Below are 54,883 nucleotides of genomic sequence, written 5' to 3' on the forward strand. Positions count from 1 at the left end.
CGGCGCCGTCGCGCTGGGGCTGGTCCTGACGCTGGCGCCGTCGCCCCCGGGGGACTGGGTGCGGCTCAGCGGTCTGATCGCCGCGGGGCTGGGCATCGCCGCGACCTGCGGCCTGGCGCTCGTGATCGCCGCGCGGCCGGGCGGACTGGCCCGCGGACTGGCGTCCCTGGGCCGGGCGTCGATGGCCATCTTCCTGGCCCACATCCTGGTCGCCAGCGGGGTCCGCATCCTGCTGGCCAAAGGGCTGCACCTGGGCAGCCCCAGCCTCCACCTGCTGCTGGGCGTGGTCGCCGGCACGCTGCTGCCCTGGTGGCTCTGGCAGCGGGTGCAGGGACGCGCCGGGATGGTGTTGTTCGAGCTCCCGCCCGCCTGGCGGCGGCGGCTCGCGGGGGAGAGGGCCGGCCTTCATGGCAGGCCGATGTCGGCGCCCCGGCCGTTTGACCGCTGAGCGCGGGACAGGCGACGCGCCCTTCGGGGACACGGGGGCCGTGACGCGGCCCCGACCGATTCCTACCATCCTGGTGCGTCGAGCGCCCGCTTCGGCACCAGGGCAGGGAATTCCGCACCGCTTGGGGTCGCGACGGGGACCGGCGCCTTCGTCCGGACCTCCGGGATCCGGCCATCGCCCCTGCCGGAAACGTCCATGCCGCCGCCCGCCCCACCGCGCCTGTCCGTCGTCATTCCGCTCTACAACAAGGCCGGGCAGATCGCCCGGACGCTGGACGCGGTGCTCGCGCAGACCGTGCGGGACATCGAGGTGGTGGTGGTCGACGACGGCTCGACCGACGACGGCGCGGCCATCGTGGCCGCTCATGCCGATCCCCGCCTGCGCCTGGAGCGCCAGCCCAACGCCGGTGTGTCCGCCGCCCGCAATCGGGGCGTGGCGCTGGCCGCCTGCCCCGTGGTGGCCTTCGTGGATGCCGACGACACCTGGCTGCCCGACCACCTGGAACGCCTGTGGCGCCTGCGCTTGGCCTTCCCCGACGCGGTCGGCTGGGCCGCGAACTACGAGATCGTCGGCCGCGACGGCGGCCGCAGCCCCGGCGTACGGCCCGACAGCGGCCCGCCCGTCGTGCTCACGCCGCGGAACTTCTTCCGCATCGCCTTGCAGGGGTCTCCCGTCTGCTCGTCGGGGGTGATGGTGGACAAGGCGGCGCTGCTGCGGGTGGGCGGATTCCCGGTGGGCGTGCGGCTGGGCGAGGACCTGGACACGTGGATCCGGCTGCTGTTCATCGGGGCCATCGCCTTCGACCCCCGTCCCGGCGCGCGCTACCACGCCGATGGCGATGACCGCGCGCTGGTGCGTCTGGCGCCGCCCGCCCGTTACCCCTTCTTCGACACTGGGGAGGCCTGGCGCCTGGCCCATCCGGAGGACGTCGAGGTCGGCACGGACATCGAGGAATTCCTCAACTTCTTCCGCGTCGCCCACGCCCACCACCAGATCAAGTGGGGGGACCGGGCGGCCGGCCGGGCGGTGTTGCGGGCCATGGACACCCGGGCCTTCGCGGCCGAGCGCCGGCGCCTGCTGCGCCTGAGCCTGCTCCCGCAATGGGCCTACCAGGGCCTGGGCCGGCTGCGCCTGGCCCTGCGTCGGCCGGAGCCGCCGCCGGCCGCCTTGCCCCGGCCGGCCGAGACGAAGTTCTCGCCCCGGCGGGCCGGTCACCCCTGACTGAGCGGGGGGGCGCACTCGGCATCGTCATGCGACTGGGTGAGAATCGGCGCCGTTTCTCAACGCCTCACCCCCGGGAGCAGGATTGAAAGTACTCGTCACCGGCGCCGCCGGCTTCATCGGCATGCACGTGAGCCAGATCCTGCTGGCCCGCGGAGACCAGGTCGTCGGCCTGGACAACCTGAACGACTACTACGACCCGCGGCTCAAGCACGACCGCCTGGCGCGTCTGCAGGGCAAGCCCGGCTTCGAGTTCGTCCACATGGACGTGGCCGACCGCCAGGGCATCGCCGACCTGTTCGCCAAGCACCGCTTCGACCGCGTGGTCCACCTGGCGGCGCAGGCCGGGGTGCGCTACTCGCTGGTGAACCCGCATGCCTACATCGACGCCAACATCGTCGGCTTCACCAACATCCTGGAAGGATGCCGCCACACCGAGGTGCGGCACCTGGCCTACGCGTCCAGCTCCAGCGTCTACGGCGGCAACACGCGGATGCCCTTCAGCGAGCATCACGGCGTGGACCACCCGGTCAGCCTGTACGCCGCGACCAAGAAGGCCAATGAGCTGATGGCCCATACCTACAGCCATCTGTTCAACCTGCCGACCACGGGCCTGCGCTTCTTCACCGTCTACGGCCCCTGGGGCCGGCCGGACATGGCGCTGTTCCTGTTTACCAAGGCCATCCTCGCGAACGAGCCGATCAAGGTGTTCAACCACGGCAAGATGATCCGCGACTTCACCTACATCGACGACATCGCCGAAGGCGTCGTGCGGGTGCTGGACCGGACCGCCACCGCCGATCCCGGCTACGACCCGGTGACGGCCGATCCGGCGCGCTCCAACGCGCCGTACCGCGTCTTCAACATCGGCAACCACGACCCGATCCCGCTGATGGACTTCATCGGCGCGATCGAGCAGGCCGTGGGCCGCGAGGCGATCAAGGAGTTCCTGCCGCTGCAGGACGGCGACGTCCCGGCCACGCATGCCGACGTCGAGGAGCTGGCCGCCTGGACCGGCTTCCGCCCGGCGATGCCGGTGCCCGAGGGCATCCGTCGCTTCGTCGCCTGGTACCGCGAGTACTACCAGCAATGAGATCTTCGCGACGTCGCGACGCGGCGCCGCCTCACGCATCAACCGGGAGTTTTTGAATGAAAGTCACGACGATCGGCACCGGCTACGTGGGCCTGGTCACCGGCGCCTGCCTGGCCGAGATGGGCAATCACGTGGTCTGCCTGGACGTGAACGCCGACAAGATCCGCGTCCTCAACGAGGGCGGCATCCCCATCCACGAGCCGGGCCTGGACGCCGTGGTCAAGCGCAACGTCGAGGCCGGCCGCCTGCAGTTCACCACCGACGTGGACAAGGCGGTGAACCACGGCACCATCCTGTTCATCGCCGTGGGCACGCCCCCGGGCGAGGACGGCTCGGCCGACCTGCAGTACGTGCTGGCCGCCGCCCGCTCCATCGGCGAGCGCATGACCGACTACAAGGTCATCGTCGACAAGAGCACGGTCCCGGTGGGCACGGCCGACAAGGTCCGCGCCACCATCGCCGACGCGCTGGCCAAGCGCGGCTCGGACGCGCATTTCGCCGTGGTCTCCAACCCCGAGTTCCTGAAGGAAGGCGCGGCGATCGAGGACTTCATGAAGCCCGACCGCATCGTCGTGGGCTCGGACGACGAGCAGGCCACGCTGATGATGCGCGCCCTGTACGCCCCCTTCACCCGCAGCCACGACCGGCTGTTCGTGATGGACGTGCGCAGCGCCGAGTTCACCAAGTACGCCGCCAACGCCATGCTGGCCACCCGCATCAGCTTCATGAACGAGCTGGCGCTGCTGGCCGAGAAGGTCGGCGCCGACATCGAGCTGGTGCGCCGCGGCATCGGCTCGGACCCGCGCATCGGCTACCAGTTCCTGTACGCGGGCGCCGGCTACGGCGGTTCCTGCTTCCCCAAGGACGTCAAGGCGCTGGTGCGCACCGGCACCGAGCATGGCCAGTCCCTGTTCGTGCTGAACGCCGTCGAGGAGGCCAACGAGCGCCAGAAGCGCGTGCTGGTCGACAAGGTGGTGGCGCGCTTCGGCGAGGACCTGGCCGGCAAGCGCTTCGCGCTGTGGGGCCTGGCCTTCAAGCCCAACACCGACGACATGCGCGAGGCGCCGTCGCTGGTGATCATCGAGGAGCTGGTCAGGCGCGGCGCCGCGATCGCGGCCTATGACCCGGTGGCGATGAGCGAGGCCTCGCGCCTGCTGGCGCAGACGCCGGGCGTGAGCTTCTGCGAGCGCGCCGAGCATGCGCTGGCCGACTCCGACGCGCTGATCATCGTGACCGAGTGGAAGGAGTTCCGCACGCCGGACTTCGACCGCATCAAGGACGAGCTCAAGCAGCCAGTGATCTTCGACGGCCGCAACCTGTACGAGCCGGCGCTGATGAAGACGCTGGGCATCGAGCACCACGCCATCGGCCGAGGCCACGCCCCGCAGGGCGTCTGACCCGGCCGCGCGCGATCCCTCGCGCCCCGTGCCTGCGAAAAGACCGCGCCGAGGCGCGGTCTTTCCATTTGGAGCGAGCCGAGGGCCTCGCCCGCGATCGCGATCAGGACGCGCAGGCCGCGATCGACGACACGCCCACCGGCGCGGCCTCGACGCGCACCAGCGTCGGCTGGAGCGTGGACTCGACGTTGCCCGTGCCGCTGCGGGCCCAGGTCGTGACCTTGAAGCTCGCGGCGGCCGGCCAGGCGAAGGTCGCGGTGTCGCCGTCGGCCAGGTAGCCGCTGTCGTACAGGACCGCGCCGCTGGCCTTGTCCGCGATGGTCATGCGGAAGGTCGCGCCGCCGGTGCCGGCCACCGTCAGGCGGTAGCTGTCGGCCGCCGTCGGCATCGCCCAGCTCACCCCGGCGACCGCGCGGCCGGTGGCGTTGGCCTGCTCGATCAGCGTGGTGGTTGCCGGGAAGACCAGCGCCTGGCGCCAGGTGTCGAAGACGCCGCTCACCGTGCCCTTGGTGCGATACCAGGCGCCGCGCATCGACAGCAGGTTCAGCGCCGTGTCCGTCACGTAGCCGGAGGTCTGGCCGTTGCCGTCCACCCAGGCGGCCGCGCTCTCCAGCGGTCGCAGGGCGGCCCGGATCAGGTTCAGGTCGTTGGCGGTGGCGTTGCTCCAGCCGTTCTTGTGCAGCTTGAAGTCGGCCCCGTTCTCCACGTAGATGACGTAGGGCGTGCCGGTGTTGCGATCCACCACATAGGCGCCGTAGGCCTTGAGCGTCTCGGCCACCTTGCGCAGCTCCGGCGTGGCCAGGGCCTGCGCGTCGAAGCTGGCCGGCAACATCATCAGCGCGCCCATCGGGATCTGGCCGGTGTTGGTCGTGGCGGCGTTGCTGTCGGCCGACGTGGCCGGGAAGCGGTAGGTCGGGCTGGCGCTCAGGCCGGTCATGTCCATGGACATGGCCAGCGCATGGCGGTACATCGTGTCGCCGTCATTGGCCTCGGCGATGCGGATCAAGCCGCCCAGCGTGGACACGCCCGCGGCGCGCGCGCCCTGGTAGTAGTGCGAGGGATCGCCCATGCCGCGGCCGGCCAGTGGCGTCCAGGCGTACTGGTTCGCCACCCACGCGCCGTTGACCTGCTTCAGGCCCCAGAACGAATGGACGATGCCGGTGGTGGTGTCCACCACCTCGGCGTGGCCGTCGCTGCCGGTGGCCGGCGTCGTGGCGGCGGGCCAGTGCGGGATGGTGATGCTGGCGCGGTAGGTCTCGCTGTCCGGATCCCACAGGCCGGAACTCGAGGTGCCGCCCACGACCATGGGCGCGTCGTCCGCCGTGGCCTTGAAGGCCGCGCTGGACCAGGCGCCGCTGGCCACCGACGGGTAGTAGGTGGAGGCCGGCACGGTCGCACTGCCCAGCACGGGGGCGACGGGGCGGCTGTTCCAGGGGGATTCCGGCGCGAAAGGCCGGTCGAAGCTGCCGAAGACGCCCATCTGGCAGCTCGCGGCGGCGACTTGCAGCGAGGCCGTGCCGGTGGCGACCGGCGCGCTCGTGGTGAGCGCGGGCACGCTGGCGGTGGCCGTGGTGCTGGCGGTGCTCACCGCCGGGGAGGCGGTGCTCGCGGCCGTGGCCGAGGCGTCGGCGGTCGTGGAGGCGGCCTCCACCGCCGTCGCGCCGCCGGTGCCGCCACCGCCGCAACCGGCCAGGATGACACTGGCGGCGAGGGTCGTGAGGGTGAGCGACGCGGAAACGGAGAATCGTGAGGAAATACCCAGCATGATGATCTCGAAAATATGGGGACGTTGACGACTAAATGCCCGCAATCTCTTCTTGTCATGCGCCATGGATATCGGAGATTCCATGGGCGGGTGCTTGTTGTTACTGAATGTGGCATCCACCAGGGGAATCCGGCGGCGGCGTCTGCCCAGGCAGTCATCGCCGCGGATGGATTCAGTATGGAGGTCGGCTGGTGGTGATTTCCAGAGGAGCGGCGCGGCCGCGTGGCGCATTCCGGGAATATTCGGCGCCCGAATTGGTGTACGGTTTGACACATCCGGACGGGTTCGGAATAACCTGAAGAATGTCTCGGACCGACGATGAATTGCAGCCCGTTACATACTCCGGCGGGCGTGCGAGATACTCATGAAATGTTCGATATGTGAAGCGCGGTGATACTGCACGCACGGCGCGCGCCCAGGTCGGGATGGATATCCCGGCGGTCGAATCCGGGAGGGGCGAGGACCTGGCGCGGGGCGGGACCGGGAGAACGTCGGCGAAGCCAGGGACAGGGGCCGGGGCGCCGGGAGGCGCATGGGATACTCGCCGCTTCGTCTGAGGAAATCGAAATGGTCAAGATCAACGAGATCGTGGTCGACAACGCGCGGCCGTTCGTGCTGTTCGGCGGTGTCAACGTGCTGGAGTCGGAACAGTTCGCGGTGGACGTCTGCGGCGAGTACGTCCGCGTCACGAAGGAACTGGGCATCCCCTACGTGTTCAAGGCCTCGTTCGACAAGGCCAACCGCAGTTCCATCCACAGCTACCGCGGTCCCGGCCTGGAGCAGGGCCTGAAGATCTTCGAGGCGGTCAAGAAGGCCCACGGCGTGCCGGTGCTGACCGACGTGCACGAGCCCTGGCAGTGCGAGCCGGTGGCCGCCGTCTGCGAGGTGCTGCAGCTGCCCGCCTTCCTGGCCCGCCAGACGGATCTGGTGATCGCGCTGGCCAAGACCGGCCGCGTCATCAACATCAAGAAGCCGCAGTTCGTCAGCCCGCCACAGATGAAGAACATCGTCGAGAAGTTCGAGGAAGGCGGCAATCCGAACGTGATGCTGTGCGACCGCGGCGCGCAGTTCGGCTACGACAACCTGGTCGTGGACATGCTGGGCTTCGGCGTGATGAAGCAGGTCAGCGGTGGCAAGCCGGTGATCTTCGACGTGACCCACGCGCTGCAGCAGCGCGAATCGGGTGCCGCCGCCTCGGGCGGCCGCCGCGGTCAGGTGACCGAGCTGGCGCGCGCCGGCATGGCGCTGGGCCTGGCGGGTCTGTTCCTGGAGTCGCACCCCGAGCCGGAGAAGGCCCGCTGCGACGGCCCCAGCGCGCTGCGCCTGTCGCAGCTCAAGCCCTTCCTGGAGCAGGTCAAGGCCGTGGACGACCTGATCAAGGGCTTCCCGGCGCTCGACACGCACTGATCGCGCGCCATCACCGGGGCAGCGGTGGCTGCCGGGCGGTCGGGAGACCGCGCCGGCGCGTCGCGATGCCTGGCGTCTCCGGCGCAAGAGCGCTGCGAGGACGCGAGGCGGTCGTCGGATCGATGGGCTGACGGTCCTCCGGGACCTGAGGCCTTCGGCGAGTCAGGCGCTCAAGCCGCCCGATGCGTGGCGACGGCGGTCTGCGCCTGGGGCGAGGGCAGGCGTCCGTTGAACAACAGGCGCATGAAGGCGAAGGGCCGCACCACCCAGCGGTGGAAGGCCAGGCTCAGCGCAAAGGCGCCCGCCGTGATCAGGCCGAACTTGGCCACCGCCGGCCAGTCGCGCGGCAGCAGCAGCAGCGCCAGGGCCACCACCAGCAGGTGGTGGATCAGGAAGATCGTGTAGCTGGCGTCGGACAGCATGCGGCCGAGGCCGCCACTCGTCGCGCCGCGCAGCCGTCCCAGCGCGCCCACGGCCGCGCCCGTGGCGACCCAGATGCCCACCAACTGGACGGCCAGCGCCATCTCGCGGGCGAGCGCGCTGCGCAGCGTGTCGCTGGCCACGTCACCCCAGTTGGCCGCGAAGGCGGCCACCGGCAGCAGCCACAGCGGCGTGCGCAGCCAGGCTTCCAGCCAGCCACGGCGGCGGCTCATCGCCAGACCCGCGAAGAACATCGGCGCGTAGAACGCCAGGTCGAACAGCGACAGCTCGCCCGGACCCTTGGCGTAGGCCCACCCGGTCAGGCGCACCACGATCAGCAGCGCCAGGCTGGCCATGGCGCCGCTCAGCGCCACCGACATCCAGTGCGAGGGGCCGTGGCCCTCGATCCGGTCCAGCAGCCGGGACAGGCGTCCCTGGCCCGCCACCGCGCGCCGCTTCGAGCGGCCCACCAGGGCGACCCAGGCCAGCACGAGCAGATTCAGCACCAGCAGGTCGCGCAGGAACCACAGGTGGTAGATGGGGCCGGAGAACGACAGCATCGCCTCCCACGGATCCTGGCCGTGGGCCGCGGCCAGCAGCGCGTGCTGGGCGCCGTTGATCAGCATCCAGCACACCAGCAGCGGCAGGCCCAGGCGCAGCAACTGGCGCACGACCAGGTCCGGGGTGCTGTGGCGGCTCAGGCTGCGCGAGAAGAGCAGGCCCGACAGCAGGAAGAAGCCGGGCACGCGGAAGCTGTGGATCAGGGCGACGAGGGCGTCGAAGACGGCGCTGCGGTGGGTGTCGGCGACCAGCCAGTCGCCGGAGGTGATGAAGACATCGGCGGCATGCAGGACGATGCCCAGGATCATCAGCGTCGCGCGGACACGGTCGACGTCGACGCCGGCCGAGCCGACGGCGCTGGCGCCTGTCGTCGTGCCGGGCGGCGCATTCGTGATGTCCATTCGTACTCCTCCGCGGTCGACGCTCTTCGGGCGTCTGAGCGGGCCAATGTACGCGTAACGCCCGTGTGCAATTGTTCACGACTGTAAACATGGGGCCTTCCCGGCCCCCGCATTCATGGGGGGAAGGGTCAGCCGTGTCAACGGGACGCTGTCACGCGGACGATTCCCCCGCGACCGCGACCGCGACCGCGACCGCGACCGCGACCGCGACCGCGACCGCGATCAGGTCGGCGGAGGCTGGCGGGCGATGGCGACGGGGGCTCGGCCGGGCGCGAGGTTCAGGCGAGCAGGTCCTCGGCCAGCCGGGCGACGATGCGCGAGGCCGCCTGCCCGTCCCACAGCGGCGGACGCCGCACGGGCGCGCCGTCCGCGGGGGCCGCCTCGAGCGCATCCAGGCGCTGCGACGCCAGCGCCAGCACGCGGGCCGGGTCGGTGCCGGCGAGCAGGTTGGTGCCCAGGTCCACGGTGACCGGGCGCTCGGTGTTGTCGCGCACCGTGAGGCAGGGGATGCCCAGGGCGGTGGTCTCCTCCTGCAGGCCGCCGCTGTCGGTCAGCACCAGCGCGGCGCGACGCCACAGCGAGAGGAAGGGCTGGTAGGGCAGGGGTGGCAGCAGGAACAGGCCGGCCGCCGGCCGCAGGCCCATCGCGTCCAGCCGGGCGCGGGTGCGCGGGTGGACCGGGAACAGCAGCGGCAGCCGGGCCGCGAGCTGGCCCAGCGTGTCCATGAGCGCGGCCAGTTGCCGGGGCTCGTCGACGTTCGCGGGGCGGTGCAGGGTCACGACGCCGAAGCGGCCCGCCGGGACGGCCGCCGCGCCGGCGGCCTCGAGCGCCGCCCGGGCCGCCGCCTCGGCCGCGCGTGCGGCCGCGTCGCCGGCCTCGAGCCGGTCGATCTGGAACAGCAGGTTGTCGACCATCACATGGCCGACCTCATGGATGCGCGCGTCGGGGTGGCCCTCGCGGCGCAGGTGGGCGGCGGCGCTGGGCTCGGTGGTGAAGAGCCAGTCCGCGATCGCGTCGGTGGCGCGGCGGTTGATCTCCTCGGGCATGGTCATGTCGCCGCTGCGCAGGCCGGCCTCGACATGCGCGACCGGCACGCCCAGCTTGCGCGCCGTCAGGGCGCAGGCCAGGGTGGAGTCCACGTCGCCCACCACCACGCAGGCGGCGGGCCGGTCGGCGATCACGTGCGGCTCGTAGGCCTGCAGGATCCGCGCGGTCAGCTGCGCATGGCTGCCGCCATGGCAATCCAGTGAGACATCGGGCGGCGGCAGTCCCAGTTCGTCGAAGAACACGCCGCTCATCGCCTGGTCGTGGTGCTGGCCGGTGTGGATCAGCCTCCAGGCCAGGCGGCCGTCCGCGCGCAGGGCTCGCACCAGCGGCGCGAGCTTCATGAAATTCGGACGCGCCCCGGCGATGAGATGGATCAGGGGCGCGGGCATCGCGGGATCAGTCGAAGAACTTCGCGTCGGCGAGCAGGGGCGCCTGGGCATCCTTGTCGGCGAGCTTGAACGCGACGTCCAGCGTGGGCCAGTCGATGCCGATGGTCGGATCGTCCCAGCGCACCGAGCCCTCGGCCTGCGGGGCGTAGAGGTCGGTGGTCTTGTAGAGGAAGTCGGCGGTCTCGCTCAGCACCAGGAAGCCGTGGGCGAAGCCCGGGGGAATCCACAGCTGGCGGTGGTTCTCGCCGGTCAGCTCGACGCCGGCCCACTTGCCGAAGTTGGGACTGGACCTGCGCATGTCGACGGCGACGTCGAAGACCGCGCCGCTGGTGCAGCGCACCAGCTTGCCCTGCGCGTGCGGCGGCAGCTGGAAGTGCAGGCCGCGCAGCACGCCCTGGGCCGAGCGCGAATGGTTGTCCTGGACGAACTTCACGTCGTAGCCGCAGGCGGCGTTGAACTTGGGCTCGGTCCAGCTCTCCATGAAGAAGCCGCGGGCGTCGCCGAAGACCTTCGGCTCGATGATCAGCACCTCGGGCAGCGAGGTCGGGATGACATTCATCAGAAGACTTTCTCGTTCAGCACTTGCTTCAGGTATTGGCCGTAGCCGTTCTTGAGCATCGGTTGGGCCAGGGCCTCGAGCTGCTCCGCGCTGATCCAGCCCTTGCGGAAGGCGATCTCCTCCGGGCAGGCGACCTTCAGGCCCTGGCGCTTCTCCAGCGTGGCGATGAACTGGCCGGCCTCCATCAGGCTGTCGTGCGTGCCCGTGTCCAGCCAGGCGTAGCCGCGGCCCATGATCGCCACGCGCAGCTGCTGCTGCGACAGGTAGCGGGCGTTGACGTCGGTGATCTCGAGCTCGCCGCGCGGGCTGGGCCGGATGTCGGCGGCGATGTCGCAGACCTGGCGGTCGTAGAAGTACAGGCCGGTGACGGCGTAGTTGCTCTTGGGCGACTTGGGCTTTTCCTCGATGCTCACGGCGCGCTTCTGGGCGTCGAACTCGACCACGCCGTAGCGCTCCGGATCGTGCACGTGGTACGCGAAGACGCTGGCGCCGTCCGTCTGTGCGTCGGCGTTGTCCAGCAGGCCGGCGAAGTCGTGACCGTAGAAGATGTTGTCGCCCAGCACCAGCGCGCTGGGGGCGCCGCCGATGAAGTCCTTGCCCAGGATGAAGGCCTGCGCCAGGCCGTCCGGGCTGGGTTGCACGCAGTACTGCAGGTTGATGCCCCAGCGGGAGCCATCGCCCAGCAGCGCCTCGAAGCGCGGCAGGTCCTGCGGCGTGGAGATCAGCAGGATGTCGCGCATGCCCGCCAGCATCAAGGTGCTGAGCGGGTAATAGACCATGGGCTTGTCGTACACGGGCAGCAGCTGCTTGCTGATGGCCAGCGTGGCCGGGTGCAGCCGGGTGCCGGAGCCACCGGCCAGGATGATGCCCTTGCGGTTCGTGGTGCTCTTCGTGGTGCTCATCGCGAGGCTCCGATCAGAGGATTTCGTCGAGCAGCCGGTCCACGCCGGTCTGCCAGTGCGGCAGCACCAGGCCGAAGCGGTCCTGCAGCTTGTGGTTGTCCAGGCGCGAATTCAGCGGCCGCGGGGCCGGCGTCGGGTAGGCGCTGCTGGGCAGGGCCTCGACGCGATCGGGGGCGACCTTGAGCGCCACGCCCTTGGCCTGCGCGCGCGTCAGCACGTGCTTGGCGTAGTCGAACCAGCTGGTCTCGCCGCTGGCGACGGCGTGGTAGACGCCGCACAGCGTGCGGTCCTTCAACGACTGGCGAATCATGTGCGCGCTGACGTCGGCCAGCAGGTCGGCGCCCGTGGGCGCGCCGATCTGGTCGGCCACGACCTTGAGCTGCTCGCGCTCGATGGCCAGCTTCAGCATGGTCTTGGCGAAATTGCCGCCGCGCGCGGCGTAGACCCAGCTGGTGCGCAGCACCAGCGCGTCGCAGCCGGAGGCGGCGATCAGTTGCTCGCCCTCGAGCTTGGTCTGGCCGTAGAGGCTCAGCGGCCCGGTGGGAGCGTCCTCGAAGCGCCAGTTCGAGCCGGTGCCATCGAAGACGTAGTCCGTCGAGTAATGCACCAGCAGCGCGCCCAGCGTCTTGGCCTCGGCGGCCAGCAGGCCCACGGCCAGGGCGTTGACGCGGCGCGCGAGCTCGGGCTCGCTCTGCGCCTTGTCGACGGCGGTGTAGGCCGCGGCATTGACGATGACGTCCGGCGCGACGCGGCGCACCGTGGCGCGCAGCGTGGCCTCATCGGCCAGGTCGCCGCCTTCGCTGCGGTCGATGGCGACCAGCTCGCCCAGCGGCGCCAGCGCCCGTTGCAGCTCCCAGCCCAGTTGGCCGTTCTTGCCCAGCAGCAGGATCTTCATGGTCGCTCCCGCTCAGGCGCCATACTGCTGCGAGACCCAGTCGCGGTAGCCGCCGGACTGCACGTTCGCCACCCAGGCCTCGTTGGCCAGGTACCACTGCACGGTCTTGCGGATGCCGGTCTCGAAGGTCTCGGCGGGGCGCCAGCCCAGGTCGCGCTCGATCTTGCGCGCGTCGATGGCGTAGCGGCGGTCGTGGCCGGGGCGGTCGGTCACGTAGGTGATCAGACGGGCGTAGGGGCCGGCCGGGTCGGGGCGCAGCTCGTCGAGCAGCGCGCACACCGTCTTGACGATGTCGATGTTGGCCTTCTCGTTCCAGCCGCCGATGTTGTAGGTCTCGCCCAGCGTGCCGCCGGCCAGCACCGCGCGGATGCCCGAGCAGTGGTCCGTCACGTACAGCCAGTCGCGGATCTGCTGGCCGTCGCCGTACACGGGCAGCGGCTTGCCGGCCAGCGCGTTGACGATCATCAGCGGGATCAGCTTCTCGGGAAAGTGATACGGCCCGTAGTTGTTGGAGCAGTTGGTCGTCACCACGGGCAGGCCGTAGGTGTGGTGCCAGGCGCGCACCAGGTGGTCGCTGGCGGCCTTGGACGCGGAATACGGGCTGTTGGGCTCGTAGGCGTGGGTCTCGGCGAAGGGCGGGTCCTGCGGCTTGAGCGAGCCGTAGACCTCGTCGGTCGACACGTGGTGGAAGCGGAAGCCCGACTTGGCCTCGCCCTGCAGCGCGGACCAGTAGGCACGCGCGGCTTCCAGCAGCGTGAAGGTGCCTTCGACGTTGGTGCGCATGAAGGCGCCCGGGCCGTGGATGGAGCGGTCGACGTGGGACTCGGCGGCGAAGTGGACGATCGCGCGCGGCTGGTGCTCGGCCAGCAGGTGGTCGATCAGTGCACGATCGCAGATGTCGCCCTTCACGAAGACGTGGCGCGCGTCGCCCTGCAGCGAGGCCAGGTTCTCGAGGTTGCCGGCGTAGGTCAGGGCATCGAGGTTGACGACGGGCTCGTCCGAGGACTTGAACCAGTCGAGCACGAAATTGCTGCCGATGAAACCGGCGCCGCCGGTGACGAGGATCGTCATGGAACTTCCCTGAGGTCTGTGTCGTGGTCTGCGCGGCGGCCGCCCCGTCCGACGGGGCCGGCCGACCTCACAGCCGCCAGACCTTCAGGCCGGCGGCGCGCAGATTGTCGCTGCTAAAGGCCGCCTTCACGTCGATGAAGGCCCCGCCTTCGACCACCTTGGACCGGATCGCGTCCAGGCTCAGCGCCTTGTACTCGCGGTGGGCCACCGCCGCCACGATCGCGTCGGCGCGCGGCAGGTCCTCGAAGCGGCACAGCGCCACGCCGTACTCGTGCATGGCCTCGTCGGCCTCGGCGGTCGGATCGGTGACGTGCACGTCCACGCCGTAGCTGCGCAGCTCGTGGATGATGTCGATCACCTTGGAGTTGCGCAGGTCGCCGCAGTCCTCCTTGAAGGTCAGGCCGAGCACGTTGACCTTGGCGCCCTTGATCACGCTGCCGGCGGCGATCATCTGCTTGATGGTCTGCTCGGCGATGAACTTGCCCATGCCGTCGTTGATGCGGCGGCCCGCGAGGATGACCTGCGGGTGATAGCCCAGCATGTCGGCCTTGTGGGTCAGGTAGTAGGGGTCCACGCCGATGCAGTGGCCGCCCACCAGGCCCGGCTTGAACTTCAGGAAGTTCCACTTCGTGCCGGCGGCCTCCAGCACCTCGGAGGTGTCCAGGCCGATGCGCTCGAAGATGATGGCCAGCTCGTTCATCAGCGCGATGTTCAGGTCGCGCTGGGTGTTCTCGATGACCTTGGCGGCCTCGGCGGTCTTGATGCTGGAGGCGCGGTGCACGCCGGGGACGATGATCCGCTCGTAGGTCCTGGCGACGATGTCCAGCGTCTCGGGCGTGTCGCCGGAGACGATCTTGAGGATCTTCGTCAGCGTGTGTTCCTTGTCGCCCGGGTTGATGCGCTCCGGGCTGTAGCCGACGAAGAAGTCCTGCTTCCACTTCAGGCCGGATTCGCGCTCCAGCACCGGGATGCAGACTTCCTCGGTCGCGCCGGGGTAGACGGTCGATTCGTAGACCACGACCGCGCCGCGCTTCATGTGGCGGCCCACGCTGGTGGACGAGCCGATCAGGGGCTTGAAGTCGGGGATGTGGGCCTCGTCCACCGGGGTGGGGACGGCCACGATGATGACGTCGGCCTCGGCCAGGCAGGCCGGATCGCTGTGGTACTCGGCGTGGACGGCGGCCTGGACTTCGGCGTCGGTCAGCTCGCGGGAGGGGTCGGTGCCGGCGCGGCACTTGGCGACCTTGTCCACCGCGATGTCGAAGCCGATGGTGCGGCCGTGTTTGCCGAACTCGACCACCAGCGGCAGTCCCACATATCCCAATCCGACGACGGCAATCACGGACACGGCCTTCTCCTGTACCTGTAGCGGCGTTGTGCTTTGAACTCTGGCGACCCCCGCCGGCGGGGGCGCTGAATGCGCGGAACGCCCGGGCGTTGCCGGCCGGGCGTTCTGGGGTCCCTCTCAGGACGGGTTTGTATCCGACTTTCGGGCCGCCGCCGACCCCGTCCCCCCGGGTGAGGGTCGGGAGCCCGGACGAGCGGGGATCAATTCCGGCCGTAGGTGTCCTGGTAGCGGACGATGTCGTCCTCGCCCAGGTAGGAACCGGACTGGACCTCGATGATCTCCAGCGGCACCTTGCCCGGGTTGGACAGGCGGTGCACCTGGCCCAGCGGGATGTAGGTGGACTGGTTCTCGGTCAGCAGGATGGTCTTGTCGCCGTTGACGACCTCGGCCGTGCCCTGGACCACGATCCAGTGCTCGGCGCGGTGGTGATGCATCTGCAGCGACAGCGAGGCGCCCGGCTTGACCATGATGCGCTTGACCTGGAAACGCTCGCCCATGTCGATGCTGTCGTACCAGCCCCAGGGGCGGTGCACCTTGCGGTGCAGGTTCTGCTCGTCGCGCTGGGCGGCGGTCAGCTGGTTGACGATCTTCTTGACGTCCTGGCTCTTGCTGCGGTCGGCGACCAGCACCGCGTCCGGCGTCTCCACGACGACGACGTTGTCCAGCCCCACCGCCGAGACCAGGCGGCTCGTGGCGTGGACCAGCGTGTTGCGGCTGTCGGCGATGATCGCGTCGCCGCGGCTGGCGTTGCCGGCCTCGTCCTTGTCGGCGACCTGCCAGACCGCCTCCCAGGCGCCCAGGTCGTTCCAGCCGGCGTCCAGCGGGACCATGCGCAGCGCGAAGGCGCTGCCGGGGCAGCGCTCCATCACCGCGTAGTCGATGGACTCGGCCGGCACCGCGGCGAAGGCCTCCTTGCCCGGGCGGACGAAGGGGCCGTCCACCGCCTTCGCGGTGAAGGCCACGCGGGTCGCCTGCTCGATGTCGGGGCGGAACTGCTGCAGCGCCTTCAGCCAGACGCTGGCGCGCAGCACGAACATGCCGCTGTTCCAGTAGTAGCCGCCCTGGTCCACGTACTTCTGCGCCGTGGCCGCGTCCGGCTTCTCGACGAAGGCCTCCACGCGCAGGCCGCTGCCGTCCTGGCCGCCGCGGATGTAGCCGTAGCCGGTCTCCGGGCGGTCCGGGGTGATGCCCAGGATCACGATCGCGCCGTCGCTGGCCTGGCGAACCGCGGCCTGCAGGGCGGTGGTGAAGGCGGGGCCGTCGACGACCGTCTGGTCGGCCGGCGTCACCACCAGCACCGGGTCCGTGCCCGATTCCAGCGCCTGCAACGCGGCCAGCGTGATCGCCGGCGCGGTGTTGCGGCCCATGGGTTCGAGCAGGACGGCGCCCGGATCGATGCGTTGCTCGCGCAACTGGTCCAGCACCATGAAGCGGTGCTCCTCGTTGCCCACGACGATGGGCGCGCGCACCGCCAGGTCCTCGGCGCCCAGCGTGGCCAGCCGGTCGGCGGCCTGCTGGAACAGGCTGCTGTTGCCGCTCAGCACCAGGAACTGCTTGGGGTAGCCCGCGCGCGACAGCGGCCACAGCCGCGTCCCGCTGCCGCCGGCCATGATCACCGGTTGGATGTCGATCTTGCTCAAGGTACTGCTCCCTCTCTCTGGAACCGGACATGGGTCCGGACGTCGCGCCGGCCGTCGCCGCGCGTCGAATGTGTGTCGGCGCCCCGTCGGACGCCGTCGATGCTTGAAATTTGACCCGGAGTGTCGCAGAGCGCCCGACCCCGGCGCCCCGCTCAGCCCTCGAAGCCGTTCGGGTTGGTCGACTGCCAGCGCCAGCTGTCCTCGCACATGCGCTTCAGGTCGCGCTTGGCGGTCCAGCCCAGCTTCTCGCGGGCCAGCGTCGGATCGGCGTAGCAGGCCGCCACGTCGCCGGGGCGGCGCGGGACGATCTCGTAGGGGATGTCGCGGCCGCTGGCGGCACCGAAGGCCTTGACCAGGTCCAGCACGCTGTAGCCCTGGCCGGTGCCCAGGTTGACCACGATGGACTCGGTGCCGCGCAGCAGGAAGTCCAGCGCCGCGACATGGCCCTCGGCCAGGTCGACCACGTGGATGTAGTCGCGCACGCCCGTGCCGTCCGGGGTGTCGTAGTCGCCGCCGAAGACCGACAGCTTGTCGCGTCGGCCCACCGCCACCTGCGCCACGTAGGGCATCAGGTTGTTGGGCGTGCCGCGCGGGTCCTCGCCGATCTGGCCGCTCTCGTGCGCGCCCACCGGGTTGAAGTAGCGCAGGCAGGCGATCTGCCAGCTCGGGTCCGACGCGCCGAGGTCGCGCAGGATGCCTTCGCTCATCAGCTTGGTCGCGCCGTAGGGGTTGGTCGTCGAGAGCTCCGAATCCTCGCGCAGCGGCAGCGTCTTGGGCTGGCCGTAGACCGTCGCGCTGGAGGAGAACACCAGGCGCTTGCCGCCGTGGCGCTGCAGGGTCTCGCACACCGTCAGCAGGCCGTCCAGGTTGTTGCGGTAGTAGCTCAGCGGCTTGGCGGTCGACTCGCCGACCGCCTTGTAGGCGGCGAAGTGCACCACCGCCGCCGGCTTGTGCTCGCGGAACACGCCGTCCAGCGCCGCCGCGTCGCAGACGTCGAGCTTCTCGAACACCGGGGTCTGGCCGCTCAGCGCCGCCAGCCGGTCCAGGACCTTGGGCGAGCTGTTGCTGAAGTTGTCCACGCCGACGACGCGGTAGCCGGCCGCCAGCAGCGCGAGCCAGGTATGGGAGGCGATGTAGCCGGTCGCGCCGGTCAGCAGGATGGTCTCGTTGGCCATGGGGTCGAAGGCAGCGGTGAAGGGTAAGTGGATCGTAGTCGGCTCAGCGCAATGTTCCTTGCACATAACAGCCGGCCGTGTACGCGTTGTAGGTGTAGACCACGTTGGACGTGTCGCGGTTCAGGCGCGTGTACTGGCAGCCGACGGTCACGTTGCGCAGCGCCTCCCAGGCCAGGCCCAGGCTGTACTGGGTCGAGTTGTCCTTGGCTCGGTCGCCGATCACGGCGATGTCGCCGTTGCGGCTCAGCCGCGTCACGCCCACGCCCGCCTGCGCGGTCAGCTTGCCGGTGAGCCGGTAGTTGAACTGCGTCTGCAGCGCCGTCTGCACGCGGTTGAAGTCCGACAGGCCGTTGTTGATGCCCAGGTAGTAGGTCTCGATGCCGGTGTCGCGGGACAGCTTGGTGTTGAGCGACCAGCGGCCGCCCGGCGCCCAGTTCCAGGTCAGCGAGCCCGTCACGCCGGTGAAGCTGTCGGAGGTGCTGCGGCTGATCCGCGCGTTCAGGCTGCTGGAGCCGGTCGCGCGCCACAGCGCGGTCAGGTCGATGTCCTTGCGGCTCCACGCGAAGCCGTTCACCGGGACGCTGCCCTTGGTGTAGCGGCCCGCCACGCCGAAGCGCCAGGCGCTGCTGGCGTTGTAGAGCAGGCCCAGCGACGAGGTGTTCTGCCGGTATTCCTGCGTGTCCCACAGCGCCAGCGAGTAGTCGCGCTCGCGCCGCTGGAAGGTGCCCTCGACGATGAAGGGCGACAGGTTGGGCAGGCCCAGCCGGACGCTGCCGCCCAGGCTCTGGTCGGTCTGCAGGTTGCGGTCGGTCGTGGGGGCGATGCCGGTGTTGCTGTTGAAGTCAGCCAGCTGGCGGCTGCGCGTGTAGTCCACCGTGCCCGACAGGTTGCCCACGGTCTCCCAGTCCACGCCGGCGGCCAGGTCGTAGCCGTTGTTGTTGAGCCGGCTGTTGCTGTTGTAGCGGGTGTCGTTCAGGCGAGCGCTGCCGCGCAGGTGCTGGCGCCCCAGCCGCGTGTCCAGGCCGGCCAGCAGGCTGATCGAGGTCAGCTGGTCGCTGTTGGAGGCCTCGTTGGTGCGGAAGACGTTGCTGGTGTAGTAATGGCCGAGCGAGGCGCCCAGGTACCAGGGGTTGCTCGATTCGCCCTGGCCCTGGCTCTGGGCCCAGCAGGACACGGAGGCGAGCAGCGCGAACGGCAACGACAGATGGCGGAGCTTCATCGAGGGGGCCTTTCTGTTTCTGGTGGATACCGTCGCTCAATACGCGTGGCGGTCGAACAGCATCAGCCGCACGGTGCGGACGATGATCTGCAGGTCCAGCCCGAGCGACCAGTTGCGCAGGTACTCGAGGTCGAACTCGACGCGCGCCTTCATCTTGTCCACGGTGTCGGTCTCGCCGCGCAGGCCGTTGACCTGGGCCCAGCCGGTGATGCCGGGCTTGACCTTGTGGCGGACCATGTAGGCCTTGATCAGCTGCCGGTACTCCTCGTTGTGCGCGACCGCGTGCGGACGCGGTCCGACGATGCTCATCCGGCCCTGCAGCACGTTGACGAACTGCGGCAGCTCGTCCAGCGAGGTGCGGCGGATGAAGGCGCCGAAGGGCGTGATGCGGGGGTCGCCCTTGGTGGCCTGCTTGACCACCGCGCCGTTGTCCATGGACCGCATCGAGCGGAACTTGTAGACGATGATCTCCTCGCCATCCAGGCCGTTGCGGCGCTGCTTGAAGATCACCGGGCCGGGCGAGCTCAGCTTCACGCCGATCGCCAGCAGCAGCAGGATGGGGGAGATCAGCACCAGGATCAGGCTGGACAGCACGATGTCGCTGATGCGCTTGACCACCTCGTTCACGCCGGTGAACGGCGTCTCCAGGATGCCCACCACCGGGACGCCGTTCACGTCCTGCAGGCGGCCCTGGATGATGCTGATGCCGAAGACGTCCGGCACGAAGAACAGCGACGCGGTCGTGCCCTGCAGCTGCTCCAGCAGGCGCAGGATGCGGGGCTGCGAGCCCAGGGGCAGCGTGATGTAGACCTCGCGCACGCCGTGGGCGCGGACGAAGTCGCTCAGCTGGGGGAGGGTGCCCAGCAGGCGGCCGTGGCAGTCCTCGTGCAGGCGGTCGTCGGTGCGGTCGTCGAAGAAGCCCAGGCAGTCGACGCCGCGCACGGTGCCAAACTCCAGCGCCCGCGCCACCTTCGCGCCCAGCGGGCCGGCGCCGATGATCACCGCGTTGCGGCGCACCGAGGGCTGGGCCGCGCGCCAGCGCAGCACCTGACGGCCGATCTCGACCGCCACGATCTGCGCGGTCGGCGTGAGCACCGCCCACCACAGCAGCACGTCGCGCTCGAAGTAGTGGAAGCTGCTGGTGGCGTAGGCGAACATGCCCAGGATCAGCAGCAGCATCAGCCAGGAGCCGACGATGTCGGTGACGGCGGAGGCCGGGTGATCCGTGAAGCGGTTGCGACCCGGGAAGGTCAGCGCGAACACCAGCATGCACAGCGTGTAGGTCGACCGCATGACCGGCTCGCCGAACCAGGCCAGCAGGCCCAGGTAGATGAGGACGATCAGCGTCGGCTCGAGAAAAGCCGCGATGAACGACTGGACCGATTGCGGCGCGCTGTAGAACGTTCTCTTGTAATTCCGATCCTCAAACATCAGCCAGTGGTCCTTGGTTGCTTCCGTCGTCGCGGTGTCCGGCGGCGAGTGCGGCCGGACGCCGCGCGCCCGATCCGGCCAGCCTTCCGATGAAGGCCACATGCCGGGTTTCCCCCCTCCCGGCAGGAGGCGGAAATTTTCTCTCAACTTATTTCCTCGACTCGTAACCGAACCCCCTACCTTGCAGCCCGCCGGCACCCCTGGACGGGATCGTTCCGGTGGCGCCGCGGGGAGGGGATCCGCCTGCCTACAATCCGCCCCATGCTTCAAGAATGGTCCAAGCTCCTGGCCCCCGCGGCGCAGGATCGCATCACGCTGTTGCTCAACCATGTCATGGCCCGGGAGCCTGTCGCCACCGCGCGCCTGGCTCCCCACACGGGCAAGACGCTGCAACTGCACCTGTCCGGCTGGCCGGCCCTGCTTCCGGTCGTGCCCGACCTGCAACTGCGCATCACGCCCGCCGGTCTGCTGGAACGAGTCGACGACGCGCAAGCCCCTAGGCAAGAACCGGACCTGAGGATCGAACTCGATGCCTCGAATCCGGCCGCGGCCGCCTTCGCGGCGCTGTCGGGGGCCCGTCCGGACGTGCGGGTCCAGGGCGACGCGCAGCTCGCCGGCGACTTCAACTGGCTGATCGACCACGTGCGCTGGGACATCGAGGACGACCTGGCGGCCATCACCGGCCCCGCCGTGGCCCACCAGCTCGGCCGCTTCGGCCGCGCGGCGGCGCAGGCGATGGCGACGCTGGCGCGCCAGGCGGGCCGCTTCATGCCCGACGGCAAGGACCGGGCATGAGGTCCTGAGGCATGAGGTATCTGTCCCGCCTGCTGCTCATCGTCTGGACGTTCTATCGCTTCGGGCTCGATGAGCTGGCGCTGTCCACGCTCAAGCGCCGTCGTTTCCGTTTCCTGCGCCGGCTGATCACGGTCGGCCGCGTCTGGGATCAGCCGCGCGGCGCGCGGCTGCGCCTGGCGCTGGAGCGGCTCGGGCCGATCTTCGTCAAGTTCGGCCAATTGCTCTCGACGCGCCGGGACCTGGTCCCGGCCGACATGATCGAGGAGCTGTCCAAGCTCCAGGACAACGTCCCGCCCTTCCCGGCCGAGCAGTCGCGCGCGCTGATCGAGCGCGCCTTCGGCCGCCGCATCGAGGAACTGTTCGCCACCTTCGATGCCGAGCCGGTGGCCAGCGCCTCGATCGCGCAGGTGCACTTCGCCACGCTGAAGGACGGCCGCGAGGTGGCCGTGAAGGTGCTGCGCCCGGGCATGCTCGACATCATCGAGGACGACCTGGCGCTGATGCGCACGCTGGCGGGCTGGGTGGAGCGCTTCTCCGCCGACGGTCGCCGGCTCAAGCCGCGCGAGGTGGTCGGCGAGTTCAACACCTACCTGCACGACGAGCTGGACCTGGTCCGCGAGGCGGCCAACGCCGCCCAGCTGCGCCGCAACATGCAGGACCTGCAGCTGGTGCTGGTTCCCGAGATGATCTGGGAGCTGTGCGCCAGCGAGGTCATCGTCATGGAGCGCATGCGCGGGGTCCCGATCTCGCAGCTGGAGCGGCTGCGCGAGGCGGGCGTCGACATCAAGAAGCTGGCCCGCGACGGGGTGACGATCTTCTTCACCCAGGTGTTCCGGGACGGCTTCTTCCACGCGGACATGCACCCGGGGAACATCCAGGTCAGCCTGGATCCGGAGACCTTCGGCCGCTACGTGGCGCTGGATTTCGGGATCATCGGCACGCTGACCGAGGTCGACAAGGACTATCTGGCGCAGAACTTCATCGCCTTCTTCCGTCGTGACTACAAGCGCGTCGCGGAACTGCACATCGAGTCCGGCTGGGTGCCTCCCGAGACCCGGGTCGACGAGCTCGAAGGGGCGGTGCGCACCGTCTGCGAGCCCCATTTCGACCGCCCGCTGAAGGACATTTCGTTGGGCCAGGTGCTGATGCGCCTGTTTCAGATCTCACGACGATTTAACGTCGAGATTCAGCCTCAGCTGGTTTTGCTGCAAAAAACGCTGCTCAACATTGAAGGATTGGGCAGGCAGCTCGATCCGGAGCTGGACCTGTGGGCGACGGCCAAGCCCTTCCTCGAGCGCTGGATGGACGAGCAGGTCGGCTGGCGCGCCTTCGTGCACCACCTGAAGAAGGAGGCGCCGCGCTTCGCACAGATGGTGCCGGAGTTCCCGCGGCTGATGCATGAGGTCCTGCGCCAGCGCGCCGACACCGGTCAGGCCGAGCTCACCCGCGAACTGCTGCGCGAGCAGCGCCGGACCAACGTGCTGCTGCAGGCCTTGCTGTGGGGCGTCTCGGGATTCGTGGTGGCGCTGGTGGTGACCCAGGTCGCCGTGCGCTGGATGGGCGGCTGAGCGCCGCCCCGCCCCGGTCCATCTGACCGGGGCCCCGGCGGGCGCTCAGCTCGCGTAGTCCGCGAACCCGTGCTGCAGGCGCGAGCGCAGCATCGTCCGCACCCGGTTGACCCGCGAGCGCACGGTGCCGATGGGGATGGACTGGATGTCGGCCACGTCGCGGTAGGACTCTTCCTGCAGGCAGGCGAGGTCGAAGGTGACCCGCAACTCGGGCGACAGGTCCGACAGGGCCAGGTCCACGATGTCGGCCAGCTGGCGGTAGATCACCTGCTGGCTCACGTCCCGGTTGGCCCCGGCGGGCCGGTAGGCCGAGTCGACGTCCATCAGGGCGGGCGACTCGTCCAGGCTCTCCATCTGGCTGTTGCGCCGGGCGCAGCGCGCCACATGGTTGCGGGCGATGTTGGCCGCGATGCCGAAGAACCAGGTCTCGACCGACGAACGCGCCTGGAAGCGATCCGCGCAGCGCGTGGCCTCGACCATGGCGTCCTGAATGATGTCGTCGAGCTCGCTGGACGAGCGTTCGTAGCGGCGCAGGAAACGCTTGAGCTTGCTGGAGTCGCTCCGGGAATCGCGGGCGATCTTCACGATGCTGCTGAGGACCAGTTGCTGGCGGTGGGCCGCGAGCACCGCGTCGACGGGCGTGGCGTCCTGAGGCGAGGGCTCTGCCGGCGAGGTGCCGGGGTGCGGTTCGCGCGCCAGATCGATGTCGGGGCGGGTCATCGCGCGCCTCCCCAGACGTCGATCTCGATGGCCAGCTGGCCGTCGATCTCCACCAAGCGGCCCAGGCCGAGCTCGGTGCCATGGGCGACGATGCGTACCCGGGCGGGGATGGGGGTTCCGAGGGGAACGATCCGTCCGCGGCTCAGGGCGCTGAGTTCGCCGACGGACATCGGCAGATGGCCGACGATGAAGTCCAGATCTACGGTCAGGGCATCCACGTTGCGGGCTCCATGGGGGGGGGGAAGGGCGTGGAAGGATTTGAAATCTCACCCCCTGGATGGCCCCATCCCTGCAATGCGTAAGAGAAACCGCTGAACTGGCCTCAATGAGGGATCTGTGCTCCCTCGATGAGGCAGGGGAGTCCCGGGGCGGCGGGGTCGGACGTTCCGGGGATAATCCGCGCGCTTTTTTGTCTCCCCCGCGCTTTCCGCTTTCCCAAGGCCCGCCGCCATGCTCCTGACCCTGGTCATCCTTTACTTGCTTGTCACCATCGCGATCGGCCTGTGGGCCGCCAAACGGGTGAAGAACACGGCGGACTTCGCCATCGCCGGGCGCCACCTGCCGCTGGTGATGATCGTCACGACCACCTTCGCGACCTGGTTCGGCTCGGAAACGGTGCTGGGCATTCCCGCCAAGTTCGTGCAGACGGGCCTGAACGGGGTGGTCGAGGATCCCTTCGGCGCGGGGTCCTGCCTGATCCTGGTGGGCCTGTTCTTCGCCGCCAAGCTCTACAGGATGACGCTGCTGACCATCAGCGACTACTACCGCGAGCGCTACGGCCGGGTGGTCGAGGTCGTGTGCAGCTTCATCATCATCCTGTCCTACCTGGGCTGGGTGGCCGCCCAGGTCACCGCGCTGGGCCTGGTGTTCAAGCTGCTGTCCGGTGGCGTGATCAGCATCCCGGTGGGCATGATGATCGGCACCGCGTCCATCCTGGCCTACACGCTGTTCGGCGGCATGTGGTCGGTGGCCGTGACCGACTTCATCCAGATGATCATCCTGGTGGTGGGCCTGTCCATCATCGCGTTCTTCGCCGCGGACATGGCGGGGGGCGCCGACAAGGTCATCGCCCTGGCGACGAGCCAGGACATGTTCCGCTTCCTGCCCGAGCCCAAGTTCCACGACGTCGTGTTCTTCGTCGGCGCGGCGGTGACGATGATGCTGGGCTCGATCCCGCAGCAGGACGTGTTCCAGCGCGTGATGTCGGCCAAGGACGTCAAGGCCGCGACGCGCGGCCCGGTGATCGGCGGCATCTGCTACATCCTGTTCGCCTTCGTCCCGATGTTCATCGTCGTCAGCGCGCTGATCATCATGCCGAACGAGGCCAAGCAGCTGATCGCCGAGGATCCCCAGCAGGTCATCCCCACCCTGGTGATCGACCGCATGCCCTTCGTGATGCAGGTGATCTTCTTCGGCGCGTTGCTGTCGGCGCTGAAGTCGACCGCCTCGGCCACGCTGCTGGCGCCGTCGGTGACCTTCGTCGAGAACATCTGGCGCCAGTTCTTCCCGCGCGTGTCCGACAAGCAAGAGCTGCGCACCATGCGCATCGCCGTGCTGCTGTTCTCGGTCTGCGTCTGCGGCTACGCGATCGCGCTGCAGGGCACCTCGATCTACGAGATGGTCTCCAGCGCCTACCAGGTCACCCTGGTCGGCGCCTTCGTGCCGCTGGTCTTCGGCCTGTACTGGAAGCGCGCGACGACGCAGGGCGCGATCTTCGCGATCGTCCTGGGCGTGCTGACCTGGATCCTCTTCCTGGCGACGCCGGCGGGCGAGCAGTTCCCCGCGCAACTGGCCGGCCTGCTGGCCGGCGTGGTGGGCATGGTGCTGGGCTCGCTGGGCCCGCAGGCCATCCGCGACGTGCAGGGCTCCCACCATCGGCTGGCCGGTGGTGCGGATACCGCCCGTCAAGCCGCCTGAATCTCCCCCGGAAGAGCGCCCGGTCCGCCCCCGCGAGGGGGTGATCGGGCGCGCGTCTATATAATTTCGGGTTTTTGACCCGGACCCCCACGATGCCGATCTACGCTTACCGCTGTGGCGCCTGCGGCCACGCGAAAGACGTGCTGCAGAAGCTGTCCGACGCGCCGCTGACCGTCTGCCCGGCCTGTGGCGCGGAGAGCTTCTCGAAGCAAGTCACCGCCGCCGGCTTCCAGCTCAAGGGCTCGGGCTGGTACGTGACCGACTTCCGGGGCGGTTCGGGCGGCACCAGCGCGGCGGCCACCGGCGCCAGCGCCCCGGCGGCGTCCGGCGGCGAGGCCGGCACCGCGACCGCATCGGAGTCGACCCCCGCGGCATCCACCGCGACGGCCTCCGACAGCGGCTCGAGCGCCTCGGGCGGCACGTCCTGCGGCGGCTCCTGCGCCTGCCATTGATCCCGAAGTCCCGGACCCAGGCATGAGAAAGTACATCATCACCGGCCTGCTGGTCTGGCTGCCGCTCGCCATCACCGTCTGGGTGCTGCTGTGGGTGCTGGGCATGATCGACGGCGTGTTCACCTGGCTGCTCAAGGCGGTCGGCGCGCTGCTCCCGGTCGCGGCCGAGAACTCCCTCAAGCAACTGCACGACATCCCCGGCCTGGGCGTCGTCGTCATGGTGGCCCTGCTGATGCTGACCGGCATGTTCGTCGCGAACATGTTCGGCCAGTGGTGGCTGCGCCAGTGGGACAAGCTGCTCTTCAAGATCCCCATCGTCAAGAGCATCTACAGCTCGGTCAAGCAGGTCTCGGACACGCTGTTCTCGTCCAGCGGCAACGCCTTCCGCGAGGCCGTGCTGGTCCCTTACCCGCACCAGGGCTCGTGGACCATCGCCTTCGTCACCGGCAAGCCGGGCGGCGAGGTCGCGCACCAGCTGGGCGCGCTCAGCGGCGCGGACCCCGAGGAACACGTCTCGCTGTACGTCCCCACCACGCCCAACCCCACGTCCGGCTTCTTCCTGATGATGCCCCGGGCGCAGCTGCGGCCCCTGGCCATGAGCGTGGACGAGGCGCTCAAGTACATCATCTCGATGGGCGTGGTCGCTCCCCAGGCGGACGCGGCCGTGGTCCTGCCCACGGGCGAGCCCGCACGAAATTGACCGGGCTGAGCGCCCCGGCAAGCGCTCAGTCCTGAGGGCCCGACGGCCCCGCCATCAGCGCCTTTCAACGAACCCGCCGAACGGGTCGCGCGAGCCCTGGCCCTTCTGGCCGCCCGCCGATCGCCGCCCGTCCGGCACCGAACACCGAAGAATTTCCGGAGAACCCCCATGCGTACCTGCTATGCCGGCCAAGTCAGCGAGAAGCTGCTGGACCAGACCGTGACCCTGATGGGCTGGGCCCATCGTCGCCGCGACCACGGCGGCGTGATCTTCATCGACCTGCGCGACCGCGAAGGCCTGGTCCAGATCGTGTGCGACCCGGATCGCGCCGAGATGTTCAAGGTGGCCGAGGAGGTCCGCAACGAGTTCTGCGTGAAGATCGTCGGCAAGGTGCGCGCGCGCCCGGCCGGCACCGAGAACGCCAACCTGGTCAGCGGCAAGGTCGAAGTCCTGTGCCATGAGCTGGAAGTGCTGAACCCGTCGGTGACGCCGGCCTTCCCGCTGGACGACGAGAACATCTCCGAGACCACCCGCCTGACGCACCGCGTGCTGGACCTGCGCCGCCCGTACATGCAGAACAACCTGATGCTGCGCTACCGCGTGGCGATGGAAGCGCGCAAGTTCCTGGACGAGCACGGCTTCGTCGACATCGAGACGCCGATGCTGACCAAGAGCACGCCCGAGGGCGCGCGCGACTACCTGGTCCCGTCCCGCGTGCATGACGGCATGTTCTTCGCGCTGCCGCAGTCTCCTCAGCTCTTCAAGCAGCTGCTGATGGTGGCCGGTTTCGACCGCTACTACCAGATCACCAAGTGCTTCCGCGACGAGGACCTGCGCGCCGACCGCCAGCCCGAGTTCACCCAGATCGATATCGAGACCTCCTTCCTGGGCGAGGAAGAGATCCGCGCGATGTTCGAGGGCATGATCCGCCACGTCTTCCGCAAGGCGCTGAACGTCGAGCTGGGCGACTACCCGGTCATGAAGTACGCCGAGGCCATGTTCCGCTTCGGCTCGGACAAGCCGGACCTGCGCGTCAAGCTGGAGTTCACCGAGCTGACCGACGTGATGGGCGACGTGGACTTCAAGGTCTTCTCGACCCCCGCCACCACCCCGGGCGGCCGCGTGGTCGCGCTGCGCGTGCCGGGCGGCGCCCAGATGAGCCGCGGCGAGATCGACTCGTACACCGAGTTCGTCAAGATCTACGGCGCCAAGGGCCTGGCCTGGATCAAGGTCAACGAAGTGGCCAAGGGCCGCGAGGGCCTGCAGTCGCCCATCGTCAAGAACCTGCACGACAAGGCGGTCGCGGACATCCTGGCGCGCACCGGCGCGCAGGACGGCGACCTGATCTTCTTCGGCGCGGACAAGGCCAAGGTCGTCAACGACGCGATCGGCGCGCTGCGCCTGAAGGTCGGCCACAGCGAGTTCGGCAAGACCTCGGGCCTGTTCGAGGACAAGTGGGCGCCGCTGTGGGTCGTCGACTTCCCGATGTTCGAGGAAGACGAGGAGAACAAGCGCTGGGCCGCCGTGCACCACCCGTTCACCGCGCCGAAGGACGGCCATGAGGACCTGATGGTCTCGGATCCGGGCAAGTGCATCGCCAAGGCCTACGACATGGTGCTGAACGGTTGGGAACTGGGCGGCGGCTCGGTGCGTATCCACCGTGCCGACGTGCAGGCCAAGGTCTTCGAGGCCCTGAACATCAGCCCGGAGGAGCAGCGCGTGAAGTTCGGCTTCCTGCTGGACGCGCTGCAGTACGGCGCGCCCCCGCACGGTGGCCTGGCCTTCGGCCTGGATCGCCTGGTCACGCTGATGACCAAGGCCGAGTCCATCCGCGACGTCATCGCCTTCCCGAAGACGCAGCGCGCGCAGTGCCTGCTGACCGGCGCCCCCTCGAACGTGGACGAGAAGCAGCTGCGCGAGCTGCACATCCGTCTGCGCAACCCGGGTGCCGCGCCGGCCTGATCGCCCGGCCCGCCGGGGCGTCGACCCGACGCCCTGAGCAGACCTTCATGACGAACGCCCCGGCGGAGTGATCCGCCGGGGCGTTCTTGCCTGAACTCGGTATGCTTCCGGCTTCCCCGAGGAGGGGCGACACCACACGGGACCAACATGGCGACGGGCGAGCGAGGCGATCGAGGGCAGACGGACGCGGAGGTGCGCGCCAGGCGGAGTGCGCCGCGTCAGGGCGCGGGCGCCGGTGGCGCGGGAATGCCGTCGCAGGCGCGCTGGGAGCGCGTCGTGATGAGGCGCCCCGGCCTGACCTACCCCCGCCTGCTGCGGCTGGTGGCCGGCAGCGCCGAACCCCCTTTCCAGGCGCTGCTTGGCGCGTTCTTCATCCTGGAGCGCTGGGGCCGCGGCCCCGAGCTGCAGGCCGCGCTGGAGCAGGCGCTGGCCCGCGCGCTGCAGCAGCGGCTGCGCGAGGAGGCGGCCGAGCTCAGCGAGGCGCTGGGCCGCCTGCACTACCAGCGCGGCGACTACGTCCAGGCCTGCAACGCCTGGAGCGAGGCGCTCGAGCTCACCGACGACCAGACCCGCTGGGCCTGCCTGGCCCGCATCGGGCTGGCGCAGCTCTGCTTCGCGCTGGGCGACTGGGCGCGCGGCGGCCGCATGCTGGACCAGGCCGAGCGCCACTATCCACGCCTGATCGACGACGCCTACCTGCGCGCCAAGATCGGCCTGAACCGCGCCGTGTCGCTGCGTGCGACGCAGGGGCCGCAGGCCGCGATGGCGCGGCTGGAGAAGGCCCGCGCCGCGGCGCGCGAGGTCGGCCACCGTGACTACGAGGCCGAGGCCATGTGGCACTACGCCCGCTGCGCGCGCGACAGCGCGGCCGCGGAGGAGGCGCTGTCGCTGGCCACGCAGGCCGAGGACCTGGCGCGGCGCAGCCACTACCCGTGGCTGCTGGCGCAGGTGCTGCTGCTGCTCTCCGAGCTGCGCGCCGGCGCCGAGGCGGTGCCGCCCGCGCAGGAGGCGCTGGCCCTGGGCGAGGCGCTGCAGTCGCGCTCGGTGCAGGCGCTGGCGCATGGGCGGCTGGGGCAGCTGATGGCCGAGCAGGGCCAGCTCGGTCCGAGCTGGCACCACCAGCAGCAGCGGCAACGGCTGGAGGCGGCGCTGGCGCTGCTGGGTCAGACCGAGCTGCCCGCGCGCCTGGAGCAGCTCGCGCGCTTCGACGTCGAGCCGCCGCCCGAGGTGAGCCTGGGGTCGCGCGCCGAGGCCGCGCAGGAGGCGCGGGCGCTGCTCGCGGTGCTGGAGCGGATGGGCGAGCGCCCCGAGGGCACCGATCAGAAGGCCGCTCTGGGCGAGGCGATCACCCGGGCGCGCCAACTGGTCGACCGACTCGGCTGACGCGTCGGCCCGTCCTGTCCTTGTCCCCGGAAGGCGGACGACGGACGACGATGCCCGCGCGTCCGCGAGCGCTCCCGCCGCGTGTCGCTGCACCACGTCACAGCACCGATTGCCCCGCCGCGGTGAGGACCGTGATCGGATCGGTCGCGTGCACGTTGGCCAGCGTGATCGTCAGGTCGGCCTGGCTGAAATCGCCCAGGCCATCGCGATCGATGGCGATGACGACGTTGTTCCCGTCGACGAACTTGCGCAGATAGTCGGCCTCGTGGCCGGCGGTGAACCCGCGCAGGGCGCCGGTCAGGTCGAGCCGATCGTCCTGCGCGAGGCTGAAGTCCAGCACCAGGTCGCGGCCCCCCTGGCCGGACAGCCAGGTGAAGGTGTCCGCGCCGGCGCCGCCGATGAGCACGTCGTTGCCGCGGGTGCCCGTGACCACGTCCGCGCGCGTGCCGCCGATCACCATCGCCTGCACACCGTCGTCGTGCGCGAAGCGCCGGCCGTCGAGCACCACCGCGTCGCCCGCGTCCATGCGCACGGTCAGCGGCATGTTGCCGTTGGCCGCCAGGGTCGAGGTCGTCAGCGTCAGCGTGTTGGCCGCGCCGTTCTCCATCCAGACCTGCTCGATGCCGCGCACCCCTTGGGGAAAGGCGGCGAGGTCGAGGTTCATCGAACCGGACAGGTAGAGCGTGTCCTCGCCGGCCAGTCCGTCGATGCCGGTGAGCCCCGTCTCGCCCGAGAAGCTCAGCACGTCGTTGCCCGTCGTCCCTTGCAGGGCGCGAACGTCCGGCGTGCTGTTGTCCTTGGCCAGGTAGACGAGGAACTCGTTGTACATGGCCTGCTGGTAGTAGTTGCTGTCCACGGTGCCGTAGGCGCCGTGCCAGGCCAACTTCCACTCGGCGGTCGTGGAGAACTGTCCCGGCAATGTGGCGTCGGAGGTCACACGCATGCCGTTCTCGAAGATCACCTGTTTTCCGTCGGTGTAGTTCAGCGCCGCGGAGCCTCCTCCGACGTTGCCGGCGTGGGCCTCGAGGACGACGTCGTTCGCCTTGCCGAGGAGCTCCGACGGCGTCGCGGTGGAACGAACAAGACGCCCATCAGCAGACGGGCCGCCGATATCGAAGATATAGCCCTTCGCGGGATTCCCCTCGGGATAGCAGGCACTCAGGCGGTCGCTCCCCGCGCCTCCCAGGTTGAACAGAGACCCGTTGGCGTTGCCTTCCGATTGCACCTTGGCGTAGACGGCGGCGCTCGTCCAGTCGGTGGCCGCCAGGCCCGCCGCCGCCATGTAATCGTTGTTCGCGCCGTTGCGTCCGTTGTTGAAGCTGATGCCGACCGACCCGTCCGCGCGCGTGACCAGCTTGCCGCCGTCGACCACGACACCCTGCCTGGCGAGGTCGCCTTGCGTCATGTCCCGTCCGTGGCCCGACTGGTCGTACCAGCGCGAGACGAAGCCCTTGTCCCCGGCGCCCGTGCCGACGAAGGCCAGCAGCGCGCCCGTGTCCAGCTCACCGTCGGCGTCGAAGCCGATGTCCTGCTCGGCGTTGTCCGAGGCGCGCCGGACCCGGATCGCGTAGTCGTTCGAACGCGGATTGAGGTCGCGCAGACCGTAGGCGGCCTGCAGCTGGTTGACGTCGACCTCGTTGATGTTGCCGATGCCCAGGCCGTCCTTGATGTCGCCGCCGACGGCGCTGTCCAGGCGCACGATCAGCTTGTCGTTGACCTCGCGGTAGTGGTCGCCGTTGACGGTGAAGCGGATCACGCGGCTGCTCTCGCCGGCGGCGAAGGCCAGCGTGCCGGCGGCGGTCCCGGCGTAGTCGTTGTCGGCGGCCGCGCCGCCGACGATGGCCTGGGCCGAGCTGGCGCGCGGGTCGACCGCGTAATGCACGTTGCCCGCGACGCTCAGGTCGCCGGTCCGCGACACCAGGAACACCAGTTCCCGTTGCCCGTCGACGCCCTCGATCATCTGCGCGTCCGACACCGAGTACACCGCCTCCACCGCGACGCTGCTGGCGGTGCGGACCGTCTCGTTGCCGGCCAGATCCTGCGTGGTCACGCGCGCTTGGACCGCGTCGCCACTGGCGAACAGGTGCGGCGTGCCCTGCGTCGGCGTGGCCGTGGCGGTGTCCAGCGTCCAGCGCCCGGCCGCATCGGTCCGGGTGAGGTAGCGCACCTCGTAGCCGTTGCGGGTGTCGCCGTCGGTGTCCAGCTCCACGCTCACCGTCATGCCGGGGTCGGTGATGCCTGACAGCAGCGGGCGGACCTTCACCGACTGTCCCAGCGCGAAGGTGCTGGCCGGCGCGCGCGTGTCGACCGTCAGGTCCAGCAGGCCGGAGGTCATGCGGCCGTCGGTCGCGCCGAGCAGGTGGGAGCCGTCCGACAGGCCCGTGCCGGCCAGCGTCAGGGTCCATCGACCGGTGGCGTCGGCGGTGGCCGTGCCGAGGGCCTCGCCGGCGCTCAGCTGGCCGTTGCCGTCCCGGTCCTCGAAGACCGTCAGCGCGCGGCCCGCCGTCGCGAAGCCGGCGAGGGTCAGCGGCGCCTGCGCGCTGCCGCTGAGTCGCGTCACCGCGTCGTTGGCATGCAGGCCCGTGTCGGACGAGGTCGCGAGGCCGATGATCGGCGTGCCCGCGGAACGCAGGTCCAGCGTGGTGATCGCGCCGGTGGTGGTCGTGTTGCCGGCCCGGTCGATGGCGCCGACCGAGACGGTCCGCGCGCCGCGCACGGCGTCCGCGTCGCAGGTGTAGTACAGCGCGCGCAGCACCTGCGAGGCCTCGTCGGCGCTGAGCGGCGTGTCGGCGGTCACCGTGAGCGTCGGCGTCGCGCCCGCGCCCAGCGTGAGCGTCACCATCTTGCCCGCCACGAGCTGCGCGCTCTGCAGCACGCCGGCCCCGCCCAGCCGCAGCATCGTGCCGCGGTCCGCGCCGTTGGCCGGGTCGAAGAGCCCGACCCATTCGCCCGCCGTCGCGGAGGCGATGTCGAAGGCGCCGGGGGTGGCCGCGCCGAAGCGCAGGGTCAGCGCGCGCAGCGTGTCGGACTCGACGACGGCGCCGGCGGCCGGGTTGGCCACGGCGAAGGCCCACGGGAGGCCGGGCGTGACCGCCACGGTGCGGTCCACGCCGGGCGCGCTGCCGTTCAAGTCGAGCGTGGGCGCGACGCTGTCGAAGGTGACCGTGCCCGAGGCTCGCGCGACGCGGCCGTTCTGGTCGGTCACGACGACGGCGAAGGTCCGGTCTCCCTGCAGCGGCGAGGCCGTCGTGTTGCGCAGGCCCAGCGTTCGCAGCAGCGCCTGCGCGTCATCGACCGAGGCGTTGGCCCCGTCGGCGCGGGTGAGCGTGTAGCTGCCGGAGACGAGGCGCAGGACCCAGTCGACGCCGCCGGCCTGGAAGGCCTGTCCGTCGGTGGCGAGCGGGGTGGCGACGCCGCGATCGGTGCTGACCAGCTGATCGTCGCGCCCTGCGGCAGGACCGGACAGCACCAGCCGCAGGTCGCGCACGGTCGCGGCCGGATTGTCATGGTCGATCCGCAGGTCCGCGGCGAAGAGCGTGGCGGCCTGGTCGAGGCGCGCGGTGGCGCTGTCCGCGTTCAGTCCCGCGGTCGCGCCGTTCAGGTCCAGCGACGGCGAGCGGGTGTCGATGTCGAGCACCACGGTCGAGGCGGCGCTCACGTTGCCCGCCATGTCCTCGACGGTCAGCGTGGCGCGGCGCGCGCCCGGCAGCGGGGCGGTCTCGCCATTGCGCAGGCGGATCGCGTTGGTCAGCGCGGTGAGCTCGCCGCCCGTGAGCGCACTGCCGTCGGTGTGCCAGAGACGCAGCTCGCGCGAGGCGCTGTCGTAGCGGTAGGAGAGGCCCGCCTGGCCGCCGACGGCCACGCCATCGGCCACCGCGTCCGCATCCAGCGCGATCTCGGTGTCGAGCACCCAGCGATCGTGCGCCGGGTCCAAGGCGGCGCCGCCCAGGACGATGCGCAGCTCGTGCGCGTCGGCCGTGGTGAGCCGCCCCTGCAAGGCCGTCAGCGGCGCGCCCGCCGCCGCGGCCCGACCGTCCAGCACCGCGCGGGTCTGGTCCTGCTGGCCGGCGAGGTCGCTCAGATCGAGCGGGCCGGCGCTGGTCAGGCGGGTGAAGGCCAGTGTCGCGTCGGCGCTGTTGCCGGCGGCGTCGGTCTGGCGCACCAGCAGATGGATCGTCCCGTCGGTCGTGAAGACCGTGGCGGGGATCGTCGACCCGCTGCCGGCCTGGAAGGTCGCGCCGCCGTCCAGGCTGTATCGCCACTGGGCGCCGGCCTCCAGGCCGTCGACCGTGATCGACGCGTCGCGGGTGATGCCGTCGCTGCCGCTGGCGCCGCTGTCCCGGGTGAGCGACACGGTCGCGGCATCGACGTGGGTGTCCAGGTCGAAGGTGAACAGGCGGATGGTGCTGGTGTTGCCGGCCGCATCGAGCTGCCTCAGGCGCAGCTGCACCGCGCCGTCCGATCCGAAGCGGTCGGCGTCGATGCGATCGCCGACGCCATCGACCCATTCGCCTCCATCGATCCGGTACTGCCAGCGGGCATCCGGCTCGATGCCGTCGACCCGCACGGTCGCGTCGCGGGTCAGGCGGTCCGTCGCGCTGAGGCCGGTGTCGTGCGCCAGGGTCGCGCCGGGGGCGATGGCGCCGGTGTCGACGGTGAAGTTCAGCGTGGCCTCGGCGCTCACGTTGTCCGCGGCGTCGACCTGATGGACGCGCAACGACGTCGCGCCGTCGGCGAAGACATTCGCGTTGATCTCCGTGCCGCTGCCCCGCGTCCAGGTCACGCCGGCGTCGAGGCTGTAGGCCCAGGTCGCGCCCAGCTCCAGGCCGCTCACGCGCACCGTGGCGTCGCGTGTCAGGCCATCGGTGGCGGAGGTCCCCGTGTCGTCGACCAGCGCCAGTGTCGGCGTCTCGACCTGCGTGTCCAGCACCAGGCGGACCCGCAGGGGCTTGCTCGGATTGCCGGCCGCGTCGATCTGGCGCACCAGCAGCACATGGTCGCCGTCGCCCTGGAACAGCGTCGCGGGGATCGCGCCGCCGTCGCCATCGAGCACGCCGTCGGTCCAGCCCGCCGCACCCTCGAGCCGGAACTGCCATGTGGCGCCGGACTCGACGCCGTGCACCATCACGTCGAGCGCGTTGGACACGAAGTCGTCCGAGTCGCCGCTGTCCGTCTTCAAGCTCAGGTGCAGACCGCTCGCGCTGCCATCGGTGTCCAGGGTGAAGCGCAGTCGGCCGGCGGTGCTCTGGTTGCCGGCGAGGTCGGTCTGGCGGACCTGGAGATCGATGTCGCCGTCGGCCAGGATCGCGCCGGCGAGCTGCGCGCCGCCACCGGCGGTCCAGGCCCCGGCGTCGCCGAGGCGGTAGTCCCAGGTCCCGGTCGACTCCAGCCCGGCGACGTTCACCGTCGGATCGTTGGTGATCAGGTCGCCCGGACGACCCGAGTCCAGCGCCAGGCTGGGAGTCGGCGTGCCGACCTGCGTGTCCAGCGTGAAGCTCAGCGAACCCGTGTCGCCGACATTGCCGGCCGGGTCGATCTGACGGACCTCGACGGTCCAGGCGCCGTCGGTCGGGAAGCGGCTGGCGGCGATCTCGTCGCCGAGGCCGGCCTGCCAGTCCGGGTCGCCCGAGACGCGGTACTCCCAGCGCGCCCCATCGGCCAGGCCGAGCACGCGCACGCGGGCGTCGCGCGTCACCAGGTCGTCGGAGCGCGTGCCGGTGTCGGCCATCAGGATCGGGGTCAGCCCGCCGACCTGGGTCTGCAGCGTGAAGCTCAGGCGACTCGCGGGGCTGACATTGCCGGCGGCGTCGGTCTGCCGGACCCACAGGTCGACCGCGCCATCCGGGCGGAGGGGGGCGGGGGGCAGCTCGTCGCCCTGGCCCGTCTGCCAGCTGTGCCCCCGGTCCAGGCTGTAGGACCAGGTGGCGCCGGCCTCCAGTCCGCCGATGACGACGGTGCCGTCGGCGGTGATGCCGTCGCCGTCGACGCCGGTGTCCCGCTTGAGCGCGAGCGTCGGGGTCGCCACGGTGGTGTCGACCACGAGCGTCAGCGGCGCGGAGGTGGCCGTGTTGCCGGCGGCGTCGGTCTGCCGGACGAGCACCACGGCCGGGCCGTCGGCGGCGAAGGCCGAGCCGGGCAACTGCGTGCCATTGCCCGCCGTGAAGGTGGCGCCGCCGTCCAGGCTGTACGACCAGGTGGCGCCGGTCTCGAGCCCGGCGAGCGCCAGCGTGGGATCGTGCGTCAGGTGATCGCCGGGCGCGCCCGTGTCGTTGAGCAGGCGCAGCGTGGGAGCGGCGACCGCCGTGTCCAGCTGGAAGCGCAGATCGACGGTGTCGCCGGCCCGGCCGTCCTCGGCGATCTGACGGACCTGCACGCGCACCGGGCCGTCGGCGCCCACGGCGGCGTGGGGGATGTCGTCGCCGAGGCCGTCCTGCCAGTCGCCATCGCCCACGCGGAACTGCCAGCGGCCGCCTTCGATGAGCCCCGACACGACGACCGTGCCGTCGTTGGTCAAGCCGTCGCCCGAGGCGCCGGAGTCATGCCGCAGCGCCAGCACGGGGGCCGGGAGCGAGGTCGAGGGAGGCGGCGTCGTCGACGGGGTATCGGGACCCTCGGGCTCGACCGGCGTCACCGGAGGCTGGGGCGACACGGGGTCGACGGGCGGAACGGGGTCGACGGGTGGAACGGGATCGACGGGCGGCACCGGGTCCGCGGGGGGCTCGACGCCGATGGGCGGCACCGGGTGAAGAGGTGGTTCGGGCTCGGCGGGGTCGACAGGCGTCGGCCGCAAGGGAGGCTCCGGCGCGACCTGCGCGGGCGGCTCACCGCGCATGCCACCACCACCCCCGGCGGTGGCGCCGAGCGCCAGCCCCGCGCCGCCCAGGCCCAGCAGCAGCCGGGGGGACAGGAGGACATCAGCGGCCTGGAGAGGCGCTTCCAGCGCCCGCTGCCCGACCGCATCCAGGCGCGCTGCATCGGCGAACGAGGTCGCCTCCGCCAGCGGAGAGTCTCCTGCCGCCGCTGGCGCGTTCGTCTCACCGTCGGACGGGGTCTCCGAGGTCTCGGGCAGGTCGTCGAGGGAAAGCGGGCGCGGATCCTCGCCGGCAGCGTCGGCCGGCAGCACCTTGATCGCGGCCTGTCCCGCCCGCGAGGGCCCGGGCGGTGGTCCGACGCGTTCCGCCATCGCGGGCGACGCGGCCGGGTGGGCGGTGACTTGGGGCGAGGGGGCCGGCGCTGCGGTCCGGGCGGTCGGCGGAAGGCCGAGGGAGCGGGATGACGACATGATGCTGGCAGGTTCTTGTGAGGACCCTGTCAGTTTGTGTAGTCGCCTCGCCCCCGGTCGATGGCTTCAATCGGTCAGAGATGACTAGGTGCTAGCAAGAACTTGCTAGTCGATGGGGCCGCATCTCCCCATCGATGTCGGGCACTCACCAGATCGCCAGGCTGGAGGTCAGCACCCGCTGCAACCAGCTGCGCCGCGCCGCGTCCGAGACCTCGCCCTTGCCGGCCAGCTCCATGCGCGCGTTGACCACGTCGGCCGACTGCACCTGGTTGCCGGTGCGGATGTCCTGCGGATTGACCACGCCCGAGAAGCGCAGCGTCTGCATCCCGCCGTTCATCGCGATGCTGCGCTCGCCCGCGACCACGAGGTGGCCGTTGGGCAGCACGTTGATGACGGAGACGGCCATCTGACCGCTCAGGCTGCCACTGGCCTCGGTGTCGCCGCTGCCCTTGTAGGCGTCGCTGCCGGAGGCATTGGCATCGGCCTTGAGCAGGCGGTCGATGATGCCGACGCTGCTGCTGCCGCCCGGACCCTTGACCGCGAGCTTGTTGTCGCGGCTGGTGTCGGTCTTGCTCTTCTGCGAGGCGCTCAGCGATTCGCTGATCGCCACCTTGAGCGAATCACCGACCTGGCGCGCGCGGCGTTCGGTGGTGAACAGCGAGGCCGCGGCCATGCCCGGCTGGTAGATCGCGCCGTTGTTGACGCGCTCGACATAGGCGCCGTCGGGCGCGGGCATCACCTGCACCGGTCCCTGCACCAGCATCGGCTCGCGCGAGGCGCAGGCGCTCAGCGCGGCGACGGTCAGCAGCAGCGCGCCGCGGCGCGCGCTCGTGGAAGCGTGGAACATGAATTCCCCCTCGAAGTCGTGTCGTGTCTGGATCGCGACGGGCGCGACGGCGGCGGCCCGTCGTCAGCCCTCGAAGCCGGTGAGCAGCGCCCGCACCACCGGCGCGAGCTTGTTGCGCGTGCTGGCCCACTTGCCCAGGCTCATGGTCGCGTCGTCGCTGCGATAGCTGCTGGCGGACATCAGGCGCCCGCCGGCGTCGTGCAGGCTCAGCGTGGCCTGCGCGAGGTAGGGCCGGATCTGGTCCGACAGCGGCGGCTTGTCCCACTGCTGCAGGCCCTGGTAATGGACCCAGGCGGGGCAGGCCTCGTCGCCGGGACGCACGCCGGGCTCGAAGACGCGGGCCTGGACCTCGTGCTCGCGCAGTTCCGCGATCAGCGCGGGCACGAACTCGGGCAGGGCCAGCGCGCGGTTGTATTCGATGCAGACGCGCTCCGGCAGGGCCGCGCCATGGAAGACGGTCTGGCTGGCATGCACCGGTCCCTGGCCGATCGCCACCGTCGCCATGCTGGCCGAGGCCTTGACCAGCTCGATGCTGGGCACCGGGCTGAGGATGGAGCAGCCGGGCAGCGCGAGCGCCGCCGTCAGCGCGAGGGCCGCCACGCCCGCGCGGCGAATCGAGGCGCGGCGCCAGGGGCGGCGCGAGCCGCGCGAGCGGGGCGGCGTGCTCATGTCAGCTCGTCGATCAGGGCCTTGCCCGCGGCGGCGCCGGCGGCCAGGTAGCCGGCCACGGTGCTGCCGGCGTCGCCCAGTTCCTTGAGCGCGGTGCCGGTGCCGCTGACGACCGCGTTCTTCACGTCGGTGGCGACTTCCTTGACCTCGCTCATGCCGGTGCTGACGGCCGAGCCCAGCGACTTGGCGCCGTCCTCCAGCGCCTGCAGGCCTTCCTCGCTCCAGTGCACGACGGCGCTGACGGCGTTCTCGCCGCCCTGCACCGCGGCTTGCGCCAGGCCGATGGCGCCGGCGGCGACGGTGCCGTACTCGCGGGCGTTGATCTCGAAGCTGCCGCCGGGGCGGCTGACGAGCTGTTGGGAGGCGATCAGCGGAATGCCGGCGCCGGTGCTGCTGGTGACTGAGCTCATGACCCCTCCGGGGCAGTGGTTGCGGTGGAATGGATTCTTCCGACCCGCGGCACGGCGGATGCCCCGATGACTCGCCGGTGATCACGCCAGTACAAACTTTCTATATTTCCTGCCGCACATCCGCCGACACCGATGTACATCGCCTGTGAACAAGCATTGCCGCAGCGGACGCCGCGCGTGTCGGGCGCCGCCATGCGCCCTCGTGTGTCCTGCTCTTGTCGCGCGCGTTCGCGGGCATGTCGCCTCTGTGGCGAGGCTGGCACGAGACCTCGCGAGGACGGGGCGCGACATCCGCCGGCGGCGGTCCGCCGCAGGCGTCGCGGTATGCTTGCCCGCATGAGCGAAGCCCCCGTCGCCCCCGTGCTGCCCGCGTGTCCGGACCCCGTGCCGGAGTCCGCCGCGCGGCCCTTCAAGATTCCCGAATCCGTCCTGGTCGTCATCCACACCGACGCGCTGGAGGTGCTGATGCTGGAGCGCGCCGACCGCCCCGGCTTCTGGCAATGCGTGACCGGCTCCAAGGACACGCCGGACGAGCCGCTGTCGCTGACCGCCGCCCGCGAGGTGGAGGAGGAGACCGGCATCCGCGTGCAAGACCTGACCCCGGGCGCGCTGGTCGACTGGGACCTGGCCAATCGCTACGAGATCTATCCCGTCTGGCGCCACCGCTACGCGCCCGGCGTGACGCGCAACACCGAGCACGTCTTCGGCCTCACGGTGCCGGCCGGCACCCCGGTGCGCCTGGCCCCGCGCGAGCACCTGAACCTGCGCTGGCTCCCGTGGCGCGAGGCCGCCGACCTGTGCTTCTCCCCGTCCAACGCCGAGGCCATCCTGCAGCTGCCCGCGCGGCGCGGCGCGGGCGCCCCGGCCCGCCCGGAGGCCGCGCGATGACCCGACCGACGCCGCGCCACGCCGCCCACATGAATTCCGCGACCACCGACACCTCGCCCGCGCAGAGCGTCGGTCGGTTGCGCGTGGCGACCTACAACATCCACAAGGGCGTGCGCGGCATGGGCCTGGGCAAGCGCCTGGAGATCCACAACCTGGGCATGGGCGTGCGGGCGCTGGACGCGGACCTGGTCTTCCTGCAGGAGGTCCGGCTCTTCCATCACCGCGAGGCGCGCCAGTTCGAGCGCACCTATTTCGGCTGGCCGGAGCAGGGCCAGGCCGAGTTCCTCGCGCCCGACGGCTACGAGGTGGCCTACCGGACCAACGCGGTCACGCGCCACGGCGAGCATGGCAACGCGCTGCTGTCGCGCTACCCGATCGGCGACGTCGGCCATCACGACGTCTCCGACCACCGCTTCGAGCAGCGCGGCCTGCTGCACGTGCCGGTGCAGTGGCAGGGCACCGAGGTGCACACCGTGGTCGCTCACCTGGGCCTGATCCACGGCAGCCGCGTGCGGCAGGTGCAGCGGCTGGCGGCCTTCATCGAGGACCACGTGCCCAAGGGCGCGCCGCTGGTGGTGGCGGGCGACTTCAACGACTGGGGCGAGCGGCTGGACGAGCCCATGCGCGCCACCGGCATGAGCCGCGCGCTGCTGCCCGGCGCCAAGCGCTCGCTGCCGACCTTCCCGTCGCGGGTGCCGGTGTTCTCGCTGGACCGCATCTACATGCGCGGGCTGCGCTGCGTGGACATGAAGGTGCCGCGCGGCCCGACCTGGGCGCGCATGTCCGACCACCTGCCGCTGCTGGCCGAACTCGTCCTGGAATCTTGAAGCGGCCGGCGGAACCCCTCTTCCCGTGGACCCTCGGGTCCCAGCCCAGCTTCACCGGGGCGAACTCGGTGCGGCTGCTCTGCGGCGGGGACGCGCTGTTCCCCGCGCAGATCGAGGCCATCGACCGGGCCGAGCACGAGGTCTGGCTGGCCACCTACATCTTCCATGACGACGAGGCCGGTGCCGCCACGGTGGCCGCGCTGCGTCGCGCCGCGCTGCGCGGCGTGCGGGTGAGGGTGGTGGTGGACGGCTTCGGCACCAAGGGCAGCCTGGCCTGGCTGCGCGAGCAGCTGGCCGACGCGCCGGTGGCGCTGGCGGTGTTCCGACCCATCGACCGGTGGTGGAACTGGCTGCATCCGGGGCAACTGCGGCGGCTGCACCAGAAACTGTGCGTGGTCGACGGGCGCCAGGCCTTCGTCGGCGGGATCAACGTCATCGACGATCGCGTGGACCTGCACCACGGCCGCACGGAGACGCCGCGGCTGGACTTCGCGGTGGGGCTGGGCGGACCGATCGTGCGCTCGGTCGAGCAGGCCGCGCGGGCGGTCTGGACGCGGGCCTGGCTGGGCCACGACTTCGGCGACGAGATGCGGGCGATGATCCGCAGCGCCTCGCCCACGCGGCGCGCCAAGCGCCTGATGCGCCGCATCCGCATGCCGCGCGCCGAGCATCGCCGGCGCGACCCCAGCCGGCTGCCGCCGGTGCGGGCCGCCTTCGTGCTGCGCGACAACCTGCGCCAGCGCCGCACCATCGAGCGCGCCTATGTCGAGGCCATCCGCGCCGCGACCACGCGGGTCGACCTGATCACGCCCTACTTCTATCCGGGGCAGCGCTTCCGGCGCGCGCTCAAGGACGCCGCCAAGCGCGGCGTGCAGGTGCGGCTGCTGCTGCAGGGGAAGGTGGACTACCGCATCGCCGCGGTGGCCGCGCACGCGCTCTACGACGAGCTGCTGGGCCATGGCGTCCACATCTACGAGTACACGCCGGCCTTCCTGCACGCCAAGATCTGCGTGGTCGACGAGGACTGGGCGACGGTGGGCAGCTCCAACATCGATCCGCTGTCGCTGCTGCTGAACCTGGAGGCGAATGTCGTCGTGCGGGACGCGGCGTTCTCGGGCGACGTGGCCCGGGAGTTCGATGCCGCCGTGGCGCTGTCGCGGCGCGTCGAGCAGCCCGAGGCGCGCGGCTTGCGCGGCTTCCTCGGGCGGGCGCTGGTGGCGTGGGTCGCCTACGTCTATCTGCGCGTCGCGGGGGCGACCGGGCGGTACTGAGGCCGCTGTCGGTCGTGAGGACGAGCGGGCTCCACGCGCCCTGTTCCCGCCTGACCGTCCCCGTTGCCTGCGTTCCCGCGGCGATCGCGGGAGCGGCCCCGAGGCAAGTGCTCAGTAGGTGCCCTGGCCCTTGGGCATGGCGGGCCGGGTCTCGACCGGGAAGGGGTCGCGCTGCGTGCGGTTGCCGTCGCGCGGGGCCGCGTTGAACTGCCGGTCGACGAAGCGCAGCATCGGATCGACGCGCGCGGCCCAACTGTTCTCGTCGTGCGTGCCGCCCTGGACTTCCAGGTAGCCGATATCGCCGGCCGCCCAGCCGCGCGCGTAGAGCACCGAGCGCAGCTGACGCAGCTGCTTGATGGCGTCCGGGCCTTCGCCGGTGCCCATGTCCAGCCACAGCCGGGGGCGCGCGACCGACATCGGCAGCGGCGTCTGGCGCGTGTCGCGGATCGGGAACTCGTCGTCCCACCACAGTGAGGGCGACACGACCAGCGCCGTCCCGTAGACGTCGCCGTGATGCACCGCCAGCCACAGGCTCATGATGCCGCCCAGCGAGGAGCCGCCCACCGCCGTGTGACCGGCGTCGGTCAGCGTGCGGTAGCGGGCGTCGATCGCCGGCTTGAGCTGGCCGATCAGGTAGCGCGCGTAGTCGGCGGCCTTGCCGCCCTGCGTGTGGCCGTCGCGGCTCATCGCGCTGGGCGTGTACTCGGCGACGCGGTCCGGCGTGTTGGACACGGCCACGATGATCAAGGGCTGGATCTGGCCGCTGACGACCAGGTGCTGCGCGGTCTCGTCGACCTGCCATTCGGCGCCGGCCGCGGCCGCGTCGAAGACGTTCTGGCCGTCGTGCAGATAGAGCACCGGATAGCGGCGCGCGGTGTCGCGCTCGTAGTTGGGCGGCAGCCAGACCTGCACGGCGCGCGGGGCCAGCGGGCCGCCGGGCAGCGGGTCCAGGCGCTCGATGGTGCCGGCGCGGCTCAGCGAGATGGGCGCGCCCGGCGCGTTGAAGGCGCGCGACACGCGCACGACCTCGGACACCAGCTCCAGCGAGCGGTTGCCGCCGGTCTCCCAGCCGGCCTCGCCCTCGGGCTGGCCGGGGCGCTCGATGCGGAACTTGTAGGGCACGTTGCCGCCGGCGGGGATCTTGTCGAAGACCGCCTCGGCCGTGTAGCGGCCGGCACTCTCGGCCTCCTCGTCCTTGCCCAGGCCCGCCTTGCGCGCGGGCAGGGACGTCGACCAGCTCAGCGGCGCCGCGCCGCCGCGCACGACGACCCTGTCCCGCGTCGGGTCGAAGCGGCCGGCGCGGATCTCCTCGCGCATGTCGATGTCGAAGATCACCCGCACCGCCGCCGACGCGTGCGCGCCGACGAGCAGCAGCAACAGCGCCGCAACGAAGCGGACAAGCGCCGAGGCGGCTGGCGCGGTGGCGCGGCGCGGCAGCGCGTGATGCGCGGGGCCCGACAGCGGGCGGAAGAGAGCGAGCAGGGTGGCGGTCATGGATCGGTCGATGCGAAGCGGGCCGGCGCCGTGAGTCGGCGCCGGGGCCGCCTCACGGGTCGAGACCACGGGCCGCGACCGGCCCGGACCTCAACGGAGCACGACCATATCAGTTCGGCGATGCAGCAGTGTTGCCACGCCGTGCTCGCCGTCGTCGTTGACCAGGGCGAAGGCGTGCTCGATGTCGGGCGCCAGGTAGTGGTCCTCGTGCATGGCCGGGCAGCGCGTGCGCAGCAGCGCATGCACGTCCTCCAGCGGCGCCGAGCTGCGCAGCGGACGCAGGAACTCGATGCCCTGCGCGGCGGCCAGCAGCTCGATGGCGACGATGTGGGCGGTGTTGTCCAGCATCGCGCCCAGACGCCGCGCGCCGAAGGTGGCCATCGACACGTGGTCCTCCTGGTTGGCCGAGGTCGGCAGGCTGTCCACGCTGGCCGGATGGGCGAGCGACTTGTTCTCGCTGGCCAGCGCCGCGGCGGTGACGTGGGCGATCATGAAGCCGCTGTTCAGGCCGGCGTTCTCGGTCAGGAAGGGCGGCAGGCGCGACACGCCGGTGTCGATCAGCATCGCGATGCGGCGCTCGGCGATGGCGCCGACCTCCGCGACCGCGCAGGCCAGCGCGTCGGCGGCGAGGGCCACCGGCTCGGCGTGGAAGTTGCCGCCGCTGATCATGGTCGGGACGCCTTCCTCGGGGGCGAAGACCAGCGGGTTGTCGGTCACCGCGTTGGCCTCGCGCAGCAGCACGTCGCGGACATAGCGCGACTGGTCCAGGCAGGCGCCCATGACCTGCGGCTGGCAGCGCAGGCAGTAGGGGTCCTGCACGCGATCGTCGCCGTCGCGATGCGACTGGCGGATCGCGCTGCCCGCCAGCAGCTGACGATACGCGGCGGCGGCCTCGATCTGGCCGGGCTGGCCGCGCACCTCATGGATGCGGGGATCGAAGGGGCCGTCGCTGCCGCGCGCGGCGTCCAGACTGAGCGCGCCGCTGACGACGGCGGCGGCATAGACGGTCTCGAAGCGCAGCAGCGCGTCCAGCGCCAGCGCGGTCGAGGTCTGCGTGCCGTTGATCAGCGCCAGGCCTTCCTTGGCCTCCAGCACCAGCGGCTTCAGGCCGGCCTTCTCGATCTCGGCCAGGGCGGGCTTGCGCTGACCGTCGACCAGCATCTCGCCTTCGCCCATCAGGGCCAGCGTCATGTGCGACAGCGGGGCCAGGTCGCCCGAGGCGCCCACCGAGCCCTGCGCCGGCACGTAGGGCACCAGGCCCGCGTTGAAGGCGTCGAGGATGCATTGCACGACGGACTCGCGCACGCCGGAGAAGCCGCGCGCCAGCGAGGCCGCCTTGGTCGCCAGCATCAGCCGCACGACGGCCGGCGCCAGCGGCGCGCCCACGCCCACGCAGTGCGAGCGGATCAGGTTGCGCTGCAGCGCGGCCAGCTCGTCCTTGCCGATGCGCTTGGACGCGAGCTTGCCGAAACCGGTGTTGACGCCGTAGACCGGGTCGTCACCGGCCGCGGCGGCCTGCACGACGGCGGCGCCGCGGCGCACCGCGGGCCAGGCGTCCGGATGCAGGGCCAGCGAGACGTCGCCGGCGCGGATGCGGCGCAGCTGCTCGAGCGACAGCTGGCCGGGGATGAGATGCATGGAAGTCGTCATGGGGACTCGAAGAGAAAACGGATTCGATGACGGGACCGGCGATCGATCCCGGATTGGACACCTGCGCGGTGCGTGTCGGTGAGCGTCGGCGCTCAGCGGTCGAGCATCGGCAGCTTCAGGCCGCGCTCGCGGGCCGTGGTCTGGGCGATCTCGTAGCCGGCGTCGGCATGGCGCATGACGCCGGTGCCGGGATCGTTCCACAGCACGCGGGCGATGCGCTTGTCGGCGGCTTCGGTGCCGTCGCAGACGATCACCACGCCGCTGTGCTGCGAGTAGCCCATGCCCACGCCGCCGCCGTGGTGCAGCGACACCCAGGTCGCGCCGCCCGCGGTGTTGAGCATGGCGTTGAGCAGCGGCCAGTCGGACACGGCGTCGGAGCCGTCCTTCATGGACTCGGTCTCGCGGTTGGGGCTGGCCACCGAGCCGGAGTCCAGGTGGTCGCGGCCGATCACGATCGGCGCCTTCAGCTCGCCGGTGCGGACCATCTCGTTGAAGGCCAGGCCGGCCTTGTGGCGCTCGCCCAGGCCCAGCCAGCAGATGCGCGCGGGCAAGCCCTGGAAGGCGATGCGCTCGCGCGCCATGTCCAGCCAGCGGTGCACGCCGGCGTGGTGCGGGAAGAGCTCCTTGATCTTGGCGTCGGTCTTGTAGATGTCCTCGGGATCGCCGGACAGGGCGACCCAGCGGAAGGGACCGCGGCCCTCGCAGAACTGCGGGCGCACGTAGGCGGGCACGAAGCCGGGGAAGTCGAAGGCGTTCTTCACGCCCTGGTCGAAGGCGACCTGGCGGATGTTGTTGCCGTAGTCGACGGTGGCGATGCCCATGGCCTGGAAGTCCAGCATGGCCTGCACGTGGACCGCGCAGCCGCGCGCGGCGGCGGCCTTCAGGTCGGCGTGCCTGGACGCGTCGCCCGCGGCGGCCTTCCATTGCTCCACGGTCCAGCCCACCGGCAGGTAGCCGTTGATCAGGTCGTGCGCCGAGGTCTGGTCGGTGACCAGGTCCGGCTTGATCGCGCTGCCGGCCTTCACGCGGGCGACCAGCTGCGGGAGCACCTCCGCCGCGTTGCCCAGCAGCGCGATGGAGACGGCCTTCTTCTCGGCCGTGTACTTGGCGATGCGGGCCAGCGCGTCGTCCAGGTCGGTGGCCTGCTCGTCGACGTAGCGGGTCTTGAGGCGGAAGTCGATGCGCGACTGCTGGCACTCGATGGTCAGCGAGCAGGCGCCGGCGAAGGTCGCCGCCAGCGGCTGCGCGCCGCCCATGCCGCCCAGGCCGGCGGTCAGCACCCAGCGGCCGACCATGTCGCCGCCGAAGTGCTGGCGGCCGGCCTCGGCGAAGGTTTCATAGGTGCCCTGCACGATGCCCTGCGAGCCGATGTAGATCCACGAGCCGGCCGTCATCTGGCCGTACATCATCAGACCCTTGCGGTCCAGCTCGTTGAAGTGCTCCCAGTTGGCCCAGGCCGGCACAAGGTTGGAGTTGGCCAGCAGCACGCGCGGCGCGTCCACGTGCGACGGGAAGACGCCGACCGGCTTGCCCGACTGGATCAGCAGGGTCTCGTCCTCGTTGAGGTTCTTGAGCGACGTGAGGATCTGCTCGAAGCAGTCCCAGTTGCGCGCCGCCTTGCCGATGCCGCCGTAGACGACCAGGGCGTCGGGGTTCTCGGCCACGACCGGGTCCAGGTTGTTCTGGATCATCCGGTAGGCGGCCTCGATCAGCCAGTTCTTGCAGGTCAGTTGCGTGCCGACGGGGGCGCGGACGACGCGGGGTTGGGCGTTGCTCATGGTGGGGTCCTTCAGGGATTCGGAAAGATTCAAGGAAACGGGGGCGAGGGGGCTCGGCGCTCAGCGGCGGCCGGGTGCGGTCTCGCCGTCGGGATAGATCATGTAAGCCGGCACGCGCATGGAGCGCTTGGCCAGCGGGTAATAGACCAGCGAGGTCAGCACCAGGCTGACGATCCAGGAGATGTCGGCACCGCCGAGCAGGTCGGCCAGCGGGCCGCGGTACAGCTTCTGGTTGAGGAAGGGGATCTGCACCAGCACGCCCATCACGTAGCAGCCCAGCGCCATCCCGTTGTACGCGCCGTAGCGGCCGTTCGGGTCGTAGAGCGCGGGGATGTCGACTTTCTCGCGCGAGACCAGGTAGTAGTCGACCAGGTTGATGGCGCTCCAGGGCACGAAGACCGCCAGCAGCAGCAGGACGAAGTTCTTGAAGTTGTTCAGGAAGTCGGCGCTGGCCAGCACCGCCACCGCCATGGACAGCGCGACGAAGCCCAGGATGGCTGTCGTGCGCGCGGCCGGTCCGATGCGCATGGAGGGGCGGAAGGCGCTGATGGTGGTCAGCAGCGTCATGCAGCCGCCGTAGGCGTTCAGGCAGTTGACGGTGAGCTTGCCGGCGACGATGACGACGTAGATCGCGGCCGCCACGGCGGGGCCGGCGAGCTCGCCCATGAAGCCGACCTGGTTCTTCAGGAAGCCGCCGCCCACGGCCGCGACCAGGACGCCGAAGGTCATCGCCAGCTGGGCGCCGAGCACGGTGCCGCTGAAGGTGGTCCAGAAGGCGCGGGACGTCGACGTACTGGTGGGCAGGTAGCGCGAGTAGTCCGCGACATAGGGCGCGAAGGTCATCTGCCAGCCGGCCGCCAGCGCCATGGTCAGCAGCAGCGAGGCCAGCGAGAAAGGCTTCTGGCCGAAGGCCGAGGCGATGTCGTGCTGCTGGAACAGCCGCAGCGCCAGATAGCCGAAGCCGATGATGCCCAGCACGGTGGAGATGCGGCCCACGACGTGGATCAGCCGGTAGCCGACGGTGGCGATCAGCGCGGTCAGGCCGCCGAAGATCAGGATGCCGACCAGCGGCGATTGGGCGCCCAGCAGCAGGTTGATCGCCTGGCCGGAGAGCACCGTGCCCGTGGCCGCGAAGCCCAGGTACATGACCAGCGTGAGCATCAGCGGCAGGGCCGCGCCCTTGACGCCGAACTGCACGCGGCTGGAGATCATCTGCGGCAGGCCCAGCCGCGGGCCCTGCGCCGAATGCAGCGCCATCACCGCGCCGCCCAGCAGGTTGCCCAGCAGCAGGCCGACGATGGCGGTCAGCGCCTCCGCGCCGAAGACGATGGCCAGCGCGCCGTCGACCACCGCGGTGATCTGCAGGTTGGCCGCCATCCAGAGGCTGAACTGGCTGCTGGGCTGGCCGTAGCGTTCGCGCTCGGGGACGCGGTCGATGCTGCGGGTCTCCAGCAGCCGGGACGGCGCCGTGGACGCGGTGGACGCGCCGTGAGGCGTCGGCGGGGACGCGGCGGAGGTCGATACGGTCATGGACAGGTCTCCTGGTTCATCGCGTCTTGCAGCGCGAATGCGGCGGACTCTAGTTGTCTATACAAGTACAGTCAAGTAGGATGCGACCCCATGGCGAGCAAGTCATCCAGCGCCCCGGCCAGCGGGCCGGCGCCGCAATATCTGAAGGTCAAGACCCACCTGCGCGAGGGCATCGCCAGCGGCCGCTGGCGGCCCGGCGAGCGCCTGCCGTCGGAGTCCGAGCTGACCGAGCAGTTCGGCGTCAGCCGCATGACGGTCAACCGCGCGCTGCGCGAGTTGCATCAGGAGGGCATGGTCGATCGGGTGCAGGGCGTGGGCAGCTTCGTCGCGGAACTGCACCGCATCGCGTCGACCTTGACGGTGCGCGACGTGCACGAGGAGATCGCCGCCCGCAACCATCGCCACGAGGCCAAGGTCCATGTGCTGGAGGCGGTCAAGGCGGACGCGGAGCAGGCCAGGCAGTTCGGGCTGCGCGCCGGCGCGACGCTGTTCCACAGCGTCATCGTGCATCGCGAGAACGGCGTGCCCATCCAGTGCGAGGACCGATGGGTGAATCCCGCCGTTGCACCTGATTACATGAAACAGGACTTCGAGCATGTGACGCCCACGCATTACCTGCTCGAGGTGGCGCCGTTGTCGGAGGCCCGCTATACGATCGAAGCGGAGATGCCCAACGCGCTGGAGGCGCGGCTGCTGGGCATGCCGCGCGGCGAGCCCTGCCTGGTGGTCAAACGCGCGACGTCCAGCCTGGGCCGCACCGTGACCGCGGTGCGCCTGGTGCATCCGGGCAGCCGCTATTTCCTCGAAGGCAGCTTCCAGGCCTGAGGCCCGGGCGTGCCGATGAGCTCGGGGCGGGCGGCGATGAAGCAGGCGATGAACGATGAATTCGAAGGTGTGCAGGACATGAGCTGGATGAGGATCACCGCCGACGAGGTCGCGCCGACCCCGTGGCGCAACGGCGGCGGACGCACGCGGGAGCTGCTCGCGTGGCCCCATGCGAACGACTGGAAGGTGCGCATCAGCGTCGCCGACATCGACAAGGACGGGCCGTTCTCGGCTTTCCCCGGCGTGGACCGCTGGTTCGGCGTGCTGTCGGGCAAGGGCGTGCATCTGATGGGCCGCTATCTGCGCCAGGGCGACGGCATCCTGGCCTTCCGCGGCGAGGAAGCCCCCGACTGCGTGCTGATCGACGGGCCCACGCAGGACTTCAACGCGATGCACCGCCGCGACGCGGGCGTGTTCCGCGTGCTGCCCGCCGACCGCCCCGTCATCCCGGCGGGCGCGACCTGGCTGGGGCTGTTCACCGAGCGCGGCGGCATGCTGGTGCACGGGCACCGCTCGGTGCCGCTGGCGCCGCACACGCTGGCCTGGTGCGAGTCGCCGGCCGCGCAGAGCTGCGTCTTCGACGACGGCGACCAGCACGGCCCCGCGTGGTGGCTGGTCTGGAGCGAGACATGAGCGCGGCGACCGGCGCGATGGCCGGCGCGATGGCCGGCGTGACGAGCGCGACAACTTCCGGAGGGACTGCCATGGCGACTTCGACGGCGACCGACACGGGGCGACGCACGCTGTGGACCGGCGCGACGCTGGCCACGCTGGCGGGGGAGCGCGACTGGGGCCTGGTGCCCGAAGGCGCGCTGGCGGTCGAGGACGACCGCCTCGCCTGGGTCGGTCCGATCGCGGAACTGCCCGAGGGCTGGCGCGGCGCCGATGTCGAGGTGATCGACCTCGGCGGCGCGCTGGTGACGCCGGGCCTGATCGATTGCCACACCCATCTGGTCTACGGCGGCGAACGCTCGGCGGAGTTCGAGCTCCGCCTGCAGGGCGCGACCTACGAGGAGATCGCCCGCGCCGGCGGCGGCATCCGCTCGACGGTGGCCGCGACGCGCCGTGCCGGCGAGGACGAGCTGCACGCGCTGGCCGTGCCGCGCGCCCGCGCGCTGATGGCCGAAGGGCTGACCACCCTCGAGGTGAAGTCCGGCTACGGCCTGTCGCTGGAGGACGAGGCCAAGTGCCTGCGCGCCGCGCGACGTCTGGGCGAGCTGGGCCTGTCGGTGCGCACGACCTATCTCGGCGCTCACGCATTGCCGCCGGAGTACGAGGGCCGCCAGGACGATTACGTCGACGCCGTCTGCGCCTGGCTGCCCGAGCTGATGCAGCAAGGCCTGGTCGACGCGGTCGACGCCTTCTGCGAGCGCATCGCCTTCTCGCCCGCGCAGACGCGTCGCGTCTTCGAGAGCGCGCGCACGCTGGGCCTGCCGGTCAAGCTCCATGCGGAGCAGCTCAGCGACCAGGACGGTGCCGCGCTGGCGGCCGAGTTCGGCGCGCTGTCCTGCGACCACCTCGAGTACCTGAGCGATGCGGGCATCGCGGCGATGGCTGAGTCGGGAACCGTGGCGGTGCTGCTGCCGGGCGCCTTCTACTTCCTGCGCGAGACCAAGCTGCCCCCGATCGCCGCGCTGCGCGAGGCCGGTGTGCCGATCGCGATCGCGACGGACCACAACCCGGGCAGTTCGCCGGGGCTGTCGCTGCTGCTGATGCTCAACATGGCCTGCACCTTCTTCCGCATGACGCCGGAAGAGGCGCTGCGCGGGCTGACGGTGAACGCGGCGCGGGCGCTCGGCTTGCCCGATCGCGGACGCTTGGCCGCCGGCCTGCGCGCCGACTTCTGCGTCTGGGACGCGGCGCATCCGCGCGAGCTGGCCTACTGGTTCGGCCGCAATCCGCTGCGCTTCGCGGTGGCGGGCGGGCGCTCGCGCATGAGCGTCCATCAATGAACCCGTCGCCGGGCGCGTGATCGCGCTTGACGAGGCGGGACGGATCGCGCGACGGCGGCCACGGCATGCCGATCGCGCACCAGGAGACAACGAGGAACGAGCGATGAAGCACGACGTCTTTGAACTGCGGCGAGGCCGCACCCCGCTGCTGATCAGCATGCCGCACGTTGGCCGCGAGATCCCCGAGGATCAGCGCCATCGCTACGTCGAGCGCGCGCTCGGCAGCGAGGACACCGACTGGCATCTGGAGCCGCTGTACGCGCCGCTGGCCGAGCAGCTCGGCGCGGGGTTGCTGATTCCGCGCTACTCACGCTACCTGATCGACCTGAACCGGCCGCCCGAGGACACGCCCATGTATCCCGGCGCGTCCAACACCGAGCTGTGCCCGACGCGCTTCTTCACCGGCGAGCCGCTCTACCGGGACGGCCAGGCGCCGGACGCCGAAGAGAAACAGCGGCGCGTCCAGAACTACTGGGCGCCCTATCACCAGGCCTTGCAGGGCGAGCTCCAGCGCCTGCGCCAGGAGCACGGCCACGCCTTGCTCTTCGAGGCGCACAGCATCCGCTCGGAGCTGCCGTGGCTCTTCGAGGGCCGGCTGCCCGACCTGAACATCGGCACGGTGGAGGGCAAGTCCTGCCGCCAGGCCACGCGGCAGGCGATGGAGATCGTGCTGTCGTCGCAGAACGATTTCAGCTGGGTGGTCGATGGCCGCTTCAAGGGCGGCTACATCACGCGCCAGTACGGCCGGCCCGAGCTCGGCCAGCAGGCCGTGCAGCTGGAGATGTGCTATCGCTGCTACATGGTCGAGGGCGAGATGGGCTTCACCGGCTATGAGCTCGACGACGCCTGTGTCGAACGGGTGCGGCCCGTGCTGTCCATGCTGCTGCAGGGCTATCTGCTGGCGAATCCCGGCCGCAAGTCCGAGGGCGGTCAAGGGGCGGGCGCATGAGCGGGGTCACGATCGGGAGCACCAGCGGGAGTCCGAGCGGCACCGCCTTCCATGCGCCGCTGGCCTGGCTGGACGGACGCTGGCAAGCCGATGTGCTGCTGCGGGCGGATGCCGATGGCCATTGGGTCGAGGTGAAGGCCGGCGTGTCGGCGGCCGAGGCACCGGCCGACGCGCGTCGACTGGACGGCCCGGTGCTGCCCAGCCTGGTCGACGCGCACAGCCACGCCTTCCAGCGCGCCTTCGTCGGCCTGGCCGAGCAGCGCGACAGCGAGGCCGATGACTTCTGGTCCTGGCGCGACCGCATGTACGGCGTCGCGCTGCGGGTCACGCCGCGTCAGCTCAAGACCATCGCGGCGCAGCTCTACACCGAGCTGCTGGCCGGCGGCTACACGCAGGTCTGCGAGTTCCATTACCTGCATCACCGCGAGGACGGCTCGCCCTACGAGGACGAGCTGGCGATGGCCTTCGCGCTCGCGGAGGCGGCGCAGGAGGTGGGCATCGGCCTGACGCTGCTGCCGGTGCTCTACGCCCACGCGGGCTTCGCCCAGCCCGCGCTGCGCGACACGCAGCGCCGCTTCCGCACCGATGCCCCATGGGTCTGGAACGCCTGCCAGCGCATCAACGCGGCCGGCCTGCCGCTGGTGCGGGCGGGCGTGGCGCTGCACTCGCTGCGGGCCGCGCATCCCGAGGATGTGCGGGCGCTGCAATCGCTGATCGGCGACGCCGACATCCCCATCCACATCCATGTCGCCGAGCAGATGCAGGAGGTGAACGACTGCGTCGCGGCGACGGGCAAGCGGCCGCTGGACTTCCTGGCCGATCACGGCCTGGACCCGCGCTGGCAGCTGGTGCATGCGACGCACTCGACGCGGGAGGAGATCGCCCGCATCGCCGCCTGCGGCGCCGGCGTGGTGATCTGCCCCGGGACCGAGGCCAACCTGGGGGACGGGCTGGCCGACCTGCACGGCTGGCTGGGCGCCGGCGTGCCGATGACGGTGGGCTCGGACAGCCAGGTCACGCGGGGCTGGGTGGAGGAGCTGCGCTGGCTGGAATACGGTCAGCGCCTGGGCTTGCAGCGGCGCAACGTGGCGGCGCGGCCGGGCGTGCAGCCCTCGACGGCGGCGCGGCTGTTCGACGCCAGCGTCGCGGGCAGCGCGCGGGCGGCGGGCCTTCCCGCCTGGGGCTTCGTGCCCGGCGCTCGGGCGGACTTCCTGGTGCTGGACGTCGAGGCGGACGGGCTGGCCGGCCTGCCGGCGGCGTCGCTGATGGACGGGCTGGTCTTCGCCAGCCAGGGCGCGACCTGGCGTGAGGTCGTCGTCGCTGGCCAGCGCCGCGCGACGGTGGACGCCGATCGCCGCCGGCAGTACGTCGCGACCATGTCGGCGCTGTGGGGCTGAGGCCGCGCCGAGACTGCGCCGAGGCCTCCTGAGGCCGAGCGGATGCCCCGTGGCCACGGGGCATCCCCGTTCCATGGGCTTACCGGTTGGCACGCCGGCTGCTACGCTTTCCCGAGCGGTCAACACAACGTTGGGAAATGCCATGTGGTCACTGCGCAACTACACCATCCGTACGCGCCTGATGGCGCTCGGCCTGCTGTCCGTCCTGGCGCTGCTGCTGATCGGCGGCGACGGACTCTGGGCGATGGCCCGCACCAAGCAGGACTTCCAGCACTACGTGACGCAGGACGTCGAGGCGCTGGTGCAGCTGTCCGAGGTCCGGGCGGGCGTCGGCAACCTGCGGCGCTACGAGAAGGACATCCTCGTCAACATGGGCGATGACGCCGCCGTGAAGCGCTATCACGAAGGGTGGCAGAAGACCTTCGACGGCGTGCTCAAGAACCTGGACGCCATCACCGCGCTGGACATCCTGCCGGAGATCAAGGCGATGCCACCGGCGATGAAGGCCTCGCTGGGCAGCTACAAGACGGGGCTGGACGGCATCGCCAAGCGGGTGCTGGCCAACGACTTCGTCGACTCGGCCGAGGCCAACCGCGCGACCGAGCCCATCAAGGGCCCGGTGCGAGAGATGGACGTGAAGCTGGGCGAGATGACCAAGGCCATCATGGACCGCGGCACCGCCGAGGTGCAGCGCATCGACGAGCAGGAGCGCCGCATCCGCATGGCCCTGGGCGGTGTGATGCTGGTCGGCGTGCTGGTGATCGGCACCTTCACCTTCTTCAACATCGCGTCCATCCTCACGCCGCTGTCTCAGGCGGTGTCGACGACGGAGCGCATCGCGCGCCAGGACCTGAGCGAGTCCATCCAGGTGCGGGGCACCGACGAGACGGCGATCATGATGCGCGGCGTGGAGGGCATGCAGTCCTCGATCCGCCATGTGGTCAGCGGCGTGCGCAACGCCACCGAGAGCATCGCGACGGCGTCGCGCGAGGTCGCGGCGGGCGCGCACGACCTGAGCCACCGGACCGAGCAGGCAGCGTCCAACCTGCAGGAGACCGCCTCGGCCATGGAAGAGCTGACGGCGAGCGTGCAGCACAACGCGGACTCGGCCCGCCAGGCCAACGCGCTGGCGGAAGAGGCCGCGAACGTGGCGGGCCGCGGGGTGTCGGTGGTCGGCGAGGTGGTGGAGACCATGGGCCGCATCAGCGCCTCGTCGACTCGCATCGGC

Annotated in this window: 43 protein-coding genes (1 of these 43 only partly in view); 21 read left to right on the top strand and 22 right to left on the bottom strand. The window is 70.6% G+C overall.

The window, feature by feature from the left end; genetic code table 11:
* From MCHT01_RS21610 to MCHT01_RS21625, 4 genes are all read left to right on the top strand, one after another.
* Positions 1 to 448, top strand: the 3' end of a protein-coding gene (locus MCHT01_RS21610) for an acyltransferase family protein (RefSeq protein WP_067068579.1). Its footprint begins 683 nt before the window's first position; the window shows 448 of its 1,131 coding nt (coding positions 684-1,131); the start codon falls outside the window, past its left edge; it ends in the stop codon at positions 446 to 448.
* A gap of 195 nt (positions 449 to 643) precedes the next feature.
* On the top strand, positions 644 to 1,669 hold the full coding sequence (locus tag MCHT01_RS21615; RefSeq protein WP_067068582.1) for a glycosyltransferase family 2 protein: 1,026 nt from the start codon (positions 644 to 646) through the stop codon (positions 1,667 to 1,669).
* A gap of 85 nt (positions 1,670 to 1,754) precedes the next feature.
* The gene (locus MCHT01_RS21620; protein WP_067068583.1) at positions 1,755 to 2,762 is read left to right on the top strand and encodes an NAD-dependent epimerase; all 1,008 of its coding nucleotides are present in this window, start codon (positions 1,755 to 1,757) and stop codon (positions 2,760 to 2,762) included.
* A gap of 56 nt (positions 2,763 to 2,818) precedes the next feature.
* Positions 2,819 to 4,159, top strand: a complete 1,341-nt coding sequence (locus MCHT01_RS21625) for a UDP-glucose dehydrogenase family protein (RefSeq protein WP_067068586.1) — start codon at positions 2,819 to 2,821, stop codon at positions 4,157 to 4,159.
* Between the two features lie 103 nt (positions 4,160 to 4,262).
* Here the strand turns inward: MCHT01_RS21625 and MCHT01_RS21630 are convergent, their stop codons facing one another.
* The gene (locus tag MCHT01_RS21630) at positions 4,263 to 5,924 is read right to left on the bottom strand and encodes a hypothetical protein (RefSeq protein WP_067068589.1); all 1,662 of its coding nucleotides are present in this window, start codon (positions 5,922 to 5,924) and stop codon (positions 4,263 to 4,265) included.
* A gap of 567 nt (positions 5,925 to 6,491) precedes the next feature.
* Here MCHT01_RS21630 and kdsA point away from each other — a divergent pair.
* Positions 6,492 to 7,331, top strand: coding sequence for a 3-deoxy-8-phosphooctulonate synthase (gene kdsA, locus MCHT01_RS21635; RefSeq protein WP_067068591.1), 840 nt, complete (start codon positions 6,492 to 6,494; stop codon positions 7,329 to 7,331).
* Between the two features lie 170 nt (positions 7,332 to 7,501).
* On the opposite strand, the gene MCHT01_RS21640 is transcribed toward kdsA, so the two are convergent.
* The 11 genes from MCHT01_RS21640 to MCHT01_RS21690 all read right to left on the bottom strand — a co-directional run bounded on the left by MCHT01_RS21640 (position 7,502) and on the right by MCHT01_RS21690 (position 20,389).
* Positions 7,502 to 8,713 (bottom strand): acyltransferase family protein, encoded by a 1,212-nt coding sequence (locus MCHT01_RS21640; protein WP_067068594.1) that lies wholly within the window; start codon positions 8,711 to 8,713, stop codon positions 7,502 to 7,504.
* Positions 8,714 to 8,991: 278 nt separating this feature from the next.
* Positions 8,992 to 10,149, bottom strand: coding sequence for a non-hydrolyzing UDP-N-acetylglucosamine 2-epimerase (wecB, locus tag MCHT01_RS21645; protein ID WP_067068596.1), 1,158 nt, complete (start codon positions 10,147 to 10,149; stop codon positions 8,992 to 8,994).
* Positions 10,150 to 10,156: 7 nt separating this feature from the next.
* Positions 10,157 to 10,708 carry a dTDP-4-dehydrorhamnose 3,5-epimerase gene (rfbC, locus tag MCHT01_RS21650; protein ID WP_067068599.1) on the bottom strand — a complete coding sequence of 184 codons (552 nt, stop codon included), beginning with the start codon at positions 10,706 to 10,708 and terminating at the stop codon, positions 10,157 to 10,159.
* The gene (gene rfbA, locus MCHT01_RS21655) at positions 10,708 to 11,610 is read right to left on the bottom strand and encodes a glucose-1-phosphate thymidylyltransferase RfbA (RefSeq protein WP_067068602.1); all 903 of its coding nucleotides are present in this window, start codon (positions 11,608 to 11,610) and stop codon (positions 10,708 to 10,710) included. Before rfbA ends, rfbC begins: the two co-directional genes overlap by 1 nt.
* Before the next feature lie 13 nt (positions 11,611 to 11,623).
* Positions 11,624 to 12,505 (bottom strand): dTDP-4-dehydrorhamnose reductase, encoded by an 882-nt coding sequence (gene rfbD / locus MCHT01_RS21660; protein WP_067068604.1) that lies wholly within the window; start codon positions 12,503 to 12,505, stop codon positions 11,624 to 11,626.
* A gap of 12 nt (positions 12,506 to 12,517) precedes the next feature.
* Positions 12,518 to 13,576 (bottom strand): dTDP-glucose 4,6-dehydratase, encoded by a 1,059-nt coding sequence (gene rfbB, locus MCHT01_RS21665; RefSeq protein WP_067068607.1) that lies wholly within the window; start codon positions 13,574 to 13,576, stop codon positions 12,518 to 12,520.
* A 67-nt stretch (positions 13,577 to 13,643) separates the two neighbouring features.
* Positions 13,644 to 14,924 carry a nucleotide sugar dehydrogenase gene (locus MCHT01_RS21670; RefSeq protein ID WP_067068609.1) on the bottom strand — a complete coding sequence of 427 codons (1,281 nt, stop codon included), beginning with the start codon at positions 14,922 to 14,924 and terminating at the stop codon, positions 13,644 to 13,646.
* A gap of 200 nt (positions 14,925 to 15,124) precedes the next feature.
* Positions 15,125 to 16,564 carry a mannose-1-phosphate guanylyltransferase/mannose-6-phosphate isomerase gene (locus MCHT01_RS21675; RefSeq protein ID WP_259375179.1) on the bottom strand — a complete coding sequence of 480 codons (1,440 nt, stop codon included), beginning with the start codon at positions 16,562 to 16,564 and terminating at the stop codon, positions 15,125 to 15,127.
* 152 nt (positions 16,565 to 16,716) lie between these two features.
* Positions 16,717 to 17,739, bottom strand: coding sequence for a UDP-glucose 4-epimerase GalE (galE, locus tag MCHT01_RS21680; RefSeq protein WP_067068612.1), 1,023 nt, complete (start codon positions 17,737 to 17,739; stop codon positions 16,717 to 16,719).
* Positions 17,740 to 17,782: 43 nt separating this feature from the next.
* The gene (locus MCHT01_RS21685) at positions 17,783 to 18,958 is read right to left on the bottom strand and encodes a porin family protein (RefSeq protein WP_067068614.1); all 1,176 of its coding nucleotides are present in this window, start codon (positions 18,956 to 18,958) and stop codon (positions 17,783 to 17,785) included.
* A gap of 36 nt (positions 18,959 to 18,994) precedes the next feature.
* Positions 18,995 to 20,389, bottom strand: coding sequence for an undecaprenyl-phosphate glucose phosphotransferase (locus tag MCHT01_RS21690; protein WP_084453191.1), 1,395 nt, complete (start codon positions 20,387 to 20,389; stop codon positions 18,995 to 18,997).
* A gap of 261 nt (positions 20,390 to 20,650) precedes the next feature.
* On the opposite strand from MCHT01_RS21690, the gene MCHT01_RS21695 reads away from it, so the two are divergent.
* On the top strand, positions 20,651 to 21,184 hold the full coding sequence (locus MCHT01_RS21695; RefSeq protein WP_067068617.1) for a hypothetical protein: 534 nt from the start codon (positions 20,651 to 20,653) through the stop codon (positions 21,182 to 21,184).
* 11 nt (positions 21,185 to 21,195) lie between these two features.
* Positions 21,196 to 22,752 carry a ubiquinone biosynthesis regulatory protein kinase UbiB gene (gene ubiB, locus MCHT01_RS21700; RefSeq protein WP_067068619.1) on the top strand — a complete coding sequence of 519 codons (1,557 nt, stop codon included), beginning with the start codon at positions 21,196 to 21,198 and terminating at the stop codon, positions 22,750 to 22,752.
* A 45-nt stretch (positions 22,753 to 22,797) separates the two neighbouring features.
* Here the strand turns inward: ubiB and MCHT01_RS21705 are convergent, their stop codons facing one another.
* Both MCHT01_RS21705 and MCHT01_RS21710 read right to left on the bottom strand, forming a co-directional pair.
* On the bottom strand, positions 22,798 to 23,472 hold the full coding sequence (locus tag MCHT01_RS21705) for a sigma-70 family RNA polymerase sigma factor (protein ID WP_067068621.1): 675 nt from the start codon (positions 23,470 to 23,472) through the stop codon (positions 22,798 to 22,800).
* Complete coding sequence (locus tag MCHT01_RS21710; RefSeq protein WP_067068623.1) at positions 23,469 to 23,690, bottom strand: FliM/FliN family flagellar motor switch protein; 222 nt, start codon at positions 23,688 to 23,690, stop codon at positions 23,469 to 23,471. The genes MCHT01_RS21705 and MCHT01_RS21710 overlap by 4 nt, the downstream gene beginning before the upstream one ends.
* 232 nt (positions 23,691 to 23,922) lie before the next feature.
* Between MCHT01_RS21710 and MCHT01_RS21715 the strand changes: the two genes are divergently transcribed.
* From MCHT01_RS21715 to MCHT01_RS21735, 5 genes are all read left to right on the top strand, one after another.
* Positions 23,923 to 25,389: a high affinity choline transporter 1 gene (locus tag MCHT01_RS21715; RefSeq protein ID WP_067068626.1), complete on the top strand. Its 1,467-nt coding sequence runs from the start codon at positions 23,923 to 23,925 to the stop codon at positions 25,387 to 25,389.
* Between the two features lie 92 nt (positions 25,390 to 25,481).
* A complete protein-coding gene (locus MCHT01_RS21720; protein WP_067068628.1) occupies positions 25,482 to 25,841 on the top strand; it encodes an FmdB family zinc ribbon protein in 360 nt (119 codons plus the stop codon).
* Between the two features lie 22 nt (positions 25,842 to 25,863).
* Entirely contained in the window at positions 25,864 to 26,541 is a 678-nt protein-coding gene (locus tag MCHT01_RS21725; RefSeq protein ID WP_067068630.1) for a DUF502 domain-containing protein, read from the top strand.
* Positions 26,542 to 26,709: 168 nt separating this feature from the next.
* A complete protein-coding gene (gene aspS, locus MCHT01_RS21730; protein WP_067068631.1) occupies positions 26,710 to 28,503 on the top strand; it encodes an aspartate--tRNA ligase in 1,794 nt (597 codons plus the stop codon).
* Between the two features lie 276 nt (positions 28,504 to 28,779).
* Positions 28,780 to 29,886 (top strand): hypothetical protein, encoded by a 1,107-nt coding sequence (locus tag MCHT01_RS21735; protein ID WP_218017930.1) that lies wholly within the window; start codon positions 28,780 to 28,782, stop codon positions 29,884 to 29,886.
* Positions 29,887 to 29,983: 97 nt separating this feature from the next.
* Here the strand turns inward: MCHT01_RS21735 and MCHT01_RS27880 are convergent, their stop codons facing one another.
* From MCHT01_RS27880 to MCHT01_RS21755, 4 genes are all read right to left on the bottom strand, one after another.
* Positions 29,984 to 37,069, bottom strand: coding sequence for a type I secretion C-terminal target domain-containing protein (locus tag MCHT01_RS27880; protein ID WP_067068636.1), 7,086 nt, complete (start codon positions 37,067 to 37,069; stop codon positions 29,984 to 29,986).
* Positions 37,070 to 37,313: 244 nt separating this feature from the next.
* Positions 37,314 to 38,015 (bottom strand): flagellar basal body L-ring protein FlgH, encoded by a 702-nt coding sequence (locus MCHT01_RS21745; protein WP_067068639.1) that lies wholly within the window; start codon positions 38,013 to 38,015, stop codon positions 37,314 to 37,316.
* A gap of 63 nt (positions 38,016 to 38,078) precedes the next feature.
* On the bottom strand, positions 38,079 to 38,684 hold the full coding sequence (locus MCHT01_RS21750; protein ID WP_067068641.1) for a hypothetical protein: 606 nt from the start codon (positions 38,682 to 38,684) through the stop codon (positions 38,079 to 38,081).
* Positions 38,681 to 39,094, bottom strand: coding sequence for a hypothetical protein (locus MCHT01_RS21755; protein ID WP_067068644.1), 414 nt, complete (start codon positions 39,092 to 39,094; stop codon positions 38,681 to 38,683). Before MCHT01_RS21755 ends, MCHT01_RS21750 begins: the two co-directional genes overlap by 4 nt.
* Positions 39,095 to 39,430: 336 nt before the next feature.
* On the opposite strand from MCHT01_RS21755, the gene nudB reads away from it, so the two are divergent.
* The 3 genes from nudB (at position 39,431) to clsB (ending at position 42,080) form a co-directional block, all read left to right on the top strand.
* On the top strand, positions 39,431 to 39,982 hold the full coding sequence (gene nudB, locus MCHT01_RS21760) for a dihydroneopterin triphosphate diphosphatase (RefSeq protein WP_084453179.1): 552 nt from the start codon (positions 39,431 to 39,433) through the stop codon (positions 39,980 to 39,982).
* A gap of 29 nt (positions 39,983 to 40,011) precedes the next feature.
* Positions 40,012 to 40,809 carry an endonuclease/exonuclease/phosphatase family protein gene (locus MCHT01_RS21765; protein ID WP_067068717.1) on the top strand — a complete coding sequence of 266 codons (798 nt, stop codon included), beginning with the start codon at positions 40,012 to 40,014 and terminating at the stop codon, positions 40,807 to 40,809.
* Between the two features lie 68 nt (positions 40,810 to 40,877).
* The gene (gene clsB / locus MCHT01_RS21770; RefSeq protein WP_245643519.1) at positions 40,878 to 42,080 is read left to right on the top strand and encodes a cardiolipin synthase ClsB; all 1,203 of its coding nucleotides are present in this window, start codon (positions 40,878 to 40,880) and stop codon (positions 42,078 to 42,080) included.
* A gap of 111 nt (positions 42,081 to 42,191) precedes the next feature.
* Here the strand turns inward: clsB and MCHT01_RS21775 are convergent, their stop codons facing one another.
* From MCHT01_RS21775 to MCHT01_RS21790, 4 genes are all read right to left on the bottom strand, one after another.
* Positions 42,192 to 43,574, bottom strand: coding sequence for an alpha/beta hydrolase (locus MCHT01_RS21775; protein WP_067068649.1), 1,383 nt, complete (start codon positions 43,572 to 43,574; stop codon positions 42,192 to 42,194).
* Between the two features lie 90 nt (positions 43,575 to 43,664).
* Positions 43,665 to 45,224, bottom strand: coding sequence for a histidine ammonia-lyase (gene hutH / locus MCHT01_RS21780; protein ID WP_067068651.1), 1,560 nt, complete (start codon positions 45,222 to 45,224; stop codon positions 43,665 to 43,667).
* 92 nt (positions 45,225 to 45,316) lie between these two features.
* A complete protein-coding gene (gene hutU, locus MCHT01_RS21785) occupies positions 45,317 to 47,002 on the bottom strand; it encodes a urocanate hydratase (RefSeq protein WP_084453181.1) in 1,686 nt (561 codons plus the stop codon).
* A 60-nt stretch (positions 47,003 to 47,062) separates the two neighbouring features.
* Entirely contained in the window at positions 47,063 to 48,532 is a 1,470-nt protein-coding gene (locus MCHT01_RS21790; RefSeq protein ID WP_067068657.1) for a purine-cytosine permease family protein, read from the bottom strand.
* A gap of 90 nt (positions 48,533 to 48,622) precedes the next feature.
* Here MCHT01_RS21790 and hutC point away from each other — a divergent pair, with 90 nt between their 5' ends.
* From hutC to MCHT01_RS21820, 6 genes are all read left to right on the top strand, one after another.
* Positions 48,623 to 49,357: a histidine utilization transcriptional repressor HutC gene (gene hutC / locus MCHT01_RS21795; RefSeq protein WP_067068660.1), complete on the top strand. Its 735-nt coding sequence runs from the start codon at positions 48,623 to 48,625 to the stop codon at positions 49,355 to 49,357.
* Between the two features lie 48 nt (positions 49,358 to 49,405).
* A complete protein-coding gene (locus tag MCHT01_RS21800; protein ID WP_245643520.1) occupies positions 49,406 to 49,990 on the top strand; it encodes a HutD/Ves family protein in 585 nt (194 codons plus the stop codon).
* 71 nt (positions 49,991 to 50,061) lie between these two features.
* Entirely contained in the window at positions 50,062 to 51,309 is a 1,248-nt protein-coding gene (gene hutI / locus MCHT01_RS21805) for an imidazolonepropionase (RefSeq protein ID WP_067068665.1), read from the top strand.
* Between the two features lie 103 nt (positions 51,310 to 51,412).
* Positions 51,413 to 52,258, top strand: a complete 846-nt coding sequence (hutG, locus tag MCHT01_RS21810; protein WP_067068668.1) for an N-formylglutamate deformylase — start codon at positions 51,413 to 51,415, stop codon at positions 52,256 to 52,258.
* Entirely contained in the window at positions 52,255 to 53,655 is a 1,401-nt protein-coding gene (hutF, locus tag MCHT01_RS21815) for a formimidoylglutamate deiminase (RefSeq protein WP_067068671.1), read from the top strand. The genes hutG and hutF overlap by 4 nt, the downstream gene beginning before the upstream one ends.
* 142 nt (positions 53,656 to 53,797) lie before the next feature.
* Positions 53,798 to 54,883: methyl-accepting chemotaxis protein (locus MCHT01_RS21820; RefSeq protein ID WP_169806190.1), on the top strand; the 1,086-nt coding region annotated here is incomplete at its 3' end.

This window comes from Mitsuaria chitosanitabida ATCC BAA-476 = NBRC 102408, assembly GCF_001598255.1.
Classification (GTDB): Bacteria; Pseudomonadota; Gammaproteobacteria; order Burkholderiales; family Burkholderiaceae_C; genus Roseateles; species Roseateles chitosanitabidus.

Bases quoted from the DNA above. Each gene is read 5' to 3' on its own strand.
- MCHT01_RS21615 (WP_067068582.1), top strand. From the start codon at position 644: ATGCCGCCGCCCGCCCCACCGCGCCTGTCCGTCGTCATTCCGCTCTAC.
- MCHT01_RS21625 (WP_067068586.1), top strand. From the start codon at position 2,819: ATGAAAGTCACGACGATCGGCACCGGCTACGTGGGCCTGGTCACCGGC.
- MCHT01_RS21630 (WP_067068589.1), bottom strand. From the start codon at position 5,924: ATGCTGGGTATTTCCTCACGATTCTCCGTTTCCGCGTCGCTCACCCTC.
- kdsA (WP_067068591.1), top strand. From the start codon at position 6,492: ATGGTCAAGATCAACGAGATCGTGGTCGACAACGCGCGGCCGTTCGTG.
- MCHT01_RS21640 (WP_067068594.1), bottom strand. From the start codon at position 8,713: ATGGACATCACGAATGCGCCGCCCGGCACGACGACAGGCGCCAGCGCC.
- wecB (WP_067068596.1), bottom strand. From the start codon at position 10,149: ATGCCCGCGCCCCTGATCCATCTCATCGCCGGGGCGCGTCCGAATTTC.
- rfbC (WP_067068599.1), bottom strand. From the start codon at position 10,708: ATGAATGTCATCCCGACCTCGCTGCCCGAGGTGCTGATCATCGAGCCG.
- rfbA (WP_067068602.1), bottom strand. From the start codon at position 11,610: ATGAGCACCACGAAGAGCACCACGAACCGCAAGGGCATCATCCTGGCC.
- rfbD (WP_067068604.1), bottom strand. From the start codon at position 12,505: ATGAAGATCCTGCTGCTGGGCAAGAACGGCCAACTGGGCTGGGAGCTG.
- rfbB (WP_067068607.1), bottom strand. From the start codon at position 13,576: ATGACGATCCTCGTCACCGGCGGCGCCGGTTTCATCGGCAGCAATTTC.
- galE (WP_067068612.1), bottom strand. From the start codon at position 17,739: ATGGCCAACGAGACCATCCTGCTGACCGGCGCGACCGGCTACATCGCC.
- MCHT01_RS21685 (WP_067068614.1), bottom strand. From the start codon at position 18,958: ATGAAGCTCCGCCATCTGTCGTTGCCGTTCGCGCTGCTCGCCTCCGTG.
- MCHT01_RS21690 (WP_084453191.1), bottom strand. From the start codon at position 20,389: ATGTTTGAGGATCGGAATTACAAGAGAACGTTCTACAGCGCGCCGCAA.
- MCHT01_RS21695 (WP_067068617.1), top strand. From the start codon at position 20,651: ATGCTTCAAGAATGGTCCAAGCTCCTGGCCCCCGCGGCGCAGGATCGC.
- ubiB (WP_067068619.1), top strand. From the start codon at position 21,196: ATGAGGTATCTGTCCCGCCTGCTGCTCATCGTCTGGACGTTCTATCGC.
- MCHT01_RS21705 (WP_067068621.1), bottom strand. From the start codon at position 23,472: ATGACCCGCCCCGACATCGATCTGGCGCGCGAACCGCACCCCGGCACC.
- MCHT01_RS21715 (WP_067068626.1), top strand. From the start codon at position 23,923: ATGCTCCTGACCCTGGTCATCCTTTACTTGCTTGTCACCATCGCGATC.
- MCHT01_RS21720 (WP_067068628.1), top strand. From the start codon at position 25,482: ATGCCGATCTACGCTTACCGCTGTGGCGCCTGCGGCCACGCGAAAGAC.
- MCHT01_RS21725 (WP_067068630.1), top strand. From the start codon at position 25,864: ATGAGAAAGTACATCATCACCGGCCTGCTGGTCTGGCTGCCGCTCGCC.
- aspS (WP_067068631.1), top strand. From the start codon at position 26,710: ATGCGTACCTGCTATGCCGGCCAAGTCAGCGAGAAGCTGCTGGACCAG.
- MCHT01_RS27880 (WP_067068636.1), bottom strand. From the start codon at position 37,069: ATGGCGGAACGCGTCGGACCACCGCCCGGGCCCTCGCGGGCGGGACAG.
- MCHT01_RS21745 (WP_067068639.1), bottom strand. From the start codon at position 38,015: ATGTTCCACGCTTCCACGAGCGCGCGCCGCGGCGCGCTGCTGCTGACC.
- MCHT01_RS21750 (WP_067068641.1), bottom strand. From the start codon at position 38,684: ATGAGCACGCCGCCCCGCTCGCGCGGCTCGCGCCGCCCCTGGCGCCGC.
- MCHT01_RS21755 (WP_067068644.1), bottom strand. From the start codon at position 39,094: ATGAGCTCAGTCACCAGCAGCACCGGCGCCGGCATTCCGCTGATCGCC.
- nudB (WP_084453179.1), top strand. From the start codon at position 39,431: ATGAGCGAAGCCCCCGTCGCCCCCGTGCTGCCCGCGTGTCCGGACCCC.
- MCHT01_RS21765 (WP_067068717.1), top strand. From the start codon at position 40,012: ATGAATTCCGCGACCACCGACACCTCGCCCGCGCAGAGCGTCGGTCGG.
- MCHT01_RS21775 (WP_067068649.1), bottom strand. From the start codon at position 43,574: ATGACCGCCACCCTGCTCGCTCTCTTCCGCCCGCTGTCGGGCCCCGCG.
- hutH (WP_067068651.1), bottom strand. From the start codon at position 45,224: ATGACGACTTCCATGCATCTCATCCCCGGCCAGCTGTCGCTCGAGCAG.
- hutU (WP_084453181.1), bottom strand. From the start codon at position 47,002: ATGAGCAACGCCCAACCCCGCGTCGTCCGCGCCCCCGTCGGCACGCAA.
- MCHT01_RS21790 (WP_067068657.1), bottom strand. From the start codon at position 48,532: ATGACCGTATCGACCTCCGCCGCGTCCCCGCCGACGCCTCACGGCGCG.
- hutC (WP_067068660.1), top strand. From the start codon at position 48,623: ATGGCGAGCAAGTCATCCAGCGCCCCGGCCAGCGGGCCGGCGCCGCAA.
- MCHT01_RS21800 (WP_245643520.1), top strand. From the start codon at position 49,406: ATGAACGATGAATTCGAAGGTGTGCAGGACATGAGCTGGATGAGGATC.
- hutI (WP_067068665.1), top strand. From the start codon at position 50,062: ATGGCGACTTCGACGGCGACCGACACGGGGCGACGCACGCTGTGGACC.
- hutG (WP_067068668.1), top strand. From the start codon at position 51,413: ATGAAGCACGACGTCTTTGAACTGCGGCGAGGCCGCACCCCGCTGCTG.
- hutF (WP_067068671.1), top strand. From the start codon at position 52,255: ATGAGCGGGGTCACGATCGGGAGCACCAGCGGGAGTCCGAGCGGCACC.